The organism is Arthrobacter sp. K41, from assembly GCF_059089645.1.
The window spans coordinates 341093-396672 of the sequence record NZ_JBNHEW010000001.1 but is presented as its reverse complement, the minus strand read 5'-3'; the positions used below and the strand labels follow the sequence as shown (position 1 = coordinate 396672).

At 64.7% G+C, this 55580-nt stretch carries 54 protein-coding genes, 1 tRNA gene and 1 pseudogene (2 of these 56 running past the window's edge); 22 read left to right on the top strand and 34 right to left on the bottom strand.

Annotated elements, in window-relative coordinates; translation table 11 throughout:
• From pafA to AC5RTE_RS01815, 9 genes are all read right to left on the bottom strand, one after another.
• A protein-coding gene (gene pafA, locus AC5RTE_RS01855; RefSeq protein WP_494039703.1) for a Pup--protein ligase crosses the window boundary here: on the bottom strand, positions 1–219 show its 5' end (the start). 1146 nt of this gene lie to the left of the window's left edge; only the first 219 of its 1365 coding nucleotides appear in the window; the start codon lies at positions 217–219; its stop codon lies off the left edge, out of view.
• Between the two features lie 8 nt (positions 220–227).
• The gene (gene prcA / locus AC5RTE_RS01850) at positions 228–938 is read right to left on the bottom strand and encodes a proteasome subunit alpha (RefSeq protein ID WP_494039702.1); all 711 of its coding nucleotides are present in this window, start codon (positions 936–938) and stop codon (positions 228–230) included.
• A 1-nt stretch (position 939) separates the two neighbouring features.
• Positions 940–1761, bottom strand: coding sequence for a proteasome subunit beta (gene prcB, locus AC5RTE_RS01845; RefSeq protein ID WP_494039701.1), 822 nt, complete (start codon positions 1759–1761; stop codon positions 940–942).
• A gap of 81 nt (positions 1762–1842) precedes the next feature.
• A complete protein-coding gene (locus AC5RTE_RS01840) occupies positions 1843–2046 on the bottom strand; it encodes a ubiquitin-like protein Pup (protein ID WP_015937113.1) in 204 nt (67 codons plus the stop codon).
• A gap of 84 nt (positions 2047–2130) precedes the next feature.
• Entirely contained in the window at positions 2131–3804 is a 1674-nt protein-coding gene (dop, locus tag AC5RTE_RS01835) for a depupylase/deamidase Dop (protein WP_494039700.1), read from the bottom strand.
• Positions 3801–5552, bottom strand: coding sequence for a proteasome ATPase (arc, locus tag AC5RTE_RS01830; RefSeq protein ID WP_494039699.1), 1752 nt, complete (start codon positions 5550–5552; stop codon positions 3801–3803). Before arc ends, dop begins: the two co-directional genes overlap by 4 nt.
• Positions 5553–5634: 82 nt before the next feature.
• On the bottom strand, positions 5635–6699 hold the full coding sequence (locus AC5RTE_RS01825) for a tRNA (adenine-N1)-methyltransferase (RefSeq protein WP_494039698.1): 1065 nt from the start codon (positions 6697–6699) through the stop codon (positions 5635–5637).
• A 96-nt stretch (positions 6700–6795) separates the two neighbouring features.
• Positions 6796–7962: a site-2 protease family protein gene (locus AC5RTE_RS01820; RefSeq protein WP_494039697.1), complete on the bottom strand. Its 1167-nt coding sequence runs from the start codon at positions 7960–7962 to the stop codon at positions 6796–6798.
• Entirely contained in the window at positions 7955–8695 is a 741-nt protein-coding gene (locus AC5RTE_RS01815; protein ID WP_494039696.1) for an HAD family hydrolase, read from the bottom strand. Before AC5RTE_RS01815 ends, AC5RTE_RS01820 begins: the two co-directional genes overlap by 8 nt.
• Before the next feature lie 149 nt (positions 8696–8844).
• Between AC5RTE_RS01815 and AC5RTE_RS01810 the strand changes: the two genes are divergently transcribed.
• Positions 8845–9750 (top strand): PAC2 family protein, encoded by a 906-nt coding sequence (locus AC5RTE_RS01810; RefSeq protein ID WP_494039695.1) that lies wholly within the window; start codon positions 8845–8847, stop codon positions 9748–9750.
• 63 nt (positions 9751–9813) lie between these two features.
• Here the strand turns inward: AC5RTE_RS01810 and mshC are convergent, their stop codons facing one another.
• Both mshC and AC5RTE_RS01800 read right to left on the bottom strand, forming a co-directional pair.
• Positions 9814–11091, bottom strand: a complete 1278-nt coding sequence (mshC, locus tag AC5RTE_RS01805; protein WP_494039694.1) for a cysteine--1-D-myo-inosityl 2-amino-2-deoxy-alpha-D-glucopyranoside ligase — start codon at positions 11089–11091, stop codon at positions 9814–9816.
• Between the two features lie 15 nt (positions 11092–11106).
• Positions 11107–11940 carry an undecaprenyl-diphosphate phosphatase gene (locus tag AC5RTE_RS01800; RefSeq protein WP_494039693.1) on the bottom strand — a complete coding sequence of 278 codons (834 nt, stop codon included), beginning with the start codon at positions 11938–11940 and terminating at the stop codon, positions 11107–11109.
• 52 nt (positions 11941–11992) lie between these two features.
• Between AC5RTE_RS01800 and AC5RTE_RS01795 the strand changes: the two genes are divergently transcribed.
• Complete coding sequence (locus AC5RTE_RS01795; RefSeq protein WP_494039692.1) at positions 11993–12928, top strand: aldo/keto reductase; 936 nt, start codon at positions 11993–11995, stop codon at positions 12926–12928.
• 50 nt (positions 12929–12978) lie between these two features.
• Here AC5RTE_RS01795 and AC5RTE_RS01790 read toward each other — a convergent pair whose 3' ends face one another.
• On the bottom strand, positions 12979–13251 hold the full coding sequence (locus tag AC5RTE_RS01790; RefSeq protein WP_494039691.1) for a hypothetical protein: 273 nt from the start codon (positions 13249–13251) through the stop codon (positions 12979–12981).
• 40 nt (positions 13252–13291) lie between these two features.
• On the opposite strand from AC5RTE_RS01790, the gene AC5RTE_RS01785 reads away from it, so the two are divergent.
• Positions 13292–13525: a DUF5703 family protein gene (locus tag AC5RTE_RS01785; RefSeq protein ID WP_494039690.1), complete on the top strand. Its 234-nt coding sequence runs from the start codon at positions 13292–13294 to the stop codon at positions 13523–13525.
• 50 nt (positions 13526–13575) lie between these two features.
• Here the strand turns inward: AC5RTE_RS01785 and AC5RTE_RS01780 are convergent, their stop codons facing one another.
• Both AC5RTE_RS01780 and AC5RTE_RS01775 read right to left on the bottom strand, forming a co-directional pair.
• Positions 13576–14736 (bottom strand): acyl-CoA dehydrogenase family protein, encoded by a 1161-nt coding sequence (locus AC5RTE_RS01780; RefSeq protein ID WP_494039689.1) that lies wholly within the window; start codon positions 14734–14736, stop codon positions 13576–13578.
• Between the two features lie 11 nt (positions 14737–14747).
• A complete protein-coding gene (locus AC5RTE_RS01775) occupies positions 14748–16052 on the bottom strand; it encodes a M20/M25/M40 family metallo-hydrolase (RefSeq protein ID WP_494039688.1) in 1305 nt (434 codons plus the stop codon).
• Positions 16053–16218: 166 nt separating this feature from the next.
• On the opposite strand from AC5RTE_RS01775, the gene AC5RTE_RS01770 reads away from it, so the two are divergent.
• Positions 16219–16301: transfer RNA gene (locus AC5RTE_RS01770), tRNA-Leu, on the top strand.
• Positions 16302–16402: 101 nt separating this feature from the next.
• On the opposite strand, the gene AC5RTE_RS01765 is transcribed toward AC5RTE_RS01770, so the two are convergent.
• Entirely contained in the window at positions 16403–16828 is a 426-nt protein-coding gene (locus AC5RTE_RS01765; RefSeq protein WP_494039687.1) for a hypothetical protein, read from the bottom strand.
• A gap of 259 nt (positions 16829–17087) precedes the next feature.
• Here AC5RTE_RS01765 and AC5RTE_RS01760 point away from each other — a divergent pair, with 259 nt between their 5' ends.
• Positions 17088–17759, top strand: a complete 672-nt coding sequence (locus AC5RTE_RS01760) for a hypothetical protein (RefSeq protein ID WP_494039686.1) — start codon at positions 17088–17090, stop codon at positions 17757–17759.
• Between the two features lie 1097 nt (positions 17760–18856).
• Here the strand turns inward: AC5RTE_RS01760 and srmL are convergent.
• Positions 18857–19693: pseudogene (gene srmL, locus AC5RTE_RS01755) on the bottom strand (PheS-related mystery ligase SrmL); the annotation flags it as partial.
• Between the two features lie 12 nt (positions 19694–19705).
• Positions 19706–19891 carry a hypothetical protein gene (locus tag AC5RTE_RS01750; protein ID WP_494039685.1) on the bottom strand — a complete coding sequence of 62 codons (186 nt, stop codon included), beginning with the start codon at positions 19889–19891 and terminating at the stop codon, positions 19706–19708.
• 285 nt (positions 19892–20176) lie between these two features.
• On the opposite strand from AC5RTE_RS01750, the gene AC5RTE_RS01745 reads away from it, so the two are divergent.
• Positions 20177–20887, top strand: a complete 711-nt coding sequence (locus AC5RTE_RS01745) for an SGNH/GDSL hydrolase family protein (protein WP_494039684.1) — start codon at positions 20177–20179, stop codon at positions 20885–20887.
• Positions 20888–21200: 313 nt separating this feature from the next.
• On the opposite strand, the gene AC5RTE_RS01740 is transcribed toward AC5RTE_RS01745, so the two are convergent.
• Positions 21201–22169, bottom strand: a complete 969-nt coding sequence (locus AC5RTE_RS01740) for a glycosyltransferase family 9 protein (RefSeq protein WP_494039683.1) — start codon at positions 22167–22169, stop codon at positions 21201–21203.
• Complete coding sequence (locus AC5RTE_RS01735; protein WP_494039682.1) at positions 22166–23308, bottom strand: glycosyltransferase family 9 protein; 1143 nt, start codon at positions 23306–23308, stop codon at positions 22166–22168. Before AC5RTE_RS01735 ends, AC5RTE_RS01740 begins: the two co-directional genes overlap by 4 nt.
• A gap of 208 nt (positions 23309–23516) precedes the next feature.
• Between AC5RTE_RS01735 and AC5RTE_RS01730 the strand changes: the two genes are divergently transcribed.
• Positions 23517–23819, top strand: a complete 303-nt coding sequence (locus AC5RTE_RS01730) for a DUF4193 domain-containing protein (RefSeq protein ID WP_104043953.1) — start codon at positions 23517–23519, stop codon at positions 23817–23819.
• 88 nt (positions 23820–23907) lie between these two features.
• On the opposite strand, the gene AC5RTE_RS01725 is transcribed toward AC5RTE_RS01730, so the two are convergent.
• A complete protein-coding gene (locus AC5RTE_RS01725) occupies positions 23908–24372 on the bottom strand; it encodes a GatB/YqeY domain-containing protein (protein WP_494039681.1) in 465 nt (154 codons plus the stop codon).
• Positions 24373–24509: 137 nt separating this feature from the next.
• On the opposite strand from AC5RTE_RS01725, the gene AC5RTE_RS01720 reads away from it, so the two are divergent.
• From AC5RTE_RS01720 to AC5RTE_RS01705, 4 genes are all read left to right on the top strand, one after another.
• Positions 24510–25250 (top strand): M50 family metallopeptidase, encoded by a 741-nt coding sequence (locus tag AC5RTE_RS01720; protein WP_494039680.1) that lies wholly within the window; start codon positions 24510–24512, stop codon positions 25248–25250.
• Positions 25251–25259: 9 nt separating this feature from the next.
• A complete protein-coding gene (locus AC5RTE_RS01715) occupies positions 25260–26351 on the top strand; it encodes a glutathione S-transferase family protein (protein WP_494039679.1) in 1092 nt (363 codons plus the stop codon).
• A 30-nt stretch (positions 26352–26381) separates the two neighbouring features.
• Entirely contained in the window at positions 26382–27491 is a 1110-nt protein-coding gene (locus AC5RTE_RS01710; protein ID WP_494039678.1) for a serine hydrolase domain-containing protein, read from the top strand.
• Positions 27492–27639: 148 nt separating this feature from the next.
• Complete coding sequence (locus AC5RTE_RS01705; protein ID WP_494040135.1) at positions 27640–28707, top strand: FUSC family protein; 1068 nt, start codon at positions 27640–27642, stop codon at positions 28705–28707.
• Between the two features lie 10 nt (positions 28708–28717).
• Here the strand turns inward: AC5RTE_RS01705 and AC5RTE_RS01700 are convergent, their stop codons facing one another.
• From AC5RTE_RS01700 to AC5RTE_RS01690, 3 genes are read right to left on the bottom strand one after another with little or no spacing between them, the layout of a single operon-like run.
• A complete protein-coding gene (locus AC5RTE_RS01700) occupies positions 28718–29629 on the bottom strand; it encodes a MaoC family dehydratase (RefSeq protein WP_494039677.1) in 912 nt (303 codons plus the stop codon).
• Positions 29626–30966 carry a 3-oxoacyl-ACP reductase gene (locus AC5RTE_RS01695; RefSeq protein WP_494039676.1) on the bottom strand — a complete coding sequence of 447 codons (1341 nt, stop codon included), beginning with the start codon at positions 30964–30966 and terminating at the stop codon, positions 29626–29628. The genes AC5RTE_RS01700 and AC5RTE_RS01695 overlap by 4 nt, the downstream gene beginning before the upstream one ends.
• A 9-nt stretch (positions 30967–30975) precedes the next feature.
• Positions 30976–32340 carry an acetyl-CoA C-acetyltransferase gene (locus AC5RTE_RS01690; protein ID WP_494039675.1) on the bottom strand — a complete coding sequence of 455 codons (1365 nt, stop codon included), beginning with the start codon at positions 32338–32340 and terminating at the stop codon, positions 30976–30978.
• Here AC5RTE_RS01690 and AC5RTE_RS01685 point away from each other — a divergent pair.
• Entirely contained in the window at positions 32339–33097 is a 759-nt protein-coding gene (locus AC5RTE_RS01685; protein WP_494040134.1) for a TetR/AcrR family transcriptional regulator, read from the top strand. The two genes, AC5RTE_RS01690 and AC5RTE_RS01685, sit on opposite strands and share 2 nt — an antisense overlap.
• A 60-nt stretch (positions 33098–33157) precedes the next feature.
• A complete protein-coding gene (locus AC5RTE_RS01680) occupies positions 33158–35272 on the top strand; it encodes an acyl-CoA dehydrogenase family protein (protein ID WP_494039674.1) in 2115 nt (704 codons plus the stop codon).
• An 85-nt stretch (positions 35273–35357) separates the two neighbouring features.
• On the opposite strand, the gene glgA is transcribed toward AC5RTE_RS01680, so the two are convergent.
• A complete protein-coding gene (gene glgA / locus AC5RTE_RS01675; RefSeq protein ID WP_494039673.1) occupies positions 35358–36563 on the bottom strand; it encodes a glycogen synthase in 1206 nt (401 codons plus the stop codon).
• A gap of 103 nt (positions 36564–36666) precedes the next feature.
• Here glgA and glgC point away from each other — a divergent pair, with 103 nt between their 5' ends.
• The 3 genes from glgC (at position 36667) to AC5RTE_RS01660 (ending at position 40119) form a co-directional block, all read left to right on the top strand.
• Positions 36667–38076 (top strand): glucose-1-phosphate adenylyltransferase, encoded by a 1410-nt coding sequence (gene glgC, locus AC5RTE_RS01670; protein ID WP_494039672.1) that lies wholly within the window; start codon positions 36667–36669, stop codon positions 38074–38076.
• A 107-nt stretch (positions 38077–38183) separates the two neighbouring features.
• Positions 38184–39635, top strand: coding sequence for an SDR family NAD(P)-dependent oxidoreductase (locus AC5RTE_RS01665; RefSeq protein WP_494039671.1), 1452 nt, complete (start codon positions 38184–38186; stop codon positions 39633–39635).
• 16 nt (positions 39636–39651) lie between these two features.
• Positions 39652–40119: a pyridoxamine 5'-phosphate oxidase family protein gene (locus AC5RTE_RS01660; protein ID WP_494039670.1), complete on the top strand. Its 468-nt coding sequence runs from the start codon at positions 39652–39654 to the stop codon at positions 40117–40119.
• A gap of 66 nt (positions 40120–40185) precedes the next feature.
• Here the strand turns inward: AC5RTE_RS01660 and AC5RTE_RS01655 are convergent, their stop codons facing one another.
• From AC5RTE_RS01655 to AC5RTE_RS01645, 3 genes are read right to left on the bottom strand one after another with little or no spacing between them, the layout of a single operon-like run.
• Positions 40186–41037, bottom strand: coding sequence for a transglutaminase family protein (locus AC5RTE_RS01655; protein WP_494039669.1), 852 nt, complete (start codon positions 41035–41037; stop codon positions 40186–40188).
• Positions 41034–41960: an alpha-E domain-containing protein gene (locus AC5RTE_RS01650; RefSeq protein ID WP_102975536.1), complete on the bottom strand. Its 927-nt coding sequence runs from the start codon at positions 41958–41960 to the stop codon at positions 41034–41036. Before AC5RTE_RS01650 ends, AC5RTE_RS01655 begins: the two co-directional genes overlap by 4 nt.
• A 60-nt stretch (positions 41961–42020) precedes the next feature.
• Positions 42021–43577 (bottom strand): circularly permuted type 2 ATP-grasp protein, encoded by a 1557-nt coding sequence (locus tag AC5RTE_RS01645; RefSeq protein ID WP_494039668.1) that lies wholly within the window; start codon positions 43575–43577, stop codon positions 42021–42023.
• A 113-nt stretch (positions 43578–43690) separates the two neighbouring features.
• Between AC5RTE_RS01645 and AC5RTE_RS01640 the strand changes: the two genes are divergently transcribed.
• On the top strand, positions 43691–44746 hold the full coding sequence (locus AC5RTE_RS01640; RefSeq protein ID WP_494039667.1) for a YeiH family protein: 1056 nt from the start codon (positions 43691–43693) through the stop codon (positions 44744–44746).
• Between the two features lie 31 nt (positions 44747–44777).
• Positions 44778–47429, top strand: coding sequence for an aminopeptidase N (gene pepN / locus AC5RTE_RS01635; protein ID WP_494039666.1), 2652 nt, complete (start codon positions 44778–44780; stop codon positions 47427–47429).
• A 26-nt stretch (positions 47430–47455) separates the two neighbouring features.
• Here pepN and lplAB read toward each other — a convergent pair whose 3' ends face one another.
• The 5 genes from lplAB to AC5RTE_RS01610 form a co-directional block, all read right to left on the bottom strand.
• A complete protein-coding gene (lplAB, locus tag AC5RTE_RS01630) occupies positions 47456–48547 on the bottom strand; it encodes a lipoate-protein ligase LplAB (protein ID WP_494039665.1) in 1092 nt (363 codons plus the stop codon).
• Between the two features lie 114 nt (positions 48548–48661).
• Positions 48662–48919, bottom strand: coding sequence for a type B 50S ribosomal protein L31 (locus AC5RTE_RS01625; protein WP_387552515.1), 258 nt, complete (start codon positions 48917–48919; stop codon positions 48662–48664).
• A 139-nt stretch (positions 48920–49058) separates the two neighbouring features.
• Complete coding sequence (locus AC5RTE_RS01620; protein WP_494039664.1) at positions 49059–49868, bottom strand: TrmH family RNA methyltransferase; 810 nt, start codon at positions 49866–49868, stop codon at positions 49059–49061.
• 7 nt (positions 49869–49875) lie between these two features.
• Complete coding sequence (locus tag AC5RTE_RS01615; protein ID WP_494039663.1) at positions 49876–50661, bottom strand: sulfite exporter TauE/SafE family protein; 786 nt, start codon at positions 50659–50661, stop codon at positions 49876–49878.
• Positions 50662–50677: 16 nt separating this feature from the next.
• On the bottom strand, positions 50678–51463 hold the full coding sequence (locus AC5RTE_RS01610) for an ABC transporter ATP-binding protein (RefSeq protein WP_494039662.1): 786 nt from the start codon (positions 51461–51463) through the stop codon (positions 50678–50680).
• A 149-nt stretch (positions 51464–51612) separates the two neighbouring features.
• On the opposite strand from AC5RTE_RS01610, the gene serB reads away from it, so the two are divergent.
• Positions 51613–52506, top strand: a complete 894-nt coding sequence (gene serB / locus AC5RTE_RS01605) for a phosphoserine phosphatase SerB (RefSeq protein WP_494039661.1) — start codon at positions 51613–51615, stop codon at positions 52504–52506.
• Positions 52507–52598: 92 nt separating this feature from the next.
• On the opposite strand, the gene AC5RTE_RS01600 is transcribed toward serB, so the two are convergent.
• Both AC5RTE_RS01600 and AC5RTE_RS01595 read right to left on the bottom strand, forming a co-directional pair.
• Entirely contained in the window at positions 52599–53363 is a 765-nt protein-coding gene (locus tag AC5RTE_RS01600; protein WP_494039660.1) for an SDR family oxidoreductase, read from the bottom strand.
• A gap of 125 nt (positions 53364–53488) precedes the next feature.
• On the bottom strand, positions 53489–54214 hold the full coding sequence (locus AC5RTE_RS01595; RefSeq protein WP_494039659.1) for a beta-ketoacyl-ACP reductase: 726 nt from the start codon (positions 54212–54214) through the stop codon (positions 53489–53491).
• Positions 54215–54365: 151 nt separating this feature from the next.
• Between AC5RTE_RS01595 and AC5RTE_RS01590 the strand changes: the two genes are divergently transcribed.
• The 3 genes in view from AC5RTE_RS01590 to AC5RTE_RS01580 are tightly spaced (each overlapping or abutting the next) and all read left to right on the top strand, a layout consistent with a single transcriptional unit that may run on beyond the window.
• Positions 54366–54803 carry a DUF3099 domain-containing protein gene (locus AC5RTE_RS01590; RefSeq protein ID WP_494040133.1) on the top strand — a complete coding sequence of 146 codons (438 nt, stop codon included), beginning with the start codon at positions 54366–54368 and terminating at the stop codon, positions 54801–54803.
• The gene (locus tag AC5RTE_RS01585; protein ID WP_494039658.1) at positions 54800–55066 is read left to right on the top strand and encodes a hypothetical protein; all 267 of its coding nucleotides are present in this window, start codon (positions 54800–54802) and stop codon (positions 55064–55066) included. The genes AC5RTE_RS01590 and AC5RTE_RS01585 overlap by 4 nt, the downstream gene beginning before the upstream one ends.
• Positions 55067–55580, top strand: the 5' portion of a protein-coding gene (locus tag AC5RTE_RS01580) for an SURF1 family cytochrome oxidase biogenesis protein (RefSeq protein ID WP_494039657.1). The gene runs 362 nt beyond the window's last position; 514 of the gene's 876 nt are visible here — the first part of the coding sequence; it begins with the start codon at positions 55067–55069; its stop codon lies off the right edge, out of view.

Here is a 55580-nt window from a genome sequence, read left to right as displayed (position 1 = left end):
CGCAAGGTCGTCACACTCGGCCGTGGCGTACTCGGGATGGGATCCCACGTCGAGGTACAGCCTGGAGCCGTTCGTGAGGAAAACGTTGGATGAACGGCCCCAGCTGACCACCTTCCGGAAGAGATAGCGGGCCACCTCCTCCGGGGCAAGAGGCCTCGAGTCGGGGCTGGAATAGGAGATCCCGAATTCCGTTTCGATGCCGAAGATTCTCTTGTCCATCTCTCCTCCTAGGCCAGCAGTGCAGTGATATCTGCGTCGTCAAGCCGGCGAAAGGCGCGCCGCGAGCCCCGCGAGTTCTCCGACGACCTGTCCAGGACGGCCACTTCCACAGCCTTCGCGGGCAGTGCCTTCGGCTGCTCACCGGATTCGGCGGCCGGAACCAGCGCGCCCATGGCCAGGCGCAGGGCGTCGGCAAAGCTCAACGAACTGCGCCAGCCTTCCTCGATGGCCGCGGACACCTTGTCTGCCTGCCCGCCCATCACTACAAACTGGTGTTCGTCGGCGATTGAACCGTCGAAGGTAAGGCGGTAAAGGTGGTCCTCCGCCTGGGTGGGGCCTACCTCGGCTACTGCGAGTTCAACCTCGAACGGCTTCTGCTCGGCAGTGAAAACAGCGCCGAGGCTTTGTGCGTAGACGCTGGCGAGGCCACGGGCCGTGACATCCTCGCGGTCATAGGAGTAACCCCGGACGTCGGCGTACCGGACGCCTGCCTGCCGAAGGCTTTCAAATTCGTTGTATTTTCCGACGGCGGCGAACGCGATTTTGTCGTAAATTTCACCGATTTTATGCAGGGATGGCGATGGGTTCTCGGCCACCAGCGCAATGCCGTCGGCGCAGCTGATGACGGCAACGGACCTGCCTCGGGCTATCCCCTTCCGTGCGAAATCCGCACGGTCCTTCATCAGCTGTTCGGGCGATACGTAAAACTGCTGCGTCATCTCAGGCCTCCCGTCCGGCGCTGGTGCGGGCTTCGATGACATCAGTGGCGGCCGCAGCCAGCACGTTCTCAGCCACGCGCCGTGCCCCAGCGCGGTCCACGGTGTAGATGACTGGCCACAACCGACGGACCGTGTCCGGTCCTCCGGTGGCCGAATCGTCGTCGGCCGCGTCATAGAGTGCCTCGACGGCGACAGAGACTGCTTCCGCCTCACTGAGGTTTGGCCGCCACAGCTTCTTCAGGGCTCCCCTGGCGAAGACGGACCCGGAGCCGACTGTATGGTGTTCGTGTTCCTCGTACCTGCCGCCGGTGACGTCGTAGGAGAAAAGCCTTCCCACCCCGGCGCTGGTGTCGAACCCGGCGAAGAGCGGCACGACGGCGAGTCCCTGCATGGCGAGGGGGAGGTTGCCGCGGATCATCGCTCCGAGCCTGTTGGCTTTGCCTTCCAGGCTGAGGAGGGTGCCTTCGATTTTTTCGTAGTGTTCCAGTTCCACCTGGAACAGGCGGGTGAGGTCAATCGCTATCCCGGCAGTGCCGGCGATGCCCAGTACCGAGTACCGGTCAGCGGGGAAGACTTTTTCGATGTGCCTGCTGGCAATCACGTTGCCCATGGTGGCCCGCCGGTCCCCGGCCATCAGCACACCGCCGGCGTAGCTCATGGCCACAATGGTGGTGGCATGCGGAACCTGCAGCGGTGCGCCGCCTGGCGCACCGGCCTGGACTCCCCTGTTGTAGGGCAGGAGTTCGGGCCGGTCCCGCTGCAGATGTTCCGTAAAGGACGAGGTGGCGTTGGCGGCTACCTGGTGGGCGGTTGATTCCTGCACTCATGCACTCCTTGAACGTAATTCTTCAACGTCGGTACAGATTCCGGCCGTCCGCGGCTTCCGCCACCTGCCGGGTCCGGGTTACTGACCGCCTTTTTGTACGAATGCGCGCACGAACTCCTCGGCGTTCGATTCGAGCACTCCGTCGATCTCGTCGAGGAGGTCGTCCACGCCTTCGGTTGATGCTGATGCCTGCGCTTCGGGCGGCGCGGGCGGGGCCTCGGGGATGTCCTCGTCGACCTGGCTGTCGCGCGATTGCGGCTGCTGCTGCTCCTGGCCTGCCATTGTTACCTCTCCCTTTCCTGCCGCCGGATCCGGCGGATCCTCCGATATGCCCATCCTGCCACGATGCAGGCCGTCCGGAGCGGTTTACGCCGCAGGCGGAGCGGTATTGTGTCCCAGGAGTTCCGCGAGGAACGGGCCTGCTTCCCGGTAGCGCTGGAACAACGCTCCGGTCAGGGCTTTGGTTCCCCGGAGCGGTTCCCTGGTGGGCACCCGTTGAAGCCTTCCGTATCCGGGGACGTCGAAGATCACGGAGTCCCAGCTGGCCCCCACCACATCCTTGCCGAAGGTGCTGATGCACTTTCCCCGGAAGAACGCACGGGTGTCCGCCGGCGGCTCGCCCACGGCAGCGGCGATGGCGGCGTCGTCGACAATCCTGTCCATCCGGTTCCTGGCGAGGAACCTGTAGTACAGGCCCTTCTCCGGCCTGATGTCAGCCCACTGCAGGTCAATTAGGCCAAGCCGGGCATCATTCCACTCCAGCGAGTCGCGGTCCCGGTAACCCTCAAGGAGTGAAAGCTTGGCCAGCCACTCCACCGAACTGGCCGCCGCGGCCCTGTCGTTGTCCAGTTGCGTGAGGACAGTGGCCCAGCGTTCCAGGACGTGATGGGTGTGTCCGTCCCCGTCGACGGCATCGCCAACACCGGTGTCCTGCGCCAGCTTTGCCGCCGCTTCGTGGTAGATCCACTGGAGGTCCAGGGCCGTCACCCGCCGGCCGTCCAGCAGCCGCATCGTCGCGGTGAGGGACGTATCGTGGCTTACTGCCTGCAGGGCGGCAACCGGCTCGTAGACCTCGATTTTCGGGGCGAGCCCCGCTTCGATCAGGCTGAGGACCATCGCCGTAGTTCCGAACTTGAGGTAGTTGGAGACCTGGCTGAGGTTGGCGTCGCCAATGATGACGTGCAGGCGCCGGTATTTATCTGCCGTGGAGTGCGGCTCGTCCCTGGTGTTGATGATGGGTCGGCGGATGGTGGTTTCAAGGCCCACTTCGGCTTCGAAGAAGTCGGCGCGCTGGCTGATCTGGTAGCCGGGAGTGGAAGCGTCCTGGCCGATGCCCACCCTGCCGGACCCGCAGAGGATCTGGCGGCTGATGAAAAAGGGCGTCAGCCCGCGGACAATGTCTCCGAACGGAACCGAGCGGGGCATGAGGTAGTTCTCATGGGACCCGTAGGACACCGATTTGTTGTCCGTGTTGTTCTTGTAGAGATTCACCGGCGGCAGGTCCGGGTCCGCTGCCAGGCGACGGACGGTGGCCAGGGCAACGAGGTCACCGGCGGCGTCCCACGTGACGGCGTCCCGGGGATTTGTCACCTCGGGGCTTGAATACTCCGGATGGGCGTGGTCAACGTACAGCCTGGCACCATTGCCCAACACCATGTTCATCAGGAGGGTGCCGGACTCGTCCTGCCCGTCGAGCTCCAGTTCCTCCCTGCCATAGGCCAGCGCGACTGCCTCCGCGTCCAGCACTGGCGGCTGGTCAGTCAGCTGGCTGGGGTGGGCAGAGCTCCGGTCCACGGTCCAGCCCCTCGCGTCATGGAGGGGCTCCTCGTCCGTATAGTCCCACCGCGTTTCCGCTCCGCCCGCCGCGCGCTGGCGGGTCACCTGGGCGTATGCCTGGACCACCCGTGCGCTCATCATGGTGGCGTTGGCCGTCGGGGCGGACGGTGCATGGATGCCGTATTCGGTTTCTGCTCCCATCACCCGCATGGCCCCGCCCGCGGGGAGGGCGCCCCCGGCGGCCGGCTCCGGCGCAGCCGTCACAGATACTGCCCTGTGGTCGGCATTGTTTCAATGGACTTTCCGGGCTCCTGGCCGGCCTTGCCCTGGACGATGGTGCGGATGTAGGTGATCCGTTCGCCCTTCTTGCCGGAGATCCTGGCCCAGTCGTCCGGGTTTGTGGTGTTGGGCATGTCCTCATGTTCGCGGAATTCATCCACCACTGCCCTGAGCAGGTGCTCGATCCGCAGCCCCTTTTGCTGCGTGGTCAGCAGGTCCTTGATGGCGTACTTCTTGGCGCGGTCCACCACGTTCTGCACCACGGCACCGGAGTTGAAGTCCTTGAAGTAGAGCATTTCGGTGTCACCGTTGGCATAGGTGACTTCCAGGAACTCGTTGGACTTGTCCGTGGAGTACATGGCTTCCACCGTGCGCTGGACCATGGCATCCACCGTGGCCTGCACGTCGCCATCGTGCTCGGCGAGGTCAGACTCGTGGAACGGCAGATCGGTAGTGATGTACTTGTTGAAGATGTCCGCAGCGGCCTCGGCGTCCGGGCGGTGGATTTTGACCTTGACGTCCAGCCGGCCGGGACGAAGGATGGCCGGGTCAATCATGTCCTCGCGGTTGGATGCGCCGATCACGATGACGTTGTCCAGCCGCTCCACGCCGTCGATCTCGCTCAGCAGCTGGGGCACGATGGTTGTTTCGACGTCGGAGGAGATTCCGGTGCCTCGGGTGCGGAACAGCGAATCCATTTCGTCGAAAAACACCACGACGGGGCTGCCATCTGACGCCTTTTCACGGGCGCGGGAGAAGATGAGACGGATGTGGCGCTCTGTCTCGCCGACGTACTTATCCAGCAGTTCCGGGCCTTTGATGTTCAGGAAGTAGCTTTTCAGGTCCACGTTTCCGGAACGTTCGGCGGCGCGGGCAGCGAGGGAGTTGGCGACAGCCTTGGCAATGAGGGTCTTACCGCAGCCGGGCGGGCCGTACAGCAGGATGCCCTTGGGCGCCTTCAGGCCATGTTCCCGGTAGAGGTCCGGGTGCAGGAACGGCAGTTCGACGGCGTCGCGGATTTGCTCGATCTGAGGTCCCAGCCCGCCGATGTCCTCGTAGGTGATATCCGGGACTTCTTCCAGAACCAGGTTTTCAACCTCGGACCGGGGCACCTTTTCGAGTGCGTACCCGGTTCTTGAGTCGATGGAGAGGGCGTCGCCTACGCGCAGCTTTTCGGCCAGGAGCGCACCGGACAGCCGGACCACACGCTCCTCATCGGCACGTCCCACCACGAGGACACGGTCGGAGCCGAGCATCTCCTTCAGGGTGGCCAGCTCGCCTGCCCGCTCGTAGCCGAGGCCGGCCACGATGAGGAGCGCCTCGTTCAGGAGGACCTCCTGGCCTACGGCCAGCTGGTTGATGTTCACCAGGGGGCTGATGCCAACACGCATTTTCCTGCCGGCGTTGAAGATGTCCGCTGATTCTTCCGTGGCCGCCTGGCCGCTGCTGCCCGGGGAGGGCTGCCTGCGCGGGTTCAGCTGAAGGATGGTGCCGAAGCTGTAAGGAGGTTGTCCTTCCTGGTCCAAGGCGTTCTTGAGCCGGAGAATCTCGGCCTTCGCGGCTTCGAGCATCGTGACCAGCTTGGAATTGTTCTGCGTCGCCGCAGCCAATTGGCGGTCAATGTGCCTGAGCTTGTCCCGGAGGATGTTGACCTGGCGGTCCGCAACCGAGAGGTCGTTGGCGGCAGACTGCTCTGCCGGTGTACGTCCGGAGTCCTGGTTTGGCGTCTCCATGATGTATCAGCCCCTTCCTGCGCTTCTATTAAGACCTTAGTCCCAAGATGGCAGGTACGGAGGGAGACTCCCGAAATATGGACTAGTTCGTGACCTCCGGTGTGTCCTTGACGTTCGTGCCGGCGATGGCATCGCGGGCGGCGCGCCGAAGCTTCTTGTCCGAAACCAGCCGCTCCCCCACGGCACCCGGCGTCCAGGCGTTGACGTCCTCGTCGTTGAAGTCTGTCTTTGATGGGCGCCGCTTGGTGGAGATGCCGGTGACGCCGTCGGCCAGCCGGCGTGTGACCAGCAGGAAGCCGGTGTGGGCCACCATGCGGTGGTCGGGGCGGACGGCGAGGCCCTCCAGGTGCCAGCCGCGGACCATGGATTCCCAGGCGTCGGGCTCCGTGAACCGGCCGTCGGCGCGGATGGCCTCCGCCGTCCGGGAGAGCTGGGTGACAGTTGCCACGTAGTTGATCCACACGCCGCCCGGCGCAAGGACCGTGGCCACAGCATCGAGGCACTCCCAGGGTGCGAGCATGTCAAGGACCACGCGGTCTACCGAACCGGGGGCCTCAGTGCGTACAACTTCCTCCTGGAAGTCCCCCAGGGAAATCTGCCATGCAGGGTGCGGGCCGCCAAAGATCGTCTCGACGTTTCCGCGGGCGATGTCGGCGAACTCTTCACGCCGTTCGAAGGAGTGCAGGTAGCCGTTGTCGCCCACGGCCCGCAGCAGCGAGATGGACAGTGCGCCGGAGCCGACGCCCGCTTCCACTACCCGGGCGCCGGGAAAGATGTCCGCCATGGTGACGATCTGCCCGGCGTCCTTTGGGTACACCACAGCAGCGCCGCGGGGCATTGACAGGACGAAATCCGAGAGCAGGGGGCGCAGGGTCTGGTACTGCTGGCCGACGTTGTTCACCACTACCGAACCGTCGGGCTTGCCGATGATCTCATCGTGGTTCAGGAAGCCACGGTGGGTATGGAAGGCGCCGCCGCTTTCGAGGGTGACCGTGTTCATGCGTCCCCGCTCATCGGTCAATTGGACACGTTCGCCCTCACGGAAGGGTCCACGGCGACGGGCAGCGCCCACCGGCTGCGAGCCGCTGGCGGCAACACCGGACTGGGCTGCTGCTGTGGCTTCGTTGACGGCAGTTTCGCTGCTCATGATTTTCCTCGCTCCTGTAAAACTGTTGTGCCCCGCGGAAACGTCCCTTAGGACAGTGTGGCTTCTGCGGCGGCAATGCACGACCGGCAGGTAACTCTACCGGTTCCGGCCCTGCGGTTGCCTACCGGGTTGCCGGCTCTTGCCGGTTATGGCTGACAGCACTGCGTCCTGGGAGAGCAGCCCGGTGACCCTGCCGTTGTGGTCCACCACGGCGTAGTCCCGCCCTTCGAGCTGGGAGAGGAAGTGGAGGAGTTCCTGTCCTTTGGACCACTCCGGCACGTAAGCGCCCGCGGCAAGGGCATAGGAAACAGCGGTAATGGGAGTTGCCGCGGCCGCCGCAGCTGGAACCGATGCCAGGGCGGAAGGATCAACCACGGCCTCCGGGCGTCCGTCAAGGCCGCAGACCACCACCGCTGTTGTGCCCGGAGCGCCGAGGCGAAGGGCGTCCTGGACTGAGGAGGTGGCAGGCAGCCCGGTGGCCGGCGTTGACAACCCTGCGGCGCTTACCAGGTGAAGCCGCCCGCGCAGCGTGCCCTGCTGGATGGAAGCCGAGGCGCCCATCCATAGGAATCCGGCCACCAGGACAGTGATCATGAGCAGGCTGAAGTCGGGCGCGTCACCGGCCAGCAGCGGCCGCAGGATAAACCAGTAGCCGATGGCAACGACGATCAGGCGTCCGCCCCATCCTGCTGCCACGGTTCCCTTGGCCTGGCTGCCGGTGGCTTTCCACACGGCGGATTCCACCAGCCTGCCCCCGTCCAGCGGAAGACCCGGCAGTACGTTGAAGATGGCGATGAGGAAGTTTGCCCACATGAAGATGTTTGTGAGGATTTCGGCGACGCTGCCCAGTGCGGCGCCGCTCAGCAGCAGCCAGGCACCTGCGGCGAGGATGAAATTCGCGGCCGGGCCGGCAAGGGCCACCAGGACGGACCGTCCGGGGGTGGCGGTGAAGCTTTCGAACTGGGTGTGCCCGCCCCAAAGGTTGAGCACAATTTTTTGGGTTGGCCACCCGTAAATTTTGGCGGTCAGGGCGTGGGCGAGTTCGTGCACCAGGACCGAGATGAGCAGCAGGACCGCATAAGCGAAAGCGACGACGTAGGCGCTGGCACCCAGGGCCGGGTTGCTCCGGTCAAGGACTGGTCCGTAAACGATCACCGTGAAGGCGGCGATGAGGAACCACGAATAAGCGAGGATTACAGGGACACCGGCAATCCTGCCCAAGGGAATTCCTTCACGGCGGGCCGGAGGTGCTGCCTCAGTCATGGGCAGCCACCGGAATTCCCGCCGGTACTGCAGCAGACGCTACTGCCGCGCGGGCCGTCACCAGGTCCTCCAAATCAGCCAGGGAGCGTCCCGCCAGGGATTCCCACAGCGTGTACCGGCTGTCCTCAGGCAGCGGAACAACGTGGGGAATGGCAATGGTTGCCACCCCGGACGCCACTGCCGCCGCCACGCCCGGTTCCGAATCTTCCAGCGCCACACAGTGGTGGATGGCAAGGTCCGGGTCCTCTTCCTGAAGGAGGTCCACCGCTTTCAGGTAGGCCTCGGGGTGCGGCTTTCCCTGCGACACGGTATCCCCCGTGACCACCACCTCGAAGTACGGCCGCGGCAGGCTGGCCACCACCTCCCGGGCGAGCGGCCCTTCAGACATGGTGACAAGGGCGCACCTGACACCAGCCAGGTGAAGGTCTTCCAGGAGCTCCCGGGCACCCGGACGCCACGGCACACTCTTCCTGACGCTGGCCACCACTTCAGCGGTGAGGGTGTCGATGATCTGGCGGATCTCCAGATCGACGCCGGCCTGCTGGAGGAGGCCGGCAGAGAATGTCAGGGATTGTCCTACCAGCTGCATGGCCTGTTCTTGGGACCAGGTGCCCCCATGGGCCTCCACCAGGGCGTGCTCAGCCGCTATCCAGTAGGGCTCCGTATCCACGATAGTGCCATCCATGTCCCAGAGGACGGCTTTGAGCGGGGTACTGGAGGCTGGCAGTCGCATGCCCCCAGTCTACGGGGACAGTCTGGACGGGGGTTGTGGCTACGCCGTCGGCGAATACGGCGGGTTTGCTGCCGTCCGGCGGGATTAAGCCGCACTTTTCGGCGCTTCATTCAATGCAACACCCCGCTCCTTGGACGTAGGGTGAAGAAATGAATAGCTTCGAGGGAGACACCACCGAACCGGGTGCCGGACCTGCCCGTGAGCGGTTCCTGCAGCCGGTGGCTGAGGGGCAGCGAGTCACAGTGATGCTGGCCGCCTTTGAAGGCTGGAACGACGCCGGGGAGGCAGCAAGCGACTCACTTCGGTACCTTAACAAGCTGTGGGGCGGCAAGAAGGTTGCCTCCATAGACGCCGACGAGTACTACGATTTCCAGTTCACCCGCCCCACAGTGCGGAGGAACGCGGCAGGTGAGCGCAAGATCAAGTGGCCCTCCACCAGGATCTACAAGGCCAGCGCCCCGGGTTCAAACGTGGACGTCATTTTTGTCCAGGGAACCGAGCCGTCCTATAAATGGCGCGCGTACACTGCCGAACTCCTGGTGCATGCAGAAGCACTCAACGTGGACTACGTGGTGCTGGTGGGGGCCCTGCTGGCAGATGTTCCGCACAGCAGGCCCATTCCGGTGAGCACGTCCTCCGACGATGCGCCGCTGCGGGAACGCATGAACCTGGAAGCTTCTCAGTACGAAGGCCCGGTGGGAATTGTCGGAGTACTTTCTGAGGTCTCGCTCCTGGCAGGCATCCCCACGGTCTCACTCTGGGCCGCGGTTCCGCACTACGTGGCCCAGGCGCCGTCGCCCAAAGCGCAACTTGCCCTCCTGCACCGGATAGAGGAGCTGCTCCAGGTTCCGCTGGACACCCACGAGCTGGCTGAGGAAGCCGACGCGTGGGAGCGGGGCGTGGACGAATTGGCCACTGAGGATCCCGAGATCGCCGCCTACGTCCGCCAGCTTGAAGAGGCAAAGGACACGGCAGACCTTCCGGAAGCGACAGGCGAGTCCATTGCCCGCGAGTTTGAGCGTTACCTCAAGCGTCGCGGGCAGGACAGGCCGTAAGGCCCCGCCGCTGTGGCTGCCCGGTAAGGTTGGCCGCTGGAGCGGCCCCGGCAGGCGGCTTCGTCAGATGCGGATGCCAAGAAGGGCATCGACGGCGTCACGCACCAGTACCTGGTCCTCGCCGCTCGCGGGGCCAGCTGTCGAGTTGGCCTTGCCTGCCCAGCAAGAAACAGCCGCGACAGCCGCGGGAGCGTCAAGATCTCCAGCCAGCGCGGCGCGCATTTCCGCGATGAGGGCAGGGGCCGAACCGGCGGGAGCCTGGCTGAGTGCCTTGCGCCATTCGGCAAGGGCCGCTTTGGCAGCCTCAAATCCCTCGTCGGTCCAGGACCAGTCCGAACGGTAGTGGTGGGCCAGGATGGCGAGGCGGATGGCTGCCGGGTCCTCCCCTGCTGCGCGCAGCTTCGAAACCAGCACCAGGTTGCCCTTGGATTTGCTCATCTTTTCGCCGTCCAGTCCCACCATTCCGGCGTGGGCGTAGTGCCTGGCCAGCGGAACCCCGGCCAGTGAGAAGGCGTGGCCGGCACCCATCTCGTGGTGCGGGAAGATCAGGTCCGAACCGCCACCCTGCACGGTGAACGGCGCGGGCAGGTACTTCTGGGCAATGACGGTACACTCAATGTGCCAGCCCGGCCTGCCGGGTCCCAGGCTTTCGCCGGGCCAGCTCGGTTCGCCTTCGCGCTCCACCCGCCACAGCAGCGGGTCCAGCGCCTGGCGCTTCCCGGACCTCCCCGGATCACCACCGCGTTCAGCGAAGAGCTCCAGCATCTCGCTCTCCGAAAGGCCGGAAATCGATCCCAGGGACCACGCATCCGGCGAGGAGGATTGCTTGCCCGCCGCTTCGACGTCGTAATAAACGTCGCCGTCCGGCTCGCCGTTGATGCCCTGCACCTTGTACGCCAGCCCCAGGCTGACGAGCCGTTCCACCTCAGGCACGATCAGGGAGATGGATTCGACGGCGCCGATGTAGTGGTCAGGGGCGAGGACGTTCAGCGCTTCCATGTCCGTTTGGAAAAGCTCGATCTGGCTCGCCGCCAGGTCCCGCCAGTCAACCCCGGTGGCCGTGGCGCGTTCCAGCAGAGGATCATCAACATCGGTGACGTTCTGCACATAGGACACGTCATGGCCGCCGTCCCGCCAAACCCGGTTGAGGAGGTCGAACGCCACGTAGCTGGCGGCATGGCCCATATGCGTGGCGTCGTACGGTGTGATGCCGCAGACGTACATGGAAGGCTGGCCGTCTGTTTCCAGGGCAACCTCCCGGCCCACAGCGGTATCGAACAACCGGACGGCCGGCATGCTGCCGGGCACGTCGGGAACAGGGCGGGAGATCCAGGATTTCACAGGTCAAGCCTAGTGCTAGGCACTGATGACATTGAAACCGAGAAGAAGGTACAGGGCCAGGCCCAGCAAGATCCGGTACCAGACAAACAGGCGGTAGCTGCGGGTGGAGACAAACTTCAGGAACCAGCCGATGATGATGTAGCCCACCACCAGGGCGATCCCGGTGGCCAGCGCTGTTTCCGGCAAGCCATAGGGGCCGCTGATGCCTTCCCTGGACACAGTTTTGTAGAGCTGGAAGAGCCCGCTGCCGAATACCGCGGGTATGGCAAGCAGGAAGGAGTACCGTGCGGCGGCTTCGCGGGTGTAGCCCATCAGGAGGCCTGCAGTGATGGTGCCGCCGGACCTGGAAACGCCCGGGATGAGCGCCATGGCCTGAGCGAAGCCGTAGAGGATGCCGTGTTTGTACGTCAGCTTGCTGAGGTCCCGTTCCTGCTTGCCTACTGCGTCCGCGACGGCAAGGAACAGGCCGAACACGATCAGCATGGTGGCGACGATCCACATGCTGCGGAGCACTGATTCGATCTGGTCCTGGAACAGCAAACCCAGGACCACGATGGGCAGGCTGCCAAGGATCACGAGCCAACCCATCCTGGCATCTGGATCTTGCCTGGAAACTTTCCCGGCCAGGGAACCGGCCCAAGCCTTAACAATCCGGACAATATCCCGCCAGAAGTAGATGACTACTGCTGTTTCAGTGCCCAGCTGGGTGATGGCAGTGAAGGCTGCGCCAGGGTCCGCGGCGTTGGGCAGAAACTGCCCCACGATCCGCAGATGGGCGCTTGATGAAATCGGTAGAAATTCGGTCAGTCCCTGCACAAGGCCCAGCAGGGCCGCCTCAAACCAGTTCACGCTAAGACCCTACGGCATGGGCAGTGCCGGTTCTGCCCGTAAGCTTGCTGCTATGCAGCAGCGTTACGTCGGCAACAGTGGATTGCGAGTTTCCGCCCTGTCCCTTGGCACCATGTCCTGGGCCGGCGACACCGACGAACAGGACGCCTCGGAGCTGCTGCGAACCTTCCTGAATGCAGGCGGCCGGCACGTCGATACTGCTGCGTCCTATGCCGGCGGACGGTCGGAGGCAATGATCGGGTCCATGCTGGGCGATGTGGTTGCCCGCACGGAGATTTCCATTTCCACCAAAGCCGGATTGACCACGCCCGATGGCCGGCGCGGCGTGGACACGTCACGGAACGCAATGCTCACCGGTCTGGAGGCCAGCCTGGCAAGGCTGGGTACGGACTACGTTGACATTTGGTTTGCCCAGGCCTGGGACGGCAACGTTCCACTGGAGGAAACCTTGTCTGCGTTGGAGTACGCCGTCAGGACCGGCAGGGCGAGGTACGCCGGCGTGTCGAATTTCAACGGCTGGCAGGCGGCAAAAGCTGCGGCCGTCGCAGGGTTTCCCCTTGTGGCTGCCCAGGCCGAGTACTCGTTCCTGCAGCGCTGGCCCGAAGCAGAGCTGATCCCGGCCATCGAGGACGCAGGGCTGGGTTTGATGGCGTGGGCACCGTTGGGCCGTGGCGTGCTGACCGGTAAGTACCGTGGGAGTATTCCTGTCGGTTCCCGTGGAGCATCTGCCGGCGAAGCGGGTTACGTCGAGCCGTACCTTGACGGAAGAGCTTCCAGGACGGTTGAGGCTGTGTGCATGGCGGCAAAAGGACTGGGCCGGACCCCGCAGGATGTATCGCTGAGCTGGCTGCTGTCCCAGCACGGTGTGGCCACGGCGATTGTAGGCCCGCGCACGCCGGCGCAGCTGAAGGAAATTCTGGATGCCCAGCTGACGCCGCTGCCCCCGGAGATCGCTTGTGCCCTTGAGGACGCTTCAGCCCCTTACTAGGGGTTGGCCCGCGGCTCCGCGCCTGAGGCCCGCCGGGTCCGCGCGTTCAGTCAGACGTTGCGGTCCTCGACAATTTCGAGATCCTCGTCATCAACTTCGGCTTCCTCTTCTTCGTCGTCCTCGTCATCAAAGACCTGGAGCGGCGTGACCTCGTTGTAGGCCTCATAAAGTGCGTCCTCGTAGACTTCGAAAGCATCGGCGACTGCGAAAAACGCCGCCTCCACGGTGGGGTCCCCATCTCCGCGGCGGTTCGAAGCTGCTATAAGGTGTTCTTCCAAAGCGGTTGTCAAGGACTGAAGCGCGACACGCGGATCGATGCTCATGCCTTCACGTTAGCCGGAAAAGGACGAAAATGGAGAGCAAATGAAGGAACAATTTCTCACCAGCTCGGTCCAGCGGGAACGGGATTATGCCAGGCAGTACGAGTACCTTGTACTGACGGTCAGCCCTGTCGATTCACTGCACGAGGCCAGGCGGCGGCTGGTGGAACACTCCGAATACGGAAAGTGGGAGCTGCAGCGCAGCAAGCTGTACGTCGGCGGCGGCCGGCGGTTCTGGCTCCGCCGGCGTGTCATCCAGGTCCAGCGGACCGTCTAGGAAGTCAAGGCTCCCGCGGACCGTCCCCAACGGGATCCGGCCTGACACCTCTACTCCTCCAGCGGCCCAAGCCAGGCTGTGGCCACCGTGTTGTGGGCCGATTCGTCGTCCGAGGGATGGAACATGCCGGCGAGGACGTCCCGGTAAAGCCGTTCCAGTTCAGAGCCACTGAAATAGCTTGATCCGCCGCTAACGCGGATTGCGAGGTCAACAACGCGGCGGGCCGTTCCTGTTGCATTGACCTTCAGGCCCACGAGCTTCGGAAACCACTGCGGGCCATGGTCGGCGAGGGCATCGACGTCCGCAGTTACCGAGGAAAGCTGCGGATACAGGTTGTCCATAGCCATTGCGGCTTCCGCCACCTTCCAGCGGATGTCCGGGTCCTGGGCGTAGCTCCGCCCGCCGTTTTTGAAGGACGTCCGGCGCTTCACAGTTTCGACTCCTACTGCCAGCGCCCGCTCCCCCAGCCCGGTGTAGACGGCGGCCAGCAACGTCTCGAAGCACGCGAAGATAGCGAAGATCAGAGGATCGCGGTTTGGCCCCACAGGAAGCTTGCGGAAGATGCGGTCGCCGGGCACGTGGACGCCCTCCAGCACTGTCGTACTGGACTGGCTGGCCCGCATACCCAGGGTGTCCCAGTCGTCCAGGACGCGGTAGCCGGATGTTTCCCTGGAAATGAAGCCATGCACAAGTTCCCCGTCACCGCCTCTGGCCAACGGGTCTTTGCCGAAGATTCCCAGCCTGGTCCACGCGGGCGACAGGCTGGTGAAGATCTTCGTTCCCGTGAAGGTGTAGCCGCCGCCGGGCTGCGGCTCTGCCACCGTGCGGGAATCAAACAGGACCGAATCGTTCCCTGCTTCGGAGTTACCGAACGCGAAGACTTCGCCCTGGGCGGCTTCCTTGAGGACAAAGTCGAGGGAATCATCGCCACGTGCCTGAAGGACATGCGCGACGCCGGTCCACACCAGGTGCATGTTGACCGCCAACGCGGTAGCAGGCGCAGCCGTTGCCAGCCTCCGCTGGCACTGCGCCGCCGCTTCGAGCCCAAGTCCCTTGCCGCCGTCGGCCGCGGGGACGAAAAGCTTCAGGTACCCTGCGTCGGTGAGTTCCTGCAGGTCCTCGTGGAAGAACGCATTGTCGCTGTCGTATCCTGCGGCGCGGTCACGGATCCGTTCCAGAAGGGCGTCCGGCAATACGTCTTCCGGGGTCATGGTCCGGCCTCTCAGTAGTTGGTGAGCAGGGTATTGAGCACCCTGGCGCCGAATTTGAGGGAATCGGCTGGAACGCGCTCGTCCACGCCGTGGAACATGCCGGTGAAGTCCAGATCATCCGGCAGCATCAGCGGCGCGAAACCGTAACCGGTAATGCCGAGCCTGCTGAGGGACTTGTTGTCCGTGCCGCCGGAGAGCGTGTAGGGCAGCACCTTCGCGCCTGGGTCCTCGGAGTGCAGGGCGTCGATCATGGAGTCCACCAGGTTTCCGGCAAAGGGCACCTCGAGGGACACGTCGTTGTGGACATAACTGACGTCCACCCCGGTTCCGGCCAGCTCCTTCACCTTTTCCAGGACGTGTTCCTCCTGCCCGGGCAGCGTACGGCAGTCAATGAGGGCCTCTGCGGATTCGGGGATGACGTTGTGCTTGTAGCCGCCCTTGACGAGCGTGGGATTGGTGGTGTTCTGCAGGGTTGCACCGACAAACCGGGCCACGGTTCCCAGCTGGTTCAGCAGGAGGTCGGGATTATCGGCGTCGAACTCCACCCCCGTGAGTTCGGTCACGCCGTCCAGGAACTGCCGGGTGGTGGGTGTCAGCTCAATCGGCCAGTTGTATTCGCCGATGCGGGTCACAGCAGCTGCGAGGCGGGTAACCGCGTTGTCGGTGTTAATCTGGGAACCGTGGCCGGCCCTGCCGTGGGCTACCAGGCGCAGCCAGGAGATGCCCTTCTCCGCGGTCTGGAGCAGATAGGTGCGCTGCCCGCCGATGGTTGCCGAAAATCCGCCCACCTCCGAGATGGCTTCGGTTGCCCCGTCGAAGAGCTCCGGCCGCTTGTCCACGGCGTAACGGGCACCGTATACGCCCCCGGCTTCCTCGTCAGCGAAAAAGGCAAAGACAATATCCCGCTTGGGCTTCCTGCCCGTGCGGGCAAAGCCCCGCAGGACGGCGAGGATCATGGCGTCCATGTCTTTCATGTCGACGGCGCCGCGGCCCCAGATGAGGCCATCCTTCAGTTCTGCTCCGAACGGGTCCACCGACCACTGGTCGCGGAGGGCGGGAACCACGTCAAGGTGGCCGTGCACCACGAGTGCGCTGGCGGAAGGGTCCTCGCCGGCCAGCCGGGTGACCACATTTGCCCGGCCCGGAGCGGACTCGAAGATCTCGGCCTCCATGCCCACTTCCTCGATGAGTCCGGCAGCGTATTCTGCCGCGGCCCGCTCCCCCGGCCCGGAACCGTCGCCGAAGTTGGAAGTATCGATGCGGATGAGTTCCTGGCAGATACGGACGACTTCATCCTCGGGCAGGACATCAGGCATTGAGGGCTCCTCACTGGAACAAGCAGTTTGCAGGGCTGAATAGCTGCCCTCAGCCTACCCACTTGGCCCGATTCGTTGTTCCCGGAAAGTTCGTGTTAGAGTTTTTCTCGCTGCTTCGGAGAAACGCGAAACGCTGAAAGGCGGAACGGTTCCCGAAATACCACCTGCGCGGGTGGCGGAATGGCAGACGCGCTAGCTTGAGGTGCTAGTCCTCGAAAGGGGGTGGGGGTTCAAGTCCCCCTCCGCGCACAAACGGAAGCCCCGGGAAATCACTGATTTTCCGGGGCTTCTTTGTGTCCCCACTATGATTGACGTCTCCAAGGCTTTGGGCTGATGATTGAGGCCTAGGTTCAAGGCACAGTTACCCACTCATCCGTGAAATCGGAGAAGGGCGGTTCAGCGGGGCAGTTAATGGACGTGGCAGTTATCGTGCCTGTCTCTGTCTCGTACCGGACGCAGGCACTAACGGTACGTTGCTTGCCCCGCCAACCGCCGCTGGTCGTCAGATGCTTCCGGTAGTAGTGCTCCGTGTAGAAGTCGCCGTCGGAGTCCCAGCCGTGGGCGTAGTTACCGAAGATCGGTCTTTCAAGTAGCGAAGCGACCAAGCCCGTGTCGGCCGTATCCGTAGCCGCTGTGAACTTGGTGAACCAGCCCTTGCCCTCAACGGCCTGTTCCCGGATAGCACTACGGCCCATTTCCTCGATGCTCGGCGCGGCACATGCGGACACGGACAGCAACAGAGTGCCCGCTGCGGCGAGCTTCACGACACGTACCATTCTTCCCCCAACGAAGAGTGGGGCCCAGCCTACCTGTCATTGTTATGAGGGAGCCTGCGAGGTAGTTCAGTCCCTCTTGGTGGGCAACGTCATTTTCTCGTCCTACCGGAACGTGCCTTTCCCACCTGAAGCTGGGTCCCTCCCGGCTCTGGGGTTTCTTGACCTACATCTTCAAGTACCGGCAGAGCGTCGCCCTGGACCAGAACGGTCTTAGAAGTCAGAGGCCAGTAGAGTCGGTTCATGACATGGCGGTTGCCACATGAGTCTTAGCTACCCTCCGTGGACGTTGGCCGCGGTTTGCGTCATGGTCCCCGGACTGACACTGCTGGTGTTCAACCTGGCCGACCCTATAGTCCAGCTGCTGCCTTGGTACGCGGCTATTTACCTGTTGGTCGGGGCATGCATTTTCGGGCTCACGAGAAAGGCTCCCTCACTTCGGCAGGCCGTGGCGTTCCTGCTTCCCGGCACCCTGCTCGTGCCGCTGGCGCTGACGAACGTCGACTTCTGGGCTGGGGGCTGGCTGCTCGGACTCCCGGCTTGGGGGCTGCTGTTGACCCGGTGGACTCGGGAGAGCCCGCTCTCGGCAGTTCAGGTGCTTAAGTTCCTGGGGCTGCTGTTGCTGGGTATGACGATCTACACGCTGAACATCATGTACCCCTTCCCCAGCTTTGGCCTGTTCCTGCTACCCCTCATTCCCCTCATCAGACTGGCCACCGCGGAGTACCGGGCCAGGCCGCTGCAGGTCGGCGTTGAAATTCTCCTGGCTACCGCTGCAGTCGCATTCGCTATTCCCGCCCCGGAGGGTTCGTGGTCCTCGCCGTGGGTATACGCCGGAGGGGCTGCGACGGCAGGTCTCATGATCGCCTACTGGGCCTGGCGCCTCCCCCGGGGACCCCGGCATATGCAACTCAATAATGGTGCAGTCGTCTAGGTTCACCGATGCAGTTAAACACCCACACATTGGCGGCGAGTCCGCTACGAATACCCCACGGACTTGCGCACCCGATCCTAAGCCGGCTTCGTATTGGTCCAGCCCCTGCGAATGGCTATGAACGGGATGTAAGGCCGCGCTCAGCGAACGGGGCGCGCCATTCCGATGCCCGGTCGCCGGTCGCCGGATGAAGTGGCTGCTCGTAGTGGCTCACCCAAAACTTCGCCCGGAGGATGCGGAGTTTCAGCCGGGCCTTTTAGCGGCACGGTCCTAAGCTGTCGCCATGCACCCCTTAGTGGCGGTCGGCTTGGTGTTTTTTACCGCACTTGCCTGGATGGGCACAATACTCACCATGCTCGTGTTCCTTTCGAAAGCCCGACGGCGACCGCCGGCTGTAATCCGGAACGTGGAGATCCAAAGCTTCAAAAATAAAAGTGCCGCCTAGACACTGGTTGATGCCACCTGACGCAGGTCAGCCAAGGGCCACTGGTACTGTGTAGCCCGCCGCCGCGGACACACTCGCCGGCTCGCGTAGCCTAGGTCCAACGACTATTGGCGGTAGCAGTGAATTTAAGTCCGGCCTTTGGTGTTCTCGGTGCTCTATAAGCGGTCTTCACGATCATCACGGCCGTCCTGGCGGTGTACGCCCTCGTCCGGGCCATTGTGTTCCTGCGGCTGCGGATTGCCGAGCTGAAGAGGTCCGTCCCCGGGTACGGACAGTTCCATGGAGCGACGCGCAGACTTTAGCGTGAAGGCATGAGTTTCGCGAGTGCCGCGGCCGCTGGGCGCGAGGCGCGGTGCCTATTTGCTCGTAGGTTTTCAGTAAAACGGACAGTGCGCTTGTTCAACCGCAAATGCGGCCGCGCCCCTTCTATGCACGAGCACGATTTGGCGTGGTTGAGCCAGTGGAGTCTTGGCATCTTGGGTGAGACAAAACGGTAAGAAGAAGTGCGAAAATTTAGCGGTTTTCCCTTAGGACGACGCGCTGGGACCGGGGTTCAAGTCCCCCTCCGCGCACAGAAAGAAGCCCCGGAACATCACTGGTTCTCCGGGGCTTCTTTGTGTCTCCGTAACTGGGTGCCGGGGCCCCAGACGACTCAGCCGCTGATGAGCTCCTTGACCGGCCCTTCGTGCACCGCAAGATAGACCGCGTCCCGAATCTGGTTAGCCTGGACGTCTGTCATCGTCCCGCTGAGGCTGCGCAGGACAAGCCTTACCAATGCGTTGGCCTGCCCATCGCCGATCTGCAGCCGGTCCTGGACTCGCTTGGGGAGCTCCTGGCACTGGGTCAGGGCCAACAGGTCTACCGATTCCAGGTTTTCGGCCTGATCACCAAGTGCTGTCCGCACCTGATCACCGAGCAACTCGGCGTCGGTGTCCGCCGGAACAACAACGGAAATATCCCTACGGATAGCGGGCATCCGCGACACCGGCCTCCATCGGGACAGGTCCAACATCTGCTGTTGAATCCGCTCGTCCTCCGCCCTCAGCAGCCTGATGTCCGGGATGCCTTTGCGAAGCATCAGGGCCCGGTCCAGGCCCATGCCCAGGGCCAGCCCCGCCCACCGCGCAGGATCCAAACCGGCTTCCGAAAGGAGGTGCGGTGCCATCAGCCCGCACTCGGCGAGCTCGAGCCAATGGCCGTCCAACAGGACGTCTACCTGCAGCCCACGTGTGGTGTACGGGTGGACAGCCGGCGAGGCGCGCCAATGTGCTCCCGGAAGTACCGCCTGGACCAAGGACGCGATCATGTCCTGCAGGTCGCGCGGGGTCAGTCGTTTGCCCGATTTCACGCGCCACAGGTCAACCTGATGAGGCGTTCCCACATGGGTGTGGTCAATGGCATCGCGACGGTAAACCAGTCCCGGTATGACCCAGAGTTCGTCCAATTGCGCGTCGGGATCCAGCGACCGCAGGAGTGACGGTATGGAAGCGGAAGTGTGGCTTCAGAGCATAACGGTGGGGCTGACGTAACGGGAGTACCGCTGGTCCCGGGTGACATCCAGGGGGCTGAACCCCAACAGATCGTAGTTGTGTGCCACGCTCACCAGAGGGCTGTGGCGAACCACACGCTCGGGCACTTTCCAGCGAGAGGAGAGCGCTGCGGTCACTCCTTGAAGGAGGTCCTGCATCGCGTGAGGTTGATGAGCGGAGTTAGTGAGATCCCGGATAGTCAGGGCTTGATGAAGTTCAGCGGGAGTGAGATAAGTGGGCACTGTTGGTCCTTGGGTTTTGGCTGGAAAGGGTTTCTTCTCCCCCGACCGTGCCAGCGCCAGGACCTAGGCGCGCGCCTGTAAGCCCTCGCGACCGGTGAACGGCCGGGGGCACAGAAATTGACGCGCACAAAGCATGGGGCGACTATACCGCAAGGAGACGGACCCGCCCATGGGTAGCGGACGGGCACGCAAGGGTGGAACATGACCCGTATGGACGTTGCGGCAGATGAGGTACAGAGTACTGGCCACGTGGTCCTTCTGGGCGATTCCATATTCGACAACGCCGCCTATGTGGACGGCGGCCCCGACGTCGTCAGCCAACTGCGGCAGGAACTCCCGGGCTGGAAGTGTTCACTCCTGGCCATCGACGGGGACGTGATCACCGGCGTCGCCCGCCAGCTCCGCGGCCTCCCTATGGATGCCACCCATCTGGTGGTGAGCGTTGGCGGAAACGACGCCCTGGGTTACGCACCGTTGTTGCAGGAGCGGCCGGGCTCAGTTGCCGAGGCCCTGCTTTTGCTTGGGGCGGGAAGGGACAGGTTCGACGCCGACTACCGGACCATGCTGCCTGCCGTCCTGGCGCAGGGACTGCCCACTGCCGTGTGCACCATTTACGACACTCTCCCATCGGAGCCGAACCAAAAAATCATCAAAGCAGCGCTCGCCCTCTTCAACGACTCCATCACCAGGGCCGCCTTTGCCAGCGGAACAGCACTGATCGACCTTCGGCTCATCTGCAGCGAAGACGGGGACTACGCGAACCCCATCGAGCCCTCAACCCAGGGCGGACGAAAAATTGCGCGGGCCATTACTGCCCTCGTCCGGGGCGGGCAGCCTTACCCGCACTCGGTTGTTGTTGGCGGGGCGGCGCCGAAAGATTTTGCCGCCCCGCCAATCCAGCCAAAAGGCTGAGCCTGCGCCCCCGTCAGTGCGGGCGTAGGCTGCGGATCCGCGGATGCTTGATCCGCTTTGGCGGCCGGGAGTCAGCTGTGGCTGGCCGGTACTGGACCCGCCGCCTGCCCGCACGGGTGGCTTTCCGCTCCTGCCGCCGGGCCTTTCTTTCCGGCCGGTCAATGCCGGACAAAACAGCAAGGGATCCTGCGATCCAGAGGAACGCCATCGTCAACACCAAGGTAATTTCCATCTCAGCGCCCATGGCTAATCTTAGAACTTTCGAACCCCGGGAAGAGCCCCCATTTCCCGCGGCCTCCTTCTGATCTCCGGCCTACAACACCCCCAGCCCCCGCACCGCAGCCAGGACGTCCTGCACCGTGACTGCCAGTAGCGCCGGATCCGGCTGCTCCGCGAAGGTATCGCCCCGCCGCAGTTCAGCGCGGGTCAGGACAACGTGGGGACCTGGGGGCGGACCCCAGATCTCGGGGGGTGCAGGCCCGAACAACACCACCGACGGGGTGCCGTATGCAGAAGCCAGATGCGCGGCCCCTGTGTCCGCCGAAACCAGCAGACGGGCCGCGGCGATGGTCGCAGCGAACTCCGCGAGGCCGAGCCTGCCTGCCAGAACTGTGTCCTCTGCAAGCCCCGACCGGCGGCACACATCCAGGGCCCGGTCCCTTTCGCTGCTGCCACCGGTGAAGACGACGTTGTGCCCGGCCTGGTCAAGGGCCGAGGCAACTGCTGCAAACCGCTCTGCCGGCCAAAGGCGGCTGCCGTAGGCGGCCCCGACGTGCAACACGGTTGCACCAGGAACGGGGCTGGGCACGTGCGGCGTGTTCAGCTGGATGTCCAAAGGATCAGCCTCGATCCCGTGCCATTCCAGGAGCTTCGTCCAGCGCTCCCTCTCATGCAGCTCGCCGTGCCACGGCGGCCCGTCCCGGTACTGGCTCCGGTGGCCTATGGTTTGCCGTGCCTGCAAAGCCTCGATCCGGCCCTGGCTTTCCGGTCCGCTGCCATGGAGGTTAACGGCAACATCCACGATGCCGGGCTCCATGGCCAGTGGTTCGTCCAGGCCGTGTGTGGGAAAAAGTTCATAACCACCAACGAGCCCAAGCGCCTCCGACAGCCAGCCCTGGGCCGCGTACCGCAGCCGGTGTTCCGGGAAGGTGCGCCGGAGAGCCTTCAAGGCCGGTACTGCGACGAGCAGGTCCCCCAACTTGAGGGCCCTAAGTACCAGGAGCTCGGGTTTTCCGTCGTAGGCGTCCACGGCGTTCCGTGCCGCAGCATTAGGAGCGCTCATGCCCGGTGCCCGGCCAGCTCGGTTGCCGCCAGACTGCGGACGTCCTCGTGCACATCCCGCACTTCAATGCCGGCCACCACCGAGTCGTCGTGGGGGCAGCGCGGAGCCGTCCAGCCAACCTGGGTAACGTCTATGCCGCAGGTGGGACAGACCGTCACCCAGGAAGCGTGGATCCGGTGCAGGCTCCGCCCCAACGCGCCGGCATTAATAACGTTGCCGGCCCAGAAGATTCCAACTGTGGGTACCCCCAGCGCCTGGGCGAGATGCCGCGGGCCGCTGTCATTTCCCACTACCACCGCTGCGCCGGCCAGCACCGCCACCAAACCCGCCATGTCCAGCTCGCCGGCCAGCGAGCGGACGTCGCACGACGCCGCCAGTTCGACGATGCGGTCGGCGATGTCCTTCTCGCTGCCGTCCCCCACTACCACCACCTGGAAGCCGTCACCGGCACAGGCTACGGCGAGCTCAGCGAACCGCTCAGCTGGCCAGCGGCGGCGCGGATCCGTGGCCCCGGGATGCATGACCACCAAAGGCTGGCTGTCGCCGTCGGCCGCTTGGAAAGGAGCCTGCAGCCCTTCGGCGGGCGCCAGGCGCGCCTCAAGATCAACAGGATAGGCACCGGCGAACCCGGCCACCTCAAGCGCCCGCAGGGGCTCGTGCTGGTAGTAGAGGTACGGTACTGTGCGTTCCAGGCTTGCCGCGTCAGGGGTGCGCGTACCCACTGTATGCCTGGCACCCAACCGAAGCAGGAATGGGTTGGAATACCGTCCGCCGCCATGGACCTGCACTGCGAGGTCAAACTGCCGGGCACGCATCTCCCCGAAGAACCGGTCCAGTTCCTCCTCGTCCTCATCCCCTGGCCGGACGCCTTCGGAAAAGGGCAGCACCTGAACTTCGTCTATTGGGCTCTTGGTGGCACTGATCAGGGCTTTGTGCGCCGGGGTGCCGAGAAGTGTGATGGAAGCCTCAGGATAGGCGGCTTTCAAGGCCGCAATGGCGGGAATGGCAAAAATCAGGTCACCGAGACCACCACCGCGCAGGACGGCTATCCTTGATACTGAGTTAAACTTATCGAGGACCGGACCAACGCCTGTGCCGGCCCGCCCGGCGCCTCCGAACTCTGCAGTCAACTGCTCCATATGTACCCCTTTGAATAGTGCGGAGACCGCAGCGTCCACCGCGGCCTCCCCTGCCTTGCAGCCACAGTAGGGTGATGAACCTTGAGGCCGCTTCCTTTAAACCTCTACCCAAACGGCAGTCAATATACTCCCGCTATTGGGGAATACCCGGATGATGCTGTACGTTTCATACGCGACAGACGAACCAAAGAAAAGAGAAGCACCTAAATTGGCAACCGATTACGATGAACTGCGTTCCGACGTCAAGGAATCGCAGGACAACTCTCTCGAGCAGCTCCAGTCAGCCAACGCTCCCGACGCGCGCAGCGTTGTCCTGGAGCTGGACGAAGCTGACGGCCTCGACGGCGCGGGCGTACCCGGCGGCGAGTTTGTCGCTGAGGAGCTCGTGGTGCAGGTCATCCCGCAGGCAGAGGACGAATTCACCTGCTACTCCTGCTTCCTGGTCCGCCACCGCTCGCAGATTGCGCGCCAGAAGGACGGCCACACCTACTGCACAGAGTGCGAAGGCTGATCAGGCAACCAGACGGTACGGCTGCTGCAGCCGCTCCCACAACTGAGCGAAAGGCACGCCCGCCAATTGGTGGACGTGCCTTTCGCTTTTAAGCGAGCTTCTGCCGCACCAGCTGGCTGACTTCCTTGCCGTCGAAGCGCCCTGCAACCTCAGCTGTCACAGGCTTCATGACTTCGCCCATCTGGCGGGCCGTCAGCTCGCGGCCCCCGGCGCGGAGCCCCTCGATGACCTCATCGACAATTGCCTCCACCTCCGCCAAAGTCAGCGGCTTGGGCAGGTAAGACTCGATCACTTCCGCTTCGGCAATTTCCGCCGCCGCACGGTCCGGCTGTCCGGCTTCTGCATAAATCCCGGCGGTGTCCCGCCGCTTCGCGGCTTCCTTCTGGAGCAGGGTTGTTACTTGCCCGTCATCGAGCTGGACGGGTGTCTTTCCCGATTTTTCACGGGTCTCAATTTCGCCCAGGACGTTCCTGACGGTGGTCAGTGCGGTCTTGTTGCGCTCCTTCATATGGATGACGACGTCGGCCTGCAGCCGTTCCTTTAGAGATGACACGTTTCCTCTGTTCCTATGTTTACTGTTGCCTTTGGACGGGGCGGGGGCGGCGCAGGGCGCCGCGGCAGCGTCTTCCCATCCCTAGTACCGTAGGGGCTTATGGCCGCACATGACCACCCGATTCCCGACACCAATCAATGAACCTTCCGGACAACCCCTGGAACACGATCCTTGCCGCCTTCAGCCACACGGATGTCCCGGCCATCTCCTTTGTTGAGCTGCTGGTGGCCCTCGCCATTGTTACCGCCTTGTCAGTGCCCCGCCGGTCATGGAAATACGTTGGCCTGCTGTCGACTGCCACCCATGAATTGGGCCATGCCTTCGCTGCCGTCACGAGCGGGCAGCGGTTATCCGGCATAAGGCTGCGTTTCGACCATTCAGGCGCCACCACTACGTACAGCCGGAGCAGGCTTGCCACCGTGTGGTCCTGCTTCTGGGGCTACCCCGTGCCTGCCGTTGTTGGCGCTGCGCTCGTTTGGTGCGGCTTCAACGGGTGGGGTCCGGCAGCTTTAGCGGCCAGCACCGTTGCCCTGGCTGCCACGTTGCTCTTCCTCCGCAACCCCGCGGGTTTCCTGATTACTGCCGCCGCCATTGCCGCCAACACGGCCCTCATTTTCCTGGTGCCGGACCGGTTCGTGGGTCACGTGACCGTCATTCTGGGCCTGGTGCTGCTGGTGGGTGCCGTCCGCGACCTTATCAAGCTCACCCACGTGCACCTGCGGCGGAGGGACCGGCTCGCCAGCTCGGACGCTTACCTGCTGTACCGCGCTACCGCCATCCCCTCTGGTGTCTGGATCGTCCTGTTCATGGTCTTCATTGTGGGGTCCTGGCTTGCCGCGTGGCAGCCGATCTCCGCAGTCCTGCCGGCGGGCGCATAGGGTGGATCCATGAGCCAGGAAACGGAAAGCACCCAGCAGGCAATAAACGGCAGTACCTCTGAGCACAGCACCCGTGGCGCCTACGTCACCGGCGGAGCGGAGTTCAACCGCGACACCAACTACATCGAGGATCGGATTACCTCAGACGGCAGGCCGGGCCTTAACGGCGAACCTGGCTGGCCCGCGGAGCCGGGGCGCTACCGCCTCATTGCTGCCAGGGCCTGCCCCTGGGCCAACCGGACAGTTATCGTCCGCCGCCTCCTGGGGCTCGAAGACGCCATTTCCCTCGGCCAGCCCGGCCCCACACACGACGCACGGTCTTGGACGTTTGACCTGGACCCCGACGGCGTTGACCCGGTCCTGCGGATCGAGCGCCTTCAGGAGGCGTACTTCAGGCGCTTCCCCGGCTACCCGCGCGGCATCACCGTCCCGGCGATTGTCGAGGTCGCTACAGGCGCCGTTGTCACCAACAACTTTCCGCAGATTACCCTGGACTTCTCGACCGAGTGGGCGAGATACCACCGCCCCGGCGCGCCCCAGCTGTACCCCGAGCATCTTCGCGAGGAAATCGACGCGGTCAACAAGCGGGTTTTCACTGAAGTCAACAACGGGGTTTACCGTTGCGGCTTCGCCGGCTCGCAGGAAGCCTACGACTCCGCCTACGCCCGGCTCTGGTCTGCCATGGACTGGCTGGAAGAACGGCTCTCCCGGCAGCGGTACCTGGTAGGCGACACCATTACAGAAGCCGACGTACGGCTGTTCACCACCCTGGCCCGCTTCGACGCCGTCTACCACGGCCACTTCAAGTGCAACAGGCAAAAACTGAGCGAGATGCCGGCACTATGGGGCTACGCACGCGACCTGTTCCAGACTCCCGGCTTCGGCGACACCACAGACTTCGTGCAGATCAAGCAGCACTACTACATCGTGCACGAGGACATCAATCCCACCGGTATTGTCCCGGCCGGCCCTGCCCTGAACGGATGGCTGGAGGACCACGGGCGGGAAGCCTTGGGCGGCCGTCCCTTCGGGGACGGGACTCCACCGGGGCCGGTAAAGCAAGGGGAAGAAGTTGCCCCCGGACACGGAGCGCACTCCTGACGGAAATCGCTTTCTGGCTAAACTTGCCGGATGCAGATATCCCAATGCCACATAACGCCCGGCTACGAAAACGTACTGGAGCTCTTCGAATCATTCCTGGACGCGGATCCTGAGTACAGTGCCCAACTCGCCGCCTACCACCAGGGGAAGCAGGTGGTGGCACTCACGGGTGGACCGGACATGGACGCGGACACGATAACCGGCGCCTACTCCTGCTCCAAGGGAGTGGCAGCGATGGTGATGGCACTACTCGTCCAGGACGGACTGCTTGACCTCGACGCTACGGTGGCCCACTACTGGCCCGAGTTTGCGGTCCATGGCAAGGACAGGTTGCTGGTGCGGGAAGCCTTGTCACACCAGGCCGGGCTTCCAGGTGTGGAGGGCGGGTTCGCGCTGGATGAGTTCACCACCCCCGGTGCTGCCGCCCGCCTGGCCGCCGCACGGCCGTCCTGGCAGCCGGGGCGGCAGTTCGGCTACCACGCCCTGACCATCGGGATCCTGATGGAGGAGCTGTGCCGCCGGACCGCCGGAGAACCGCTTCAGGGAATTTATGACCGGAGGATCCGGACCGCCCGGGACATCGACTTCTTCCTTGGCCTGCCCCAGGAGTTGGAGACCCGGTACAGGGACGTGCTCTACACCGGCGACCCGCAGGAGCCTTGGCTGGACCCCCTTAGCCTTGACGGCCTGAACAGCAACGCGGCTGTCAGCACCATCATGGAGCTCCCGAACATCCGCGCAGTGCGGGCCGCCGGCATGTCGGCGGCGGGCGGAGTGGGATCCGCCGATGGCCTGGCCAGGCTTTACGCCGCGGCCACCACCGGAATCGACGGCGGAGAGGCCTTCCTGCGCCCCGCAACAGTGGAGCTGATGTCCCAGGAGCAGGTGTGGGGCCTTGACCGGTCCTCCGGGCTGGACAACGCCTTTGCCGTGGTGTTCATGAAGCCCCACCCCTCCCGGAACTTCGGCAGCCACCGTGCCTTCGGCCACGAGGGCGCCAATGCGGCCCTGGGGTTCGCTGACCCCGCTTACGGGCTCGGGTTTGGCTACATTCCCCGGCGGGCTGAGGACGGACGAACGCCGGGCAAAGCCCACCAACTTGGCGCCGCCGTGCGCCGTTCAGTGGCAGCCTTGTCCTGAAAACGGCCACACCGGATGCCCCGGTCCCCGGCCTGACCAGCGGCTTTGTCCCCGCCCTGGCGGGCGCCCTAGGGTTAATTGAATGGCCAAATCTCAAGCACGTCCGGCAGTCCGGTGGGCCTGGGGCACCCAGTACCTGAAGCAGGCAGTGGAAGGACTGTCCGCTGCGTTCGCTGCACAGCGCCTGCAGTTGGCGGCGAAGGCCGCCCTGGCCGCGGGCCTGGCCTTCCTGATCGCCCCGCTGATGCCGGGGGCAGCAGCCAACTACCCCTACTACGCGCCGCTGGGAGCACTGGTGGCGATGTACCACAACGTCGCAGGCTCAGTGCGCCAGGGCTTCCAGGCCCTTGCCGGGCTCGCCGTCGGCATAGGCCTCGCTGTCATCCTCGTGACCATTGCGGATCCCTCACCCCTGACGGTGGCCTTGTTCATGGGGATAGGTGTGCTGCTGGGCGGGGTTCGGGGCATAGGTTCCGGCAGCGACTGGATTCCGACGGCGGCCCTGCTGGTCCTCCTTGTGGGAGGCAACAATGCAGACGAATTTTCTTTCGGATACCTAATGCAGATGGGCGTGGGCGTGGGTGTGGGCATCGCCGTGAACTTCCTGGTTTTTCCCCCGCTGCACCTGAAGGCGGCCGCGGCCAGCCTGGATGACTTACGCCTTGCCCTGGGCAAGCAGTTGACAGACATGGGTGCAGCGCTGAAGGAAGAGTGGCCGCCTGAACACGAGGAATGGTCGCGCCGCTCCGAGGAGCTCGCATCGGCCGCGCGCTCCGTCCGGCACCTCGTTCAAGAAGCTGACGCCAGCCGGCGCGCCAACCCCCGGCGCAGGCTCCACCCCCGTGATATCGACGACGACTACCGCAACCTTCGACAACTGGAGCGGGTGACGTTCCACGTCCAGGACATGACGGACGTGCTCTCGGACGTCATCTGGGAAAGCGACGTGCCCTACACCGTTCCGCTGCAGGACAGCGGACCGCTTGCCGACGCGATCACCGCAGCCGGCAATTTGCTTTCCTCAATCACCGGTGCGGACACAGCGGAGCAGGAGGTGCTTTTCGCCGCCGCCACGACGGCTGTAAACGCCGCCGCGGCAGCCACCGCCGCCCGGGAGCTGCAAGAGGGCGCCCTCCCCGCGTCCGAGTCGATCCTCCTCAGCCTTCACCGGATCCTGCGTGCCGTCCGTCCCGGCGGCGAGGCAACGCCGTCGTAGGAAAGGAAGACTAAAGGGCCTTGACCGAGCCGCTGAAATGCCTGCGGCCGGACCGCGGGTTCCACGCTGAAAAGTCGGAGCGCTCCCAGTTTCCCGCGGCGCCCTGCACCGTACTGATATCCAGCGCCACCCGGCAGGGAAGGAAGACCGGAGCCTCGAAGTCCACGTCCCAGGAGAAAGAATCACCACGGACAGCACCGACGTCGGCGAGCGCCCTGGCCGCAAGGTACATGCCGTGGGCGATGGAGCGCCGCATCCCAAGCGCCTTGGCTGACAGCACGCTGAGGTGGATGGGGTTGAAGTCCCCGGATACGGCCGCGTAGGCCCTTCCGGTGTCTACCCCCAACTGCCAGAGCCCCGTGGGGTCCGGGGCCGTGAACCCGGTGTGTGCCGGAGCCGCTGATGGTTTGTCGATGCCGGGGAGGAAAACCCCCTTGGCGAGGTAGGTTGACGTACCCTGCCAGGAAGTGTCTTCCTTGCCGGCCAGACGCACCTCAGTTACCACGTCCACTTGAGTCCCCGCACGGTGGCCGCGCAAGTTTTCGACGTGCGCAGTAATGTCCAGGGCGTCCGTGAACAGCACCGGCGCTCTGTGTTCCACGCTGTTTCGAAGGTGGATCATGCCCAGCAGCGGGAGCGGAAAGTCGTCCCGGTTCATGACGCTCATGGCGAGGGGGAACGCCAGGGCATGGATGAAGCCTGCGGGCAGGACATCACTGGCAGTTTCGCCGATGAGGTGCTGGTAGGCAGTGAGGTTTTCAACGTTTACCGTGACCCCGCGGACCTCGTGGCCTTCCCCCGGGAGAACGGAGCCGTCATGCGTTCCAAGCAACCTGCGCCGGGCCGCCTGGGCTGCGGCATTTACGTACAGCTTCGACAGCGACGGCATTTCGCCCAGGGTCACCGGTTGTGCGTGCATCATGCTCCCATCACGTACTGCCCGCAGACCCGCAGTACTTCACCGTTGATACCGCCGGCGGCGTCGCTGGCAAGGAAGGCGATGGTTTCGGCCACGTCGGTTGGTTGTCCGCCCTGCTGCAGCGAGTTGAGGCGGCGCCCCATCTCCCGCAGAACCAGCGGCACCCGGGCCGTCATCTCGGTTTCGATAAAGCCGGGCGCCACGGCATTGATGCTTCCCCCGTGGGCACTGATCAGCGGCGCGGTGGCACGGACCATGCCCATGACACCGCCCTTGGATGCTGCGTAGTTTGTCTGTCCCCGGTTTCCCGCAATGCCGCTGGTGGAGGCGACGGAGACGATCCGCGGAGAAGCGCGGAAGTGTTCGGACCCAAGGAGTGCCTCGTTAATCCGGAGCTGGGCCGCAATGTTGATGTCGATTACCGAGTTCCAGCGGGCTTCATCCATGTTGGCCAGGAGCTTGTCCCGGGTGATGCCGGCGTTGTGGACCATGATGTCCAGCCGCCCGTGCCGCTGGACTGCGTGCCCAAGGATCCTCTGCCCGGCGTCGTTCCTGCTGATGTCCAGCTGGAGCGCAGTCCCCCGCACTTCGTTGGCTACCGCTGCCAACTGGTCGCCGGCTGCCGGGATGTCCACCAGGACCAGGGTGGCGCCGTCCCGGTGCAGCGTCCTGGCGATTGCCGCGCCGATGCCCCGGGCTGCTCCGGTGACGACGGCGACCCTGCCCTTCAGTGGCTTTCCCACGTCCTGCGGAGGTTCTCCCGCGGCTGTCGAGACCGTGATGAACTGGCCGTCCACAAAGGCGGAACGGCCCGAAAGGAAGAAGCGGACTGCCGCCAGTGCGCCCGGGCTGGTGGTCTGCACGTCCGGTGCCAGCAGAATACCGTTGCCGGTGGCGCCGGCCCGCAGTTCCTTCGCCAGGGAACGCAGGAAGCCGTCCACGCCCTGCCGCGCTGCTGCCGCCGCCGGGGTGGTTGCGTCCGACGCCCGCCGGGACACGGTAATGACACGGCCTCCCGCAGCCAGGTCCCGGAGGGAAGCTGCAGCGGAGAGGACGGGCTTTCCCAGGTTTTCCGGCTGGGCCACGTCATCCAGTACCAGGATGATGGCTCCAAGTTTTTCCCGCGGAACGGCGTGGCGCCGGACATCCAGGTCCCAGGAGAGCAGTTCGGCGGCCAGGGCGTCAGCGCCTGCCGTGCTTCCCTGGACCAGGACGGGTCCCGTGATCAGCGGTTCCCCGGGCTCGTACCGGCGCAGGACTGCCGGCTGGGGAAGCCCGAGCTTTTTGGCTACGTTCCTGCCCAGGCCCTGGTTTACCAGTTGTGCGTATGTATCCGTCATCCGTGCCCCCTACAGTGATTCCAGGATTGCAACAACGCCCAGGCCGCCGGCTGCGCAGATCGAGACGAGGCCGCGGGCGGGGCGCCCGTCAGTAAGCGCCTTTTCATGCAGTGTTTTGGCGAGCGAAGCAACAATTCGGCCGCCGGTCGCGGCGAAGGGGTGGCCTGCAGCAAGTGAGGACCCATTGATGTTCAGCTTTGACCGGTCCACCTTGCCGAAGGCACCTGGCAATCCGAGCCGGGTCCGGCCGAATTCCTCGTCCTCCCAGGCGGCCAGCATGCTGAGGACTGTGGCCGCGAAGGCCTCGTGGATTTCGATGAAGTCGATGTCGTCCAGGGTGAGGCCCTGGCGGGAGAGCAGCCTGGGCACGGCGAACACCGGTGCCATCAGGAGTCCGTCCTTGCCGTGCACGAAATCCACCGCAGCTGCTTCCCCATCCACCACGGCTGCGAGCTTAGGCAGGTCGCGGGCATCGGCCCATTCTTCGGAAGCCAGCAGCACGGTGGAGGCGCCGTCGGTCAGCGGGGTGGAGTTTCCAGCGGTCATGGTGGCGTCCGCGCCGAGGTTCTTGCCGAAGACGGGTTTGAGGGCTGCGAGCTTTTCCAGGGAGGTGTCAGGACGCAGGTTTCCGTCCCGGGTCAGGCCGCGGTAAGGGGTGAGCAGGTCATCAAAGAAGCCTGTCTCGTAGGCCGCCGCGAGGTTCCGGTGGCTGTTCAGGGCGATTTCATCCTGCGCCTCACGCGAGATCTTCCATTGGGCTGTGGTCAGCGCCTGGTGCTCCCCCATGGACAGTCCGGTCCTGGGCTCGGAGGTTCCCGGGGCAAGCGGCGCCAGGTCCTTGGGCCGCAGGCGGCTCAGGATCTGCAGCCGCTGCGGAAGGCTCTTGGCCCGGTTGAGGTCGAGGATCACTTCGCGCAGTCCCTCGCTGACCACCACAGGGGCGTCGGACGCTGAGTCCACCCCGCCTGCGATCGCTGAGTCAATCTGGCCCAGCTTGATCTTATTGGCCAGGCCTACCACCGTTTCAAGGCCTGTGGCACAGGCTTGCTGGAGGTCGTAGGCTGGTGTCTCCGGGGAGAGGGCGGAACCGAGCACCGCCTCACGGGTGAGGTTGAAATCCCGTGAGTGCTTCAGGACCGCCCCGGCAGCCACTTCCCCGATGCGTTCGTCCTGCAGACCAAACCGTGCGATGAGCCCGTCCAGGGCGGCTGTAAGCATGTCCTGGTTGGAGGACTTGGCGTAGGCGCCGCCCGACCGCGCGAACGGGATGCGGTTGCCTCCAACAATGACTGCGCGGCGATGTGCAGGGGCGGAGCTTGCGGCGGGAGTTCCGGCAGCGTCTTGTCCGGTGGTGGGCTGTCCGTCGATGGACATGGGTATCTCCTCGGGTCACGTTCGGTTACCGATACCCAGCGTACCTGATACGCTGGGTATCGTGAACACCCGGCAACGCCCCGCACCAGTCGCTGTGATCGCGCCCGAAGACGGGCGCTCGTCCCGCTGGCAGAGCCACCGGGAGGAGCGGCGCAGGGAGCTGATCAAGTCAGCCCGACGGGCAGTGCACGCCCTTGGCAGCGACGCTTCCATGGAGGACATTGCCGCCGCAGCAGGAACCTCGAAATCCGTCTTTTACCGCTATTTCGGGGACAAAGCCGGACTTCAGCAGGCTGTAGGCGAAGTTGTCCTCAGCCAGATGCAGCGTCGGATCCAGGAAGCCGCGCAGAGCGCCGTTACGCCACGCGAAGGTCTGCTTGCCATGGTGACTGCCTACCTGCAGATGGCCAGTACGAGCCCGAACGTCTACACCTTCGTCACACAGCATGCGGCTGCTGAACAGGACCCTTCCAGGGACTCGGCCGCCGGGTCCGCTGCCTTGGGGCACTTCTTTGACGCCGTGGCAGACATGATTGCCACTCCCATGCGCTCACACCTGGGCGATGGCAAGGAGGCCGTCATCGGCTACTGGCCCAAAGCGGCCATCGGGCTGGTGCGGAACGCGGGAGAACAATGGCTCAGTACCCCGGACTCCGCAACGAAACCCGGGCAGGAAGCGATGGCACGGCAGATAACGGCCTGGCTGTGCGTTGGGATTGCTCCTGAACTGCCCAAGTTGTCCGGCCCCGACGCCTGATCCCCATGATCCACCGCAGCACCACCACCCCACCTGTCAGCACCAATAAAGGACTTCGACATGACTGAACTAGTGGACCGTCCCGCCCGAAACCGGCAAAGCCCCGCCGCAACGGCCGCCCCGGGCACAGCCTCCGCCCAGCCCGCCGTCGACGTCGACGTCGACGCGCTGGGTGAGCAACTGTTGGGCAAGTGGGCCGCCACCCGCCGCCAGGCCAGGAACCTGGCCGCGCAACCGGAACTGCACAAGATTGAAGGCCTGACCCACACGGAACACCGTGCCCGCGTGTTCGGGCAGCTGAAGTACCTCGTGGACAACAGGGCAGTGCACCGGGCGTTTCCCGAGTCGCTGGGCGGCTCCGATGACCACGGCGGGAACATCGCAGGCTTTGAGGAACTGGTGGTGGCGGACCCCTCGCTGCAGATCAAGGCCGGCGTCCAGTGGGGGCTTTTCGGTTCCGCGGTGATGCACCTCGGCACCGCCGAACACCACGCAAAGTGGCTTCCGGGCATCATGAACCTTCAGATTCCTGGCTGCTTTGCCATGACGGAAACCGGTCATGGCTCTGACGTGGCCAGCATCGCCACCACCGCGACCTACGACCCTTCCACCGATGAATTCGTCGTGCACACGCCCTTCCGGGCAGCCTGGAAGGACTACATCGGCAACGCGGCCACGGACGGCCTCGCCGCGGTGGTGTTCGCCCAGTTGGTCACCCGAGGCGTCAACCACGGGGTGCACGCCTTTTACGTGGATCTCCGTGACCCGGACACCAAGGACTTCCTGCCCAGCATCGGCGGCGAGGACGACGGCATCAAGGGCGGCCTCAACGGCATCGACAACGGCCGGCTTCACTTCACGCACCTCCGGATCCCGCGGACCAACCTGCTCAACCGCTACGGCGACGTGGACGCCGACGGACGGTACAGCTCCCCCATCGCCAGCCCGGGACGCCGCTTCTTCACCATGCTGGGCACCCTGGTGCAGGGCCGGGTGTCGCTGGACGGCGCTGCTGTTGCCGCATCCAAGGTCGCTCTAAAGGCGGCCATCCAATACGCCACCGAACGCCGGCAGTTCAACGCCTCCTCCCACACCGAAGAGGAAGTGCTCCTGGACTACCAGCGGCACCAGAAACGCCTGCTGACAAGGCTGGCCACCACGTACGCGGCCAGCTTCGCCCACGAGCAGCTGCTGGAAAAGTTCGACGACGTGTTCTCCGGGGCCCACGATACGGACGAAGACCGCCAGGACCTGGAGACCCTGGCTGCCGCACTGAAACCGCTCAGCACCTGGCATGCGCTGGGCACCCTGCAGGAGTGCCGCGAAGCATCCGGCGGCGCCGGGTTCCTAATCGAGAACCGGTTTGCATCACTGCGGGCCGACCTGGACGTCTACGCCACCTTCGAAGGCGACAACACGGTGTTGTTGCAGCTGGTCGCCAAGCGGCTCCTGGCTGATTACGCCAAGGAATTCCGGAGCGTGGACTTCGGGGTGCTGGCACGCTACGTTGTCGGCCAGGCGACCGGAGCGGCCATCCACCGCACCGGCCTGCGCCAGGTGGCCCAGTTCGTGGCCGACACCGGCTCCGTGCAAAAAGCGGCCATTGCCCTCCGCGACGAGGAGGGCCAGCGCGCGCTCCTCACCGACCGCGTGCAGACCATGGTGGCCGAGGCGGCTGCGGCTCTAAAGGGGGCGGGACGGCTGTCGCAGGAGAAGGGGGCAGCCCTGTTCAACAGGCACCAGAATGAACTCATCGACGCAGCCCAGGCGCATGCAGAATTGCTTCAGTGGGAGGCGTTCACGGATGCGCTGCGCGATGTTGCTGATCCCGGCACGAAGACCGTGCTGACCTGGCTGCGGGACCTGTTCGGGCTTTCGCTGATCGAAAAGAACCTGTCCTGGTACCTCATGAACGGCCGCCTTTCCATGCAGCGGGGCCGCACCGTGGGCGGGTACATCAACCGGTTGCTGGTAAGGCTCCGTCCCCATGCCGTGGACCTCGTGGACGCCTTCGGCTACGGCGAACAGCACGTCAGGGCAAGGATCGCCACCGGCGCCGAGAAAGAGCGGCAGGACGAGGCGCGCGCCTACTTCCGCAACCAGCGGGCCAGCGGCCAGGCACCCGTGGATGAGAAGGTGCTCCTCGCCCGCACCGTGGCGGGGAAGCGGAACTGACGTCACCCGGGCGCAGGAAAACGACGACGGCGCCGCTCCCCTGGCGAGGGGGCGGCGCCGTCGTCGTTTGTGCTGGAAAGAGCTGCTAACTCTGTGCCGGCAGCACTGAGCGGTACACCTCAAGGGTTGTTTCGGTGATCGATTCCCAGGAGAAGTGCTGTTCCGCGCGCAGCCGGCCGGCCTGTCCCATGGCGCGGGCACGGTCGGGGTCGGAGACCACATCGGTGAGGGCGGCGGCGAATTCGGTGACGAACTTTTCCGGGTCAAGGGGCGTGCCGGTGCCGTCGGTGACCTGTTCCAGATCCACGAGGAGCCCGGTGCGGCCGTGGTCCACCACCTCGGGAATACCGCCGGTGGCGCTGGCCACCACAGCTGCGCCGCAGGCCATGGCTTCGAGGTTGACGATGCCGAGCGGTTCGTAGATGGAGGGGCAGGCAAAGGCGGTGGCGTGGCTGAGCACCTGGATGAGCTCATGGCGGGGCAGCATGCGTTCAATCAGGACAACGCCGGTCCGCTCCCGCTGAAGGTCCTCGATCAGGCGGGCCGTCTCCGCAGCCAGTTCCGGAGTGTCGGCAGCGCCCAGGCAGAGGACCAGCTGGACGTCGGCCGGAAGCTTGGCGGCGGCTCTCAGAAGGTAGGGAACGCCCTTCTGGCGCGTGTTTCTCCCCACAAAAACTACACTCGGCTTGTCCGGATCAATGCCCAGGGCGCGGACCGCGTCGGTGTTCTCATCGCGGTTCCAGAGCCCCACGTCGATGCCGTTGTGGACCACCCGCACCTTGGCCGGGTCCACGTCGGGGTAGCTGCGCAGGATGTCCTGCCGCATGCCTTCCGATACGGCGATGATGGCCGCAGCGGCCTCGTAAGCTGTCTTCTCCACCCAGGAGGACAAAGCGTAGCCCCCGCCAAGCTGCTCCGCCTTCCAGGGACGAAGCGGTTCGAGGCTGTGGGCGCTCAGAACGTGCGGAATCCCGTGGAGCAGGGACGCAAGGTGCCCTGCCATGTTGGCGTACCAGGTGTGTGAATGGACCAGGTCCGCGCCCTCGATGTCAGGGACGATCCGCAGGTCCACCCCAAGGGTCTGGACAGCGGCGTTGGCTGATCCCAGGTCCTCCGGGACCGCGTAGGAGGTCACTCCGGCACCGTGGTAGTCAGCGTCGCGGGGAGCCCCGAAAGCACGAACCTGCAGGTCAACGTGCTTACTAAGCACCCTGCTCAATTCGGCCACGTGGACCCCGGCGCCACCATAGATCTCCGGCGGGAACTCTTTAGTCACAATGTCTATTCGCACAAGCACCAAGGTAGTCCTTCACGCTTAACTGTTCTAGTGTGAAGGAGTCCGGGCATGCCGGACTGTCTTGGGGAGTTACGAAGGCGTACAGGAGCGACCAAATATGCCGTTGAACAAAAGAGTCCTGGCCATTGTCCTCGCAGGCGGCGAGGGAAACAGACTGATGCCACTGACGGCAGACCGTGCGAAGCCCGCGGTACCGTTCGCGGGAAGCTACCGCCTGATTGACTTCGCCCTGTCCAACCTGGTGAATTCCCGCTACCTTCAGATCGTCGTTCTCACCCAGTACAAGTCCCACAGCCTTGACCGCCACATCTCTGAGACCTGGCGCATGTCCACGCAGCTGGGCAACTACGTGGCCTCCGTTCCGGCCCAGCAGCGTGTGGGCAAGAGCTGGTTCCTCGGCAGCGCCAATGCCATCTACCAGTCCTTAAACCTAATCCACGATGCCAACCCGGACATCGTGGTGGTAGTAGGCGCTGACCACGTCTACCGGATGGATTTCGCCCAGATGGTGGCGCAGCACGTCAACAGCGGCGCCAAGGCGACTGTCGCCGCGGTACGGCAGCCGCTGCACATGGCCGACCAGTTCGGCGTGATCGAAGTGGACCAGAACGATCCCCAGAAGATCGCGGCCTTCGTGGAAAAGCCCGCCACCACCCCCGGACTGGCCGCAGACCCCTCCCAGTTCCTGGCCTCAATGGGCAACTATGTGTTCGACGCCGACGCACTCGTCGCAGCCCTGCACGTGGACGCCGAGCGGCTGGACACCAAGCACGACATGGGCGGAGACATCATCCCCTACTTCGTGAACCAGGGCGAAGCCGGTGTCTACGACTTCACCCTCAACGACATCCCCGGCTCAACCGAGCGGGACCGTACGTACTGGCGCGACGTCGGCACCATCGATTCGTTCTACGACGCCCACATGGACCTCATCTCCCCGCTGCCGGTCTTCAACCTGTACAACTCCGAATGGCCCATCTACACCCGGCAGAGCATTTCCCCGCCGGCCAAGTTCGTCCGCGGCCAGAACAACACTGTGGGCGCCGCCCTGGACTCGATTGTCTCCAATGGCGTGGTGATCTCCGGCGGCGTGGTGGAAGGCTCGGTCCTCTCCAACGATGTCTACGTGGCCACCAGCAGCCGGATCATCGATTCGGTCCTGATGGACAAGGTGCAGATCGGTGACGGCGCCGTCATCAACCGGGCCATCATCGACAAAAACGTCAAGGTGCCGGCGGGAGCCGCAATCGGACTCGACCCGGACCTGGACCGCGCCCGCGGCTTCAAGGTCACCGACTCCGGAATCACCGTCCTGGCCAAGGGCCAGGAAGTTCCCGAGCCCGGAGACGAAGAGCGCAAGCTTGCTGCCGCCAACCTGCATCTTGTGCCGAACGCGATTAAGGCAGCAGCGGAGCAGTACCCGGATCTTCGGGAATCCGTGGACAAGGTCGCCAAGACGCACGCTGCCGCAGCAGCAGAAACAGCTTCCGGCGCCCGCATCTCCTGATCGCTTCGAAGAAGCGCTCCCCGCTTCTACCAGGGACCGCTCCCCTGCTGCCCGCCCCGTTGACTGCGGGGCGGGCAGGGGGGGCCGGAGGCTGTAAAATCGGTACAATGAGCTCCCCCGATTTGACGCCTGAGGAAATCCAGGCCTGCCTCAAGGTCCTCAACACGATCCACGCCTATGACGAGGAGCATCCGGACTACATCTCGGTGCGCCGAGCCACCGGCAAAATGTTCAAGGCCGTCAAGAGGCACCGCCGCGTCACCAAGCGGGACCTGATTTCCGAGGCTGACCGGGCCGTGATCGCCCAGACGGCAACCGCAGCCCCGGACCGGATCGACGACGAAACCCGTGGAAGCAAGCTGGCCCCCTCGGCTACCGGCAAGGTGGCGGGTCACCTGATCCGCTCCCGCCCCTGCTACATCTGCAAGCAGCACTACACCCAGGTTGACGCCTTCTACCATCAGCTCTGCCCGGAGTGTGCCGCGTTCAACCACGGCAAGCGGGACGCCCGCACTGACCTGACCGGACGCCGCGCCCTGCTCACCGGCGGCCGGGCCAAGATCGGGATGTACATCGCGCTCCGGCTGCTCCGGGACGGCGCCCACACCACCATCACCACCCGGTTCCCCAAGGACGCGGCCCGCCGGTTCGCTGCCATGGAGGACAGCGGCGAGTGGCTTCACCGGCTCCGCATCGTGGGCATCGACCTGCGCGACCCCGCCCAGGTAATGGCCCTGACCGACTCGCTCAACGAGGCCGGCCCGCTGGACATTATCATCAACAACGCGGCCCAGACAGTGCGCCGGTCCGGTAACGCCTACAAGCCGCTGGTGGACGCGGAGGACGAACCGCTTCCCGCGGCCCTTGAGCAGGCCAACGGCGGCCCCGAGCTCGTGACCTTCGGCCATGCGCATGACAAGCACCCCCTGGCTCTGGCCAGCAGCGTCACGGAGCATCCGGTCCTCGCCGGTGACGCCATCACCTCACTGGCGCTCTCCACCGGTTCCGCTTCACTGGAGCGCATCGCCTCAGGAACGGCCATCGACGCCGGCGGGCTGGTTCCGGACCTTGCTACCATCAACAGCTGGACGCAGGTGGTCGATGAGGTGGACCCGCTCGAAATGCTCGAGGTCCAGCTCTGCAACGTCACCGCCCCGTTCCTGCTGGTCAGCAGGCTCCGGCCTGCGATGAAACGGTCAACCGCGAACCGGAAGTACATCGTCAACGTCTCCGCCATGGAGGGCCAGTTCTCGCGCGCCTACAAGGGCCCCGGGCACCCGCACACCAACATGGCCAAGGCGGCCCTGAACATGATGACCCGGACCAGCGCGCAGGAAATGCTGGACACGGACGGCATCCTGATGACCGCCGTCGACACCGGCTGGATCACTGACGAACGGCCCCACTTCACCAAAGTCCGGCTCATGGAGGAGGGCTTCCACGCACCCCTGGACCTGGTGGACGGGGCGGCGCGGGTCTACGACCCCATCGTGATGGGCGAGCACGGCGAGGACCAGTACGGGGTGTTCCTGAAGGACTACAAGCCAAGCCCCTGGTAGGCGTATGCTCAGCGGCATGAGCCCTGAGACCCCTCCTGACGTACAGAACCTGGAACGCCACGAATGCTGGGCCATGCTGCGGACGGTGTCCGTGGGCAGGCTCGCGGTCCTGGCTGACGGGCGTCCGGATATCTTCCCCATCAACTACGCGGTGGACGGCGGTACCCTCGTCTTCAGAACTGGCGAAGGGACCAAGCTGGCCGGCGCGTCAGGGAGCGCCCCGGTGGCCCTGGAGGCGGACGGCGTGGACCCGGACACGGGGCTGGCGTGGAGCGTCGTGGCGAAGGGCACTGCGGACGTCGTCACTGCAACCGACGAGGTTTTGGGGACCACGGAGCTGTACCTCTTCCCCTGGCAGGCAGGCAAGAAGGACGCGTTCGTCCGCATCACCCGGGACAGTCTCACCGGCCGGCGGTTCAAGGTGACGGAACCGCTCACCTGGTGGACCCAGCTCAGCGGCGTTGGCAGGACGGTCCCTGAGTAGACGCCTCAGGCGTCCGCATCCGCGGACGCCTGAGGCGGAACAGTTGCCGTCGAACGGCAGGCAGCATCAGGCCAGCTGGGTGATCTCCACACTCACGTTCAGCGCAGACCCGCCACCGCCGGACAGGATGCCTTTCAGCGGGGACACGTCCCGGTAGTCCCTCCCCCGGGCGACGGTGACATGGAAGTCGCCGGCAGGTTTATGGTTGGTCGGATCCCAGCTCCGCCAGTCGCCGTCCCAAAATTCCAGCCACGCATGGGACTGGCCGGCCACCGTTTCGCCGATGCCGGCACTGGACCGGGGATGCAGGTATCCCGAAACGTACCGGGCAGGGATGCCGCAGCTCCGCAGCGCACCGATGGCGAGGTGCGCCAGGTCCTGGCACACACCCTGCCGTTGGTTCCAAGCCTCTTCAGCGTTGGTGGTGACGGCAGTGGAGCCGGACATGTAGGTCATCTCACCGCGCATCCACTCGAAGACGGCCATGGCGGCGTCGTGCGGGTTCTTGTCCGCCACCACCCCGGGGACGATGCCCAGAACCTCGTCGCCGGGACCGCTCAGCCTGGACTGCGGAAGCCAGTCGCTGAACGTATTGAGGGTCTCGGGTGAGGCGAGGACGTCCCAGCCCACAATGTCCTGCCCGGAAGGGATTTTCTCGGCACGGTGCACTTCCACCGTGATGTTGGAGACAACTTCGAGGTGCTCGTGCGGCATCTGCATGTCAAAGGCAGTGACCCTGGTCCCCCAGTAGTCGCGGTAGGTGCTCACGGCAGCCTGCGACGGCGAAACCTTGACCACCGATTCCAGCACCACCTGCTGCGAATCGGTCAGGGGCGTCATCCTCGCCTCGTTATAGGACAGCGTGACGCGCTTGTTGTACTTGTAGGCCGTCTTGTGGACGATGCTCAGCCGGGTCATGAAACTTCTCCCACCCAGGCCAGTTCGTCCGCCTGATTGAAGTACTTACGGGAAATGGCGTCCGAGGCCTGGGACACTGCCTTCTGCACGCGTTCCATGTGTTCGGGCAGTTCGGACATGAGGTCGTCCGTGCGGTGGAACTCCAGGAACGTGCGGGCCTGGCCCACAATCCGGCGGGCGTCGTTGATGAAGCCCACGCGCTGGGCGGAGGGATCGAGTTTGGCAAGGCACTCGTCGGCGTCCCGGAGCGCGTACACAATGGACCGCGGGAACAGCCGGTCCAGGAGCAGGAACTCTGCGGCGTGCTGGTCGCCGAACGCCGCCCTGCGGGTGCGCAGGAAGGACTCGTAGGCACCGGCGCACCGGAGCATGTTGACCCAGGACATCCCGGCTGACAGGACGTCCCGGGTGGAAAGCATGCGGGCGGTCATATCAGCCCGCTCCAGGGACCGGCCCAGCACCAGGAACAGCCAGCTTTCGTCGTGGCTCACCGTGGTGTCCGCCAGGCCGCTCACCATGGCGGTGCGTTCCAGCGTCCAGTTGCAGAACCGGTAGGTGCCCACCACGTCCTTGCGGTGCTGGCTTAACCCGTAGTAGGTGGTGTTGAGGCTCTCCCACAGTCCCGATGACACTGTCTCGCGGGCGCGGCGGGCGTTTTCCCGTGCTGCTCCCAGGGACCCTGCAATGGAGGTGGCGCTGGTTTTGTCGTATGCCAGGGCGTGGAGCAGTTCCGGCAGTCCGAAGTCCTCGCTCTGCGGTCGTGCGCCCATCACGGCCAGGAGTTCCTGCGCCACGCTCTTGCGTTCGTCCATGGGCAGGTGGTTCAGCCGCTCCAGATGCACATCGAGGATGCGCGCGGTGCCGTCGGCACGCTCCACATAACGGCCGATCCAGAATAGGGACTCGGCAATACGGCTAAGCATTCGCGGCTACCTCCTGCGGGCCCGACACTGGAAAAGACAATGGTTCGATCATGGCCCGGGTCACTGCTGCTGCTCCGACTGGCGGTCGCGCCAGTTGCTCTCCACCGGCCATACGGAGACACGCTCGCGGACTGAAATGGAGGGCCGCGGCAGAGTTTCCACCGGCACCTGGGGCGAATCCGCAAGGACCCAGGTGTCCTTGGAACCGCCGCCCTGGCTGGAGTTCACAATCAGCGACCCCTCTTTGAGCGCCACGCGGGTAAGGCCGCCGGGCAGTACCCAGACGTTGTCGCCGTCGTTCACCGCGAAAGGCCGCAGGTCCACGTGGCGGGGTCCGAACTTGTCGCCGCCCAGGGTCGGGACGGTGGAGAGCTGCAGCACCGGCTGGGCAATCCAGCCGCGGGGGTCGGCAATGACCCGCTGGCGGAGGGCGTCGAGTTCATCCTTGGAAGCGTCCGGGCCTATGACCAGGCCCTTGCCGCCCGAGCCGTCCACCGGCTTGACCACAAGCTCTGACAGGTTGTCCAGGGTGTACTCGCGGGCTTCCTTCTCCTCCAGGCGGAAGGTGTCCACGTTCGCGATGATGGGTTCCTCGTTGAGGTAGTAGCGGATGAGGTCCGGGACGTAACTGTAGACCAGTTTGTCGTCCGCGACGCCGTTGCCCACCGCGTTGGCGATGGTCACCCCGCCGGCCCGGGCGGCGTTGACGAGCCCGGGGCAGCCGAGCATGGAATCGGCCCGGAACTGCAGCGGGTCCAGGAAGTCGTCGTCGATCCGTTTATAAATGACATCCACGCGCTGCTCCCCGGCGGTGGTGCGCATGTACACGCGGTTTCCGCGGCAGATGAGGTCCCGGCCCTCCACCAGTTCCACACCCATCAGGCCCGCGAGCAGGGTGTGCTCGAAGTAGGCGCTGTTGAACACCCCGGGGGTCAGGACGACGACCGTGGGATCGTCCACACCGGCGGGCGCGGTTTTGCGCAGGGCCGAGAGGAGCCGGCGGGGGTATTCCTCCACCGGGCGGATGAGCTGCTGGCCGAACGCTTCGGGCAGGCCCTTGGCCATGGCGCGCCTGTTCTCCAGGACGTAGCTCACGCCGGAGGGTACGCGGACGTTGTCCTCCAGCACGCGGAAGGTTCCGGCTGCATCACGTACGACGTCGATGCCTGAAACGTGCACGCGGACGCCGCCGGCCGGTTCGAAACCGTGGACCTGGCGGTGGAAGTGTGCGCTGGTGGTCACCAGCTGCCGGGGTATCACGCCGTCGGACACCACGTTCATCTTGTCGTACACGTCGTTGAGGAACGCCTCGAGCGCGTGCACGCGCTGGGCGACGCCGCGTTCCAACACGTCCCATTCGGCAGCGGGAATGACCCTGGGAACGATGTCCAGCGGGAAAGGCCGTTCCTCCCCTGCGAAGTCGAAGGTGACGCCACGGTCCAGGAAGGTACGCGCCATCGAGTCCGCACGGGCGCTGACATCGGCGAGGGAGAGCTTGCGAAGGGCGTCCGCCACCTGCCCATAGGAGCCCCGGGCCTGTTGCCCGGGGGCGAACATCTCGTCGTAGGCTCCGGTCCGGCCGGCGGCCACGGAGTAATCCTGGAATAGGTCTGACATGTCCAATAGCCAACCATCTTTTTGTTTCGAATTCATTACTGCCATCCATTGTGGCGTGTTGGCTGAGGTGGTCTGGTTCGTGCATCCTGCGTCTTTTCCGGCACAGTAGGTGAGTGCCTGTCCGCAGAAGCCTCCCCAGCCCCGGCCCGGGCGTCTCCGGCGGTGCCGACCGGTTGCTTCCCGGCCTTGCCACGGCGGCTGTTGCACTCGCCGCAGCTTTCCTGGTCCACCGGTTCGTTCCCGTACTCCCGGCCATGACCCTGGCCGTGGTCCTGGGTGTCCTGGCGGCCAACCTCCCGGCAACGGGCGTCTGGACTGCCGGAAGGGCCCGACCGGGACTGGACTTCGCCGGAAAGCACCTGATGCGCGGCGGCATCGTCCTGCTGGGCCTGAAAGTGAGCGTCATGGACGTCCTGGGACTGGGCTGGCTGGCGCTGGTGCTGATAGCGGCAGTGGTGGCCGCGGGCTTCGGCGGAACCTACCTCATCTCCCGGCTGTTCCGGCTTCCGCCGGTGACGTCACTCCTGGTGGCCACAGGCTTTTCGATCTGCGGTGCTTCCGCCATCGGTGCCATGGCTGCCGTCCGTCGGATCCGGCACGTGGACACCGTCCTGCCGGTGGCGCTCGTGACGCTCTGCGGCACGCTGGCAATCGGGGTCATGCCGCTCCTGGTCCATCCACTGCAGCTCAGCGCACCGGTTTTCGGCGCCTGGACCGGGGCTTCTGTGCACGACGTGGGCCAAGTCGTGGCCACGGCGCAAACTGCCGGGTCCGCCGCGCTGGGCATCGCCGTCGTCGTCAAGCTCACCCGGGTGCTGCTGCTGGCCCCCGTGGCCGCCATCGCCGGCGCGCACCAGCGCCTCGCTGCCAGACCCGGTCCGGACACGGACGGCGGGGACGTGAAACTGCCGCCGGTGGTGCCCCTGTTTGTCCTCGGCTTCGTGGCCATGGTGGGCCTCCGGTCCACCGGCTGGCTCCCGGCGGGCTGGCTAGAGGCAGGGGCCGCGCTGCAGGACATCCTGCTCGGCGCCGCGCTGTTCGGCCTGGGCTCCGCTGTGCGGATCCGCCTGCTCCTTCACACCGGCGGACGTGCGCTCCTGGCAGCCCTCGCGTCCTGGCTCCTGATTGCCCTGCTGGGGCTCGCGGCTGCCCTGCTGATCGCCGGGTGAACGAAGAACAGCCCCGTGATTAGATAGCTGAGTGTCAAATGAGAATCTGCAGCGCAACGAAGCCGCCGAACGTTCAGCCCTGATCAGCACCACCAGCTACGACGTTTCGCTGGACGTTCGCCAGGCCGCGGACCCGCAGGTGGCCGGTTACCCAAGCCGCAGCATCATCTCGTTCACCGCTTCAGAGCCGGGGGCCTCCACGTTCCTGGATTTCATTGGCGACGTCCACAGCGTGGTTCTTAACGGTGAGGAACTCCGCGTTGAGGATGTGGTGGAAGGTGCCAGGATCAGGCTTGACCACCTGCAGGCCGAGAACCAGGTGACTGTCAGCGCTACCGCGCTGTACAGCCGTTCCGGTGAGGGCATGCACCGGTTCGTGGACCCCGCCGACGGCCAGTGCTACCTCTATACGCAGTACGAGCCCGCCGACGCCCGCCGGGTCTTCGCCAATTTCGAACAGCCCGACCTCAAAGCCACCTTCACGTTCCATGTGACCGCACCCGCCCAGTGGCACGTTGCCTCCAACGGCACGGAGGTCAACCGGACCGCACTTGCCGGGGACCCGGCTGCGGCGTGCTGGGACTTCGCCCCCACCAAACCCATGTCCACGTACATCACCACCGTGCTGGCCGGGCCCTACTTCAAGGCAGAGGACCGGTGGCAGGCAACGCTCGACGACGGCACGTTCCTGGACGTGCCGCTCGCCCTGTATTGCCGGGCATCCATGGCAGAATCCTTTGACACCCACGAGCTGTTCCAGCTCACCAGGAACGGCCTGGACTTCTTCAACCGGCTCTTCGACTATCCCTACCCCTGGGGCAAGTACGATCAGGCCTTTGTGCCCGAATACAACCTTGGTGCGATGGAGAATCCCGGCCTGGTGACCTTTACCGAGAGCTACGTCTTCACCTCGCGCACCACCGACGCGCAGTACCAGGGCCGGGCCAACACCCTGATGCACGAGATGGCGCACATGTGGTTCGGGGACCTGGTGACCATGCACTGGTGGGATGACCTGTGGCTGAAGGAGTCCTTCGCCGATTACATGGGCACCCTGGGCGTGGACCGCGCCACCGAATGGGACACCGCCTGGGTGAACTTCGCCAATAAGCGCAAGGCCTGGGCCTACGTACAGGACCAGTTGCCCACCACCCATCCGATCGTGGCGGACATTCCGGACCTCGAGGCGGCCAAGCAGAACTTCGACGGCATCACCTACGCCAAGGGCGCCTCAGTGCTCAAACAGCTCGTGGCATACGTGGGATTCGAGGCGTTCATCGCCGGCTCCCGCGAATACTTCCGGCAGCATGCGTACGGGAACACGTCCCTGTCCGATCTCCTGGCGGCCCTCAGCGCGTCCTCCGGGCGGGACTTGGCGGGGTGGGCGCAGCAGTGGCTTCAGACCTCCGGCATCTCCACCCTGTCGCTAAAGCTCCCTTCCGCGGACGCCACCGGGGATGCGGGCGACGGCGGCCTCCCGGGCACCGTGACCATCGTCCAGGAGGCTGTGGACCCGGTCACCGGACGGGTGGAACTGCGTCCGCACCGGCTGCGCATCGGTTCTTACGGTTTTGACGCCGAAGGCTCCCTGGTGCGGACCGGGAGTATCGAAACCGACGTGGCGGGTGCACGGACAGAGCTCCCCCAGCTCACGGGCCGGCCGCGGCCCGCGCTCCTGCTGGTGAATGACGATGACCTGACCTACGCGAAAGTCCGGCTTGATCCGGCGTCCGAGGCCACGGTCCTGGCCTCCCTTGACCGGATGGTTGACCCGATGGCCCGCGCCTTGTGCTGGACGGCGCTCTGGAACTCGGTACGGGACGGCGAAAGCCCGGCTGCCCGCTACATTGACGCCGTGGCTGGGTTCGCACCTGCTGAAACAGTAATCGGCGTTTTGCTGAACCTCCTGGACAACGCAAGCACCGCCGTCGAACGCTACACACCGGCGGCTGCCCGGAAAGCGGCGCGGACCTCGTTCCTGGCCGCCGCCGCGGCGGAACTGGACCGCGCCACGCCCGGCTCGGACCAGCAGCTGGCGTGGGCCAGAACGCTTGCCACCCTCAGCAGGCACGACGAAGCCATGCTGCCCCGGCTCAAAGGCCTGCTGCACGGCACGGCGCCGGTGGAGGGCCTTGCAGTGGACGCCGAGCTGCGCTGGCACCTCTGGCACGCCCTGGCGCCGAACGGCCAGGCGACCGTGGCGGAACTGGACGCCGAATTGGGCCGCGACACCACCGCCTCCGGCCGCGCCGGGCACGCCACCGCGCTCGCCTCCCGGCCTGATCCGGACGTGAAGGCAGCAGCGTGGCACGCGGCGGTGCAGGGAAACGAACTGTCCAACCAACTGCTGACCGCCACCATCAGCGGTTTCATGACCGCCCCTCCAGTCCTGCTTGAACCGTACGTGGAGCCGTACTTCGAGTGTCTACGAGGGGTTTGGGACGGGAGGAGCATCGAGATCGCAAGCCGGATTGTGCGGGGCCTGTACCCACTGGCACAGGACCTCACGGAGGGAGCTGAACCTGCAGGTCATCCGGTTATCCTGCGGACGGATCAGTGGCTGGCCGGGAACACGGATGCTCCCCGCGCCCTGCGCCGGATCATCATCGAGCAGCGCAGCCACCTGCTGCGTGCTCTGACAGCCCAGGCCGCAGTAGTCAAAACTTCCTCGGTGGCTCCGTAACGGCGGCGCCTGGCGGGGGAACCGCGTCAGGGGACCCGGTGAAGCCACTCCCGGGTGCCGAACTTCGTGCCCACGCGCTCGCTGGCAGCGGCAAGTTCGGTTTCAGTGAGTTCGGAGAGTGCAGCGCCGTACCGCTCGCTGAAGACCTCCATCATGGCCGCAATGATCTCGGTCCGGGCCAGGCCCGTCTGGCGGCGCAGCGGGTCCACCCGCTTCTTCGCGCTGCGGGTGCCCTTGTCCGAGAGTTTCTCCTTGCCGATCCGCAACACCTCCACCATCTTGTCCGCGTCAATGTCGTAGCTCATGGTGACGTGGTGCAGCATGCCGCCGTTGGCAAGGCGCTTCTGCGCAGCACCGCCGATCTTGCCCTGGTCAGTCGCGATGTCATTAAGCGGCACGTAGAACGCGGTGATGCCCAGCTTTTCCAGGGCGGCCATGACCCACGCGTCCAGGAAGGGGTAGGAGTCGGCGAAGCTGAGCCCGTCCACCAGTGTCTGCGGCAGGTACAGGGAGTACGTGATGCAGTTGCCCGCCTCCATGAACATCGCTCCCCCGCCGCTGATGCGCCGGACCACGTTGATGCCGTGCCTGGCCACGCCCTCGGGGTCCACCTCGTTGCGGTAGGACTGGAAGCTGCCGATCACCGTGGACGGCTCCTGCCAGTCCCAGAACCGAAGGGTGGGGTTGCGGCGGCCGGCGCCTACTTCCTCGGTGAGGACCTCGTCGAGGGCGACATCGATTTCGGTAGGAAGGACCGTGGGCGGAATCAGATCCCAGCGGTGGTCAGCCCAGGACGTCGCCTTCGCCAAGGCGCGCCTGACGGCGATGGCCACGGCGTCGGCAGAGAAGCCGAACAGGGCGGCTCCCTCCGGCAGCGAAGCCGTGACCTCCGCGGAAAGCTCGGACGCCGTCGTCGTGTCCGGCAGGCCGGTCAGCCCGCGGTTGATGTCCAGGAGCGCCTCGTCGGGCTCCAGGAAGAAGTCTCCGCTGACGGAGACATCGGCGAGCCGGCCGTCCACAACGTCGAGGTCCACCACCACGAGTTTGCCGCCCGGCACTTTGTACTCGCCATGCCGGCGGGAGGCGGAATCAGCAGCTGGAACGGGCGTGGCAGTCATGTGTTCCATCCTGCCCCAGAAAGGGCCGGGGCCCGAAAACAGGCCTGCCGTTAACGCGGAAAGCCCGCACCGTTTCCGGGGCGGGCTTTCACTTGAAGCTTGGAGGACAGGAAATTACTTCTTGCCGCCGAAGCCCTTGAAGCGAGCGTTGAAGCGCTCGACGCGGCCTGCGGAGTCCATGATGCGCTGCTTGCCCGTGTAGAACGGGTGGGACTCTGAGGAGATTTCGACGTCGATAACCGGGTAGGTGTTTCCGTCTTCCCACTCGATGGTCTTCTTGGAAGACACGGTGGACTTGGTCAGGAACTTCGTGCCGGAGGCCAGGTCGTTGAAAACAACAGCTTCGTACTTCGGGTGGATTTCAGACTTCATAATGGGACCTTTGTTCGCACAACTGGATTTTGCCAGCTGCCAGGTATGAATGGGATGGCCGCATGTGCCCGGAGGACGCAGGACAGCCAGCTATCAATAATAGCTGAAACCCGGGGTCTCCGCGAACCACCTGAACGGCTTAGTCGCGGTGCCGCAGCTCCCAGAAAGCAACGGCCGAGGCTGCGGCAACATTCAGCGAATCCACGCCGTTGCGCATGGGAATCTTGACGGCGAGGTCGACGGCGGCGAGCGTTCCGGCGCTCATGCCGGCGCCTTCGGTGCCGAGCACCAGGGCGAGGCGTCCGGGGTTCTGCGCCGCGACCTTGTCCACGTCCTGTGCATCATCCGTCAGTTCCAGGGCAGCAACGGTGAATCCCTGCTCCTTGAGCGTATGGAGGTCTTCGGGCCAGCTGGTCAGCCGGGCCCACGGAACCTGGAAGACGGTGCCCATGCTGACGCGGACGCTCCGGCGGTACAGGGGGTCACCACAGCGGGGCGAGACCAGGACGGCATCGATGTCCAGGGCGGCGGCGGACCGGAAGATGGCACCGACGTTGGTGTGGTCCACGATGTCCTCCAGCACCGCCACCCTGCGGGCGCCGGCCAGGAGCTCCGGCAGCGGTACCGGCACGGGGCGCTGCATGGCCGCCATGGCGCCGCGGTGGAGGTGGAAGCCGGTGATTTCCTCCAGCAGGGCCGCGCTGCCGATGAAGGCCGGAACCTGCGGGTAGGCGCTGAGGACGTCCTGCAGGTCACCAAGCCACTTTTCGGCGAGGAAGAAGGAGCGGGGCTGATGCCCGGCCGCCAAGGCGCGGCGCAGCACTCGGGAGGACTCGGCGATGTACATGCCTTCAGCCGGTTCGCGGAGCTTCCGCAGGTGCACGTCCGTGAGCTGGGTATAGTCGGAAACCCGGGGGTCCGCGGCCGATTCGAGATAGTGGATTGTCACCGGGTGATTATTTCAGCAGATTCGCGATCATGAATCCCAGCGCCACGAGGCCCAAGATGAAGATCACGGCGCGCAGCACCTTCGGGGACAGCCGCCGGCCCACTTTGGAGCCCAGGATGCCGCCGATGCTCGAGCTGACGGCGATGAGCAGCACCACCAGCCAGTTGATGCGGTCGAACGCGAAGAGCAGGTAGGAGACAGCCGCCACCAGGTTAACGCCCAGCACCAGGATGTTCTTCATGGCGTTGGCGTTCTGGATGGTGCCGGTGAGGAAGACGCCCAGGATGCCCACCAGCAGGATCCCCTGTGCCGCGACGAAGTACCCGCCGTATACGCCGGCCAGGTAGACCAGCACCACCAGGAGGACACCGTGCCGTTTATCCCGCACGGCATGCTCAGGGTTTTCCTCCCGGTTGCGGACCCAGGCCTGCATGCGGGGCTGGAACACCACCATCAGGAGAGCCAGCACCAGAAGGACGGGCGCAACGTAGTGGAAGACCTTTTCGGGCAGGTGCAGGAGCAGCCAGGCGCCGGAGATCCCGCCCAGGAGCGAGGCGGGGAGCAGCCGCATCAGCTGACGGCCGCGGCCCTTCAGTTCGCGCCGGTAGCCGAAGGCGCCGGCTGCGGTACCGAAGACGAGCCCCATGGCGTTGCTCATGGAGGCCACCACCGGGGTGACGCCCAGGGCGATGAGCACGGGAAACGTTACCAGTGTCCCTGAGCCAACGACGGCGTTGATGGTGCCGGCCCAGAGGCCGGCGATGGACACAAAGATGCTGCTGAGAAGGTCCAAGGTGCTGCGCTGCCGCTTAGCGGCTGGCGACGGCGGTGTACCGGCCCTCGTTGACGGACACGTCCAGGGCGAGACCGAAGGTCGCACTCAGGTGCTCGGCGGTCAGCACTTCCGTGATGGGGCCTGCGGCTACCACGCCGCCGTCGCGCAGCAGCATGGCGTGGGTGAACCCGGGCGGGACTTCCTCGAGGTGGTGGGTGACCAGGACCATGGCGGGTGCGGCCTCGTCGCGTGCAAGTTCGCCGAGCTTGTGGACCAGCTCTTCGCGGCCGCCGAGGTCCAGGCCGGCTGCGGGTTCATCCAGCAGCAGCAGCTCGGGGTCAGTCATGAGGGCCCGGGCAATCTGAACCCGCTTGCGCTCCCCTTCGGACAGGGTGGCGAAGGTCCTGTTCAGGAGCGGGCCCATCCCCCAGTCGTTGAGCAGGCGGAAAGCGCGGCGCTCGTCGTCGCGTTCGTATCCTTCACGCCAGCGGCCGGTGATGCCGTAGGCGGCGGTGACCACGACGTTGAGGACGTTTTCGTGTTCCGGGATCTGGGTGGCGAGGGCCGCGGAGGAGAGACCGATGCGGGGGCGGAGTTCGAAAACGTCCACGTGCCCGAGGATTTCGTCGAGGATGCCGGCCTTGCCGCTGCTGGGGTGCATCCGGGCGGCTGCGATCTGGAGAAGAGTGGTTTTGCCTGCGCCGTTGGGACCCAGGATTACCCAGCGTTCGCCTTCATTGACTTCCCAGTCCACCTTGTCCAGAAGGGTCTTTTTACCTCGGACAACGCTGACGGAAGCCAATTCCAGAACATCACTCATAGGAGTAGACACTAGGACAAAAAAGAGGCTGACTGATAACTGGCGAACGGCCGCAGAATCGCGCTATCAGCCAAAGCAATCCGGCGGGCTGCTTCAGCCGCTGTGCAATGAATTCAAGGGGCGCCGCGCCGCTGACTAAGATTGCAGGCATGACTTCGAACGTGACTGCCGTCAGCTATGGCCTGAGTGTGACCCCGACTGCGCTGGAGCAGCTGCGTTCCGTCCTCACCGCGCACGGCGCCGCCGTCCTGTCCGAAAACGAACGTGGCGACGCACGGTACCAGGTCCACGTGGCTGAGCTTCAGCTTCCGGACGCAACCGAGGCAGGTCTTGCCCCGCTCCGCCGCGCCGTCGCGCAGGCGTCCATCAGCGGCCTGGACACTGCGCTCGTTCCCGCCGGCCTCCGCTCGGCCGGCCGCAAGCTCCTGATCATGGACGTGGATTCCACCCTGATCCAGCAGGAGGTCATCGAACTCCTTGCCGCGTATGCGGGGAAACGGGAAGAGGTGGCCGCCGTTACCGAAGCTGCCATGCGCGGGGAATTGGACTTCACCCAAAGCCTCCACGCCCGGGTGCAAGTACTCGCCGGGCTGCCGGCCGACGTCGTCCATTCCGTCCGTGAAGAGGTGAAACTCAGCGAGGGTGCCGCTGAGCTCGTGGCAGCTTTCAAGGCTGCCGGCCACGTGGTGGCGGTGGTGTCCGGCGGGTTCAACCAGATCCTGGAGCCGATTGCCGGCGAGCTGGGACTGGACTACTGGCAGGCAAATGAGCTGGAAATTGTCGGCGGCGTCCTGACCGGCAAGGTGCTCGGCGCAGTGGTGGACCGCGCCGCAAAGGAAAAGTACCTGCGCGAATGGGCCGCTGCCGAAGGCATCGCCCTGGAACACACGCTCGCGGTGGGCGACGGCGCCAACGACCTGGACATGCTCGGTGCGGCGGGGATAGGCGTCGCGTTTAATGCCAAGCCGGCGGTGCGGGCCGTTGCCGACGCCGCCGTCAACATGCCGTACCTCGACGCTGTCCGCCACGTCGCAGACGTCTAACGCCCCTTTCAGGTTAAGCGGAAAATGACACGTCGCGGCAGCGTCCGTCAGGAACATTGCCGCGACATGTCATTCCGATAGGAAGGCGGAGCCTAACTGGCCGGCTGGTCCGCGCCCTTGCCGAAGTAGTCTGCGCCGCCGGCGTATTCGGTGTGGCCGGACTCGACGTCGGCCGTTACCATGCTGGCCACCACCTCCGCGAATTCTTCGACGGAGTACAGCTTGCCTGCTTCAGCGCGGCGCGCTTCAATGGCTCCGGGGGTGGAGCGGTCCAGCAGGGTTGCAGTGACGGTGCCTTCGATCATGTCGCCGGAGACCACCACCAGGGTGACGCCCTTCTCAGCAAGGCTGGGGATAAGCTCGCGCAGCGCATCCTCCCCGGCACGCTTGCTGCGGGCCACGGGCTCGTAAGCCTCCATGGTGGGTACAGTGTTGATGAAGTGGGCCTGGTGGCTGGTAACGAAAACCACGCGGGAGCCTTCCTTCATCAGGGGCACGGCCGCGTTGAGCATGTTGACCTGGGCGTCGCGGTTCAGTTTGAGCGCGTAGTCCTCGCCCATGCCGGTTTCCATTCCACCGGAGGCGTTCAGCACCAGGATGTCCAGCGTTCCAAAGTTTTCCATGGCGGCGGAGGCAAGCGCCTGGACGCCTTCCTGCGTGGTGAGGTCCGCGCCCACGGCTACGGCGCGGCCACCGGCAGCTTCAATACCCTGCACCACTTTGTTGGCCCGCGGAGCCTTCTGGCGGTAGTTCACCACGACGGCGGCACCCTGGCCGGCGAGGATCTTGGCTACCTCAGCGCCAATGCCGCGCGATGATCCGGTGACGACGGCGGTTTTGTTGTCCAGCAGTCCCATACGAGTTCCCTTTGTTCAAAACGTCTAAATTCCTGATGGTCTGGAGTCCATCATGCCAGCGGGCAACGTGGATTCCCTTGTCCGGGTTCCACAAAGAAGCACCGGGCGCCTAGTGCGCGGGAAGGTTAGTGACCCATGCCCAGTCCGCCGTCAACAGGGATTACGGCGCCTGAGATGTAAGCTGCTTCCTCACTGGAGATCCAGCGCACCACATTGGCAACCTCCGTTGCCTCGGCAAAACGCCCTGCCGGAATGCTGGACAGGTAGTCCTTCTGCGTGGCTTCGGGCAGCTCAGCGGTCATATCCGTGTTGATGAACCCTGGGGCCACCACGTTCGCGGTGATGCCGCGCGAACCGAGCTCGCGGGTCAGCGAACGCGCGATGCCCACGAGGCCGGCCTTGGAAGCGGAGTAGTTGATTTGGCCGGGAGCGCCGTACAGGCCGGACACGGACGAAATCAAGACCACGCGGCCCTTGCGAAGGCGGATCATGCCCTTGGAGGCGCGCTTGATGACGCGGAACGCGCCGGTGAGGTTGGTGTCGATGACCGAGGTGAAATCGTCTTCGCGCATGCGCAGCAGCAGGGTGTCCTTAGTGATGCCGGCGTTGGCCACCAGGACTTCCACGGGCCCGTGCGCAGCCTCGACTTCCTTGAAGGCTGCGTCCACCGAGGCTTCGTCTGTGACGTCGGCCTTGACGCCCAGAATCCCCTCCGGCAGCTTCGACTCGCTGCGGTACGTCACGGCCACTTTGTCCCCGTTGGCCAGGAACGCTTCGGCAATGGCCAGGCCGATGCCGCGGTTGCCGCCGGTGATGAGGACGCTGCGGGGGGAGGTGGCTGCTTCAGTCATGTATAAGCTCCAGGTTTCTGCGGCGTGCTGCGCCGCGGTGGAAGGGGTGATTTGGCTGCCTTCGATCTTAGCCTTCGGCCAGGGTGTGGTTTGGGTGCCACTGCTGTTGGTGAGAGAATTAATGCCAAGCCTTTGGAGCGTGATATTCGCCGTGACCCTTGAAAACCATGCGGGACAAACCGTGCCCGGAGAACCGGAGAAGTTTTCCGGTGACGCGGAGGTCCACAGCATCACGGATGCCGGTGCGGCCCATTCTGCGGAGATGCGCCAGCGCATGATTAAGTACGCGCTGGCCATGGGAATTCGCATGGTGTGCCTTGTCATGATCTTTGTTGTGGACGGCTGGTTTAAAATCATCGCGGTGGCCGGGGCAGTGTTCCTCCCGTGGATTGCGGTTGTTATAGCCAACGGTGATGACAAAGCCGAGGCCCACAGTGATTTGCTGTTGGATTCAGCGCCATTGGCCGAGATCGAAAGCCCGCCCGTCCCGTTCGACGACGGTGACCCGGGCAGTGAGGTCCTGCAGGGTGAGCTGATAACCGACGACGACGACGAAGAAACATCCGGACAGGAGCGGAGGGCATCATGAGTATTTTTGACTTCGCTGCAGAATCAGGTCCCACAGCAATGGAAACCGCCGTCTGCTCCCGGAAAGCATGCCGTTCCCAGGCCTCCTGGCAACTTCTATGGAACAACCCCAAGATCCACTCCCCCGAGCGCCGCAAGATTTGGCTGGCCTGCGGAGAGCACCGGGAGTGGCTGGAGGACTACCTGCAGACCCGGGGGCTGTGGAAGGAAACGGTCATTTTCGAGGCTGTTTCCCCTCTCGACTCCCTGGAGCAGGACAACTGAATGTACCGCTTCCTGTTCTCCAGCAAGTGGCTGGGTTATCTTTTGCTGGCCGCCATCTTCGCCTCCGCCTGCGTCTTCCTGGGCCGCTGGCAGATGGACCGCCGGGCAGAGACCCTGGCCGAGATCAACCGTGTTGTCACCAACTACTCGGCAACGCCCATCCCCTTTGCTGATGCCCGTGAACAGTTCAACCGGCTGGACCCCGCGATGGAGTGGACCCAGGTGGAGCTGAAAGGCTCGTACCTCGCCGACGAGCAGCGCGTGGTGCGGAACCGCCCGCTGAATGGGCAGCCGGGATACGAAGTTGTGGTCCCGTTCCGCCTCGCCACGGGAGAAACAGTTGTGATTGACCGGGGGTGGCTTCCCATCGGCAACAGGAATCCCGGCAGCCCTGACTCGGTGCCTGAACCTCCGGCAGGCGAGGTCACCGCCGTCGTCCGCTTGAAGCATCCTGAGCCTGAACTGCAGCGGGGTGCGCCGGAGGGCCAGCTGGCCTCCATCGACCTCGCCGCCT

What these genes read in the sequence shown, in the direction of transcription:
- AC5RTE_RS01650 (WP_102975536.1), bottom strand. Translation starts at nt 41,960, where the DNA reads ATGCTTAGCCGTATTGCCGAGTCCCTATTCTGGATCGGCCGTTATGTG.
- AC5RTE_RS01735 (WP_494039682.1), bottom strand. Translation starts at nt 23,308, where the DNA reads ATGGAGCAGTTGACTGCAGAGTTCGGAGGCGCCGGGCGGGCCGGCACA.
- AC5RTE_RS01840 (WP_015937113.1), bottom strand. Translation starts at nt 2,046, where the DNA reads ATGGCAGGCCAGGAGCAGCAGCAGCCGCAATCGCGCGACAGCCAGGTC.
- AC5RTE_RS01790 (WP_494039691.1), bottom strand. Translation starts at nt 13,251, where the DNA reads ATGAGCATCGATCCGCGTGTCGCGCTTCAGTCCTTGACAACCGCTTTG.
- AC5RTE_RS01710 (WP_494039678.1), top strand. Translation starts at nt 26,382, where the DNA reads ATGCAGATATCCCAATGCCACATAACGCCCGGCTACGAAAACGTACTG.
- lplAB (WP_494039665.1), bottom strand. Translation starts at nt 48,547, where the DNA reads ATGACTGCCACGCCCGTTCCAGCTGCTGATTCCGCCTCCCGCCGGCAT.
- AC5RTE_RS01815 (WP_494039696.1), bottom strand. Translation starts at nt 8,695, where the DNA reads ATGCGACTGCCAGCCTCCAGTACCCCGCTCAAAGCCGTCCTCTGGGAC.
- arc (WP_494039699.1), bottom strand. Translation starts at nt 5,552, where the DNA reads ATGGAGACGCCAAACCAGGACTCCGGACGTACACCGGCAGAGCAGTCT.
- AC5RTE_RS01810 (WP_494039695.1), top strand. Translation starts at nt 8,845, where the DNA reads ATGAATAGCTTCGAGGGAGACACCACCGAACCGGGTGCCGGACCTGCC.
- AC5RTE_RS01695 (WP_494039676.1), bottom strand. Translation starts at nt 30,966, where the DNA reads ATGACGGATACATACGCACAACTGGTAAACCAGGGCCTGGGCAGGAAC.
- AC5RTE_RS01745 (WP_494039684.1), top strand. Translation starts at nt 20,177, where the DNA reads ATGACCCGTATGGACGTTGCGGCAGATGAGGTACAGAGTACTGGCCAC.
- AC5RTE_RS01820 (WP_494039697.1), bottom strand. Translation starts at nt 7,962, where the DNA reads ATGACTGAGGCAGCACCTCCGGCCCGCCGTGAAGGAATTCCCTTGGGC.
- AC5RTE_RS01780 (WP_494039689.1), bottom strand. Translation starts at nt 14,736, where the DNA reads ATGACCCCGGAAGACGTATTGCCGGACGCCCTTCTGGAACGGATCCGT.
- AC5RTE_RS01680 (WP_494039674.1), top strand. Translation starts at nt 33,158, where the DNA reads ATGACTGAACTAGTGGACCGTCCCGCCCGAAACCGGCAAAGCCCCGCC.
- AC5RTE_RS01690 (WP_494039675.1), bottom strand. Translation starts at nt 32,340, where the DNA reads ATGTCCATCGACGGACAGCCCACCACCGGACAAGACGCTGCCGGAACT.
- AC5RTE_RS01660 (WP_494039670.1), top strand. Translation starts at nt 39,652, where the DNA reads ATGAGCCCTGAGACCCCTCCTGACGTACAGAACCTGGAACGCCACGAA.
- AC5RTE_RS01715 (WP_494039679.1), top strand. Translation starts at nt 25,260, where the DNA reads ATGAGCCAGGAAACGGAAAGCACCCAGCAGGCAATAAACGGCAGTACC.
- AC5RTE_RS01740 (WP_494039683.1), bottom strand. Translation starts at nt 22,169, where the DNA reads ATGAGCGCTCCTAATGCTGCGGCACGGAACGCCGTGGACGCCTACGAC.
- AC5RTE_RS01685 (WP_494040134.1), top strand. Translation starts at nt 32,339, where the DNA reads ATGGGTATCTCCTCGGGTCACGTTCGGTTACCGATACCCAGCGTACCT.
- AC5RTE_RS01600 (WP_494039660.1), bottom strand. Translation starts at nt 53,363, where the DNA reads ATGGGACTGCTGGACAACAAAACCGCCGTCGTCACCGGATCATCGCGC.
- AC5RTE_RS01775 (WP_494039688.1), bottom strand. Translation starts at nt 16,052, where the DNA reads ATGCCTGATGTCCTGCCCGAGGATGAAGTCGTCCGTATCTGCCAGGAA.
- AC5RTE_RS01825 (WP_494039698.1), bottom strand. Translation starts at nt 6,699, where the DNA reads ATGAGCAGCGAAACTGCCGTCAACGAAGCCACAGCAGCAGCCCAGTCC.
- AC5RTE_RS01595 (WP_494039659.1), bottom strand. Translation starts at nt 54,214, where the DNA reads ATGACTGAAGCAGCCACCTCCCCCCGCAGCGTCCTCATCACCGGCGGC.
- AC5RTE_RS01720 (WP_494039680.1), top strand. Translation starts at nt 24,510, where the DNA reads ATGAACCTTCCGGACAACCCCTGGAACACGATCCTTGCCGCCTTCAGC.
- serB (WP_494039661.1), top strand. Translation starts at nt 51,613, where the DNA reads ATGACTTCGAACGTGACTGCCGTCAGCTATGGCCTGAGTGTGACCCCG.
- AC5RTE_RS01795 (WP_494039692.1), top strand. Translation starts at nt 11,993, where the DNA reads ATGCAGCAGCGTTACGTCGGCAACAGTGGATTGCGAGTTTCCGCCCTG.
- glgC (WP_494039672.1), top strand. Translation starts at nt 36,667, where the DNA reads ATGCCGTTGAACAAAAGAGTCCTGGCCATTGTCCTCGCAGGCGGCGAG.
- AC5RTE_RS01610 (WP_494039662.1), bottom strand. Translation starts at nt 51,463, where the DNA reads ATGAGTGATGTTCTGGAATTGGCTTCCGTCAGCGTTGTCCGAGGTAAA.
- AC5RTE_RS01760 (WP_494039686.1), top strand. Translation starts at nt 17,088, where the DNA reads ATGAGTCTTAGCTACCCTCCGTGGACGTTGGCCGCGGTTTGCGTCATG.
- AC5RTE_RS01750 (WP_494039685.1), bottom strand. Translation starts at nt 19,891, where the DNA reads ATGCAGGACCTCCTTCAAGGAGTGACCGCAGCGCTCTCCTCTCGCTGG.
- AC5RTE_RS01655 (WP_494039669.1), bottom strand. Translation starts at nt 41,037, where the DNA reads ATGACCCGGCTGAGCATCGTCCACAAGACGGCCTACAAGTACAACAAG.
- AC5RTE_RS01625 (WP_387552515.1), bottom strand. Translation starts at nt 48,919, where the DNA reads ATGAAGTCTGAAATCCACCCGAAGTACGAAGCTGTTGTTTTCAACGAC.
- AC5RTE_RS01665 (WP_494039671.1), top strand. Translation starts at nt 38,184, where the DNA reads ATGAGCTCCCCCGATTTGACGCCTGAGGAAATCCAGGCCTGCCTCAAG.
- AC5RTE_RS01785 (WP_494039690.1), top strand. Translation starts at nt 13,292, where the DNA reads ATGAAGGAACAATTTCTCACCAGCTCGGTCCAGCGGGAACGGGATTAT.
- AC5RTE_RS01700 (WP_494039677.1), bottom strand. Translation starts at nt 29,629, where the DNA reads ATGATGCACGCACAACCGGTGACCCTGGGCGAAATGCCGTCGCTGTCG.
- AC5RTE_RS01585 (WP_494039658.1), top strand. Translation starts at nt 54,800, where the DNA reads ATGAGTATTTTTGACTTCGCTGCAGAATCAGGTCCCACAGCAATGGAA.
- AC5RTE_RS01645 (WP_494039668.1), bottom strand. Translation starts at nt 43,577, where the DNA reads ATGTCAGACCTATTCCAGGATTACTCCGTGGCCGCCGGCCGGACCGGA.
- AC5RTE_RS01765 (WP_494039687.1), bottom strand. Translation starts at nt 16,828, where the DNA reads ATGGTACGTGTCGTGAAGCTCGCCGCAGCGGGCACTCTGTTGCTGTCC.
- prcA (WP_494039702.1), bottom strand. Translation starts at nt 938, where the DNA reads ATGACGCAGCAGTTTTACGTATCGCCCGAACAGCTGATGAAGGACCGT.